The sequence below is a fragment of the Arthrobacter sp. UCD-GKA genome (genome assembly GCF_001863355.1).
Classification (GTDB): Bacteria; Actinomycetota; Actinomycetes; order Actinomycetales; family Micrococcaceae; genus Paeniglutamicibacter.
On record NZ_MOLR01000001.1, the window covers coordinates 170,545 to 226,106 of the forward strand.

Consider the following 55,562-nt stretch of genomic DNA (forward strand, 5'->3'; position numbering starts at 1 on the left):
AGTACTACAAGAATGGCAAGCCCAAGCCGCCGAAGAAGCCGGTCAAGGCCAAGCCGCGCACCGGTTCGCTGTTCAAGTCGATGACCGTGGAAACGGTCACGCTCGAGGAGGCGTTGCGGCTGATCTCGCTGCCGCGCGTGCTGGGCGTCGACTCCGATGGGGTGGAGATCACCGTGCAGAACGGCCGCTTCGGGCCCTACCTGAAGAAGGGCACCGATTCGCGCTCCATCGGCTCCGAGGAGGAGATCTTCACGATCACCCTCGAAGAGGCGCTGGAGATCTACTCGCAGCCCAAGGTCCGCGGCGCCCGTGCCGCGGTGCCGCCGCTGGCCGAGTTCGGTGTGGACCCGGTCTCGGAGAAGAATATCGTGGTCAAGGAGGGACGCTTCGGGGCCTACATCACCGACGGGGTCACCAACATCACGATCCCGCGCGACACCACCCKGGAGGAGCTGACCCGGGAGAAGGCCATCGAGCTGCTCGCGGACAAGCGCGCCCGCGGACCGGTCAAGCGGACCTCCGCGGCCAAGGCCCCGGCGAAGAAGGCACCGGCCAAGAAGGCCCCGGCGAAAAAGGCCGCGGCCAAAAAGCCGGCGGCCAAGAAGACCGGCAACTAGCCGCACGCGGCGAGGGGCCACACACATGAGGATGACACCATGAGGCTGGGCGTACTGGATATCGGGTCGAACACCGTTCACCTGTTGCTGGTCGACGCATATCCGGGCGCCCGGCCGGTGCCCTTCGCCTCGCACAAGCGCCCGCTCTCGCTGGTGGCCTACCTGGACGAGCACGGGGCCATCACCCCCGAGGGCCAGGACGAGCTGCTGGATTTCGTGCACGAGGCCGCGCAATTCGCGATCAACCACCACGCGGAGGACCTGTTGGCCTTCTGCACCTCGGCGATCCGCGAATCGGCCAACGGCGAGGCCGTCCTGGCCCGGGTCGTGGCCGAGACGGGCGTGAGGCTGACCGAGCTGACCGGCGAGCAGGAGGCCGGGATGACGTACTACGCGGTGCGCCGATGGTTCGGCTGGAGCTCGGATTCGCTGCTGAACCTTGACATGGGCGGCGGCTCCTTCGAGCTGGCCATGGGCCAGGACGAGTTCCCCACCGTGGCCCACTCGGTGCCGCTGGGGGCCGGACGGCTGACCCGCGACTGGCTGGAGGCCGACCCGCCCTCGATCAAGGACGTCAAGGCGCTGCGCCACCACGTGCGCGAGGTGCTCGCCGAGCCGGTGGCCGAGCTGCGCCAGTTCGGCAAGCCGACGATGGTCACCGGGACCTCGAAGACCTTCAGGTCGCTGGCCCGGATCACCGGGGCCGCCCCGTCCGCGGAGGGGCCCTACGTCAAGCGGGTGCTGCGCGCCGAGTCGCTGAAGGTCTGGACCAACCGGCTCACCGCGATGAACTGGGAGGAACGCGCCGAGCTTCCGGGGGTCTCGGCGATCCGCGCCCCGCAGCTGCTGGCCGGTGCCATCGTCGCCCTGGAGGCGATGAACGCGCTGAAGGTCAAGAGTCTGCGGATCTGCCCGTGGGCGCTGCGCGAGGGGTTGATGCTGCGCAGGTTCGACCACGTCCTGTTTGACTCCACCGCTCCGCTCAGTAGTAGCGTGGGTGTCGGAGAGGTAGCACTGGGGCAATCCTCGGTATTGTCGATGTCCCAGGGCAGCAACGTTCTGTAGCGAAAGACTCTGTAGCGAAAGAAAAGGGGCACAGGATCCATGGTCGAGTCAGGCACGGGCGCCAAGGCCCCGATCCCGGTGGCGCTTTCCAGCGCCTCGGTATACCCGCTGAACGTCCACGACGCCTTCGCGGTGTCCCACGACCTGGGCTACGACGGGGTCGAGGTGCTGGTTACCGGCAACCAGGTGTCGCAGGACGCGGTGGCGCTGAACCGGCTGGCCGAACGCTACGAGCAGCCGGTGATGGCCATCCACGCCCCCACGCTGCTGCTGACCCAGCAGGTCTGGGGCACCGCGTGGAACAAGATCGAATCCGCCGCCGCGATGGCCGTGCAGGTCGGCTGCGACGTCGTGGTCGCCCACCCGCCGTTCCGCTGGCAGGGCACCTATGCCACCGAGTTCGCCACCGGCATCCGCCGCATCATGGAGGAGTATGGGGTGAAGATCGCGGTGGAGAACATGTACCCGTGGCGGGCCCGGGGCCGCGAGGCGAAGATGTACCTGCCGCACTGGAACCCGGTCCCCGAACCCTACGAGTTCGTCACCTGGGACTTCTCGCACTCGGCGATCGCCGACATGGACTCGGCGGTGGCCATGCGTGATTTGGGGCAGCGGCTGACCCACGTGCACCTTTGCGACGGACTGAACAACGGCAAGGACGAGCACCTGGTGCCCGGCCGCGGCACCCAGCCGGTCATCGAGGCCATCGAGTACCTGCGCGACTCGGCCTGGGACGGGGTGGTGGCCGTGGAGGTCTCCACGCGCAAGGCCAAGGGCGCCGGGGAACGCGAGGCCTGGCTGGGCGAGACCCTCGAGTTCGCCCGGCGGCACCTGGCCCCGGCCAACGAGGGCGCCGCCTCGGGGACCCACTCGATCTAGCCGCCGCACGCCGGCAAACCGGCCGGTCCGGCCGCCGGGCGTGGAACAATGGGCACATGACTTCCGTGCTTTCGACTTCCGCCCTGGCCGCCAACAGACTTGCCTTCCTGGGCACCGGATCCATGAACGGGGCGGTGCTGCGCGGCATCATCGCCACCGGCTACAGCCCCGGGGCGATCGTGGCGACACTGCGCAGCAATGCCAAGGCCCACGACCTGCGCGCCGAAACCGGCGTCACGGTCCTGGTCGGGGAGCAGGACCCGGAAGCCAACCGCACCGCCGCCCGGGACGCCGACATCGTCTTTTTGGGTGTCAAGCCCGTGGGCATCGCCGCCCTCTGCGACGAGATCAGGGACGTGCTCAAGCCCACCGCCGTGGTGGTCTCGGTGGCCGCTGCCATCACCATCGAGATGATCGCCGCGCACGTTGCCCCGGGCCAGCCGGTGGTGCGCTCCATGCCCAACACCCCGCTGAAGGTGGGCGTCGGCGCCGTCGGGCTCAGCGCCGGGGAGACCGTCTCCGAGGCGGCGCTGGCCGCGGTCGTGGACCTGTTCGCCGGTTCCGGGGTGGTCCACGTGGTCCCCGAATCCCAGCAGGACGCGGTGTCGGCGATCAGCGGCTCCGGACCGGCCTATGCGTTCTACCTGGCCGAGGCCATGGCCGCTGCCGGGGTCAAGCTGGGCCTGGATCCGGCGCTGGCCACCGACCTGGCCCGCGCCACCGTCGCCGGGGCCGGGAAGATGCTTGCCGACCCGCAGGCCGACCCCTCCGCCCTGCGCCGGGGCGTGTCCAGCCCCAACGGCACCACCGTTCAGGCCCTGGCCGTCTTCGACGCGGAGGACCTTGCGGGGATCGTTGCCCGCGGGGCCGCGGCCGCCGCCGCACGCGCCGCGGCGATCACCCGGGAACTGGCCTAGCAAACACCAAAGTTCCCCCTTCCGTGGCGTCTTCACGCGGCGGAAGGGGGAACTTTGCGTTGTCCGGGGCCCCTAGGGCCGGGCGGCGAAGCGCTCGAGCAGATCCACGTGCCCGGAGACGATCAGCACGTCGCGCCGGGTGACCTTGGTGTCGGGCTGCGCGTAGGTGAAGTCCTCGCCGGGGGACTTCACGCCCACCACGGTGATCCCGTACTTGGAGCGCACCTGGGACTCGGCCAGCGTGAAGCCCTGGGTCTCCTTGGGCGGGAACATCTTCACGATCGCGAAGCCGTCGTCGAACTCGATGAAGTCCAGCATCCGCCCGCCGACCAGGTGCGCGGCGCGCACCCCGGCGTCGGCCTCCGGGTAGATCACGTGGTTGGCGCCGATGCGGGTGAGGATCTTGCCGTGCGAGGGCGTGATGGCCTTGACCCACAGGTGCTCGATGCCCAGGTCCACCAGGTTCACGGTGATCAGCACGGAGGACTCGATGGAGGTGCCCACGCCCACGACGGCGGAGGTGAACTCCTGGGCGCCGAGCTGGCGCAGCGCGTCGATGTTGGTCGCGTCGGCCTCCACCACGTGGGTGAGCACCGAGGCCCACTTCTGCACCAGTTCCTGGTTCCGTTCGATGGCCAGGACCTCGCGGCCCTGCTTGACCAGTTGCTCGGCCACCGAGGCGCCAAAACGGCCCAGCCCGATGACCAGCACCGGGGCGTTGTGGTCCGTGTTCTTCTCAGCCAATGATGGGCCTCTCTTCGGGGAAGTGGTAGAGCTGGTTGCGTTGGCGCAGGGTCAGCGCCGCCGCCAGGGTAATCGTACCGATTCGGCCGGCAAACATCAGTGCCGAGAGCACGTACTTGCCCGCCGGCGGCAATTCTCCCGACAGGTTGGTGCTCAGCCCCACGGTCGCGAAGGCCGAGATCGACTCGAACAGCGCCCGGGAGAGCGAGGTGCCGGAAATCGCCAGCAGCGAGGCGGTCGCCAGCATCACCAGCGTGGCGCCCAGCACGATGACCGAGATGGCCACGCGCATGGTGCCCTCGGGGATGCGCCGGCCGAAGGCGCGCACGTCGGTGTCGCCGCGGGCCTCGGCGAAGATCGCCAGGAACATCACCGCGATGGTGGTGACCTTGATGCCGCCGGCCGTGGAGGCCGAGCCGCCGCCGGCGAACATCAGCGCGTTGGACAGCAGCATCGTCACCTGGTGCATCTCGCCCTGCTCCACCAGCGAAAAGCCGCCCGAGCGGGTCATCACCGAGGCGAAGACAGAGTGGATGACCTTGTCGCCGTCGGACATGTAGCCGATGGTGTCGGGGTTGGTCCATTCGGCCGCCGCCCACAGCAGCGCCCCGGCCACCAGCAGCATCGAGGTGACCAGCAGGGTCAGCTTGGCGTGCAGCGACCACTTGCGGGTGTTGAAGCGGTGGGCCAGCAGCACCATCAGCACCGGGAATCCCAGCGAGCCCAGGAAGACCCCGAGCATCAGCGGGACCAGGATCCACAGGTCGGTTTCGTAGGGGACCAGGCCGTCGGAGTGCGGGGTGAACCCGGCGTTGTTGAAGGAGGAGATGGAGTAGAAGATCCCGTGCCACACGGCCTCGCCCACCGGCTCGCCCAGGATGAGGAAGCGCGGGATGAGCATCAGGGCCAGCGCGACCTCGATGGCGACCGAGGTGGTGATCACGATGCGCAGCAGCGAACCGACCTCGCCCAGGGTGGAGGCCGCGGAGGTGTTCATGGAGTTCTGTGCCATCAGCTTCCCGCGCACGCCCAGCCGCTTGGACACCGCCAGGGAGAGCACCGAGGCCAGGGTCAGGATGCCCAGGCCGCCGACGAACACCGCGATGATCATCACCAGCTGGCCGAAGAAGGACCAGTGGGTGGCGGTGGAGACGACGGTGAGCCCGGTGACGCAGACCGCGGAGACCGCGGTGAACAAGGCGTCGTAAAAGGCCGTGGGTTCGCCGTTTGCCGAGGACACCGGCAGTGCCAGCACGGAGGTGAACAGCGAGATGACGATGACGAAGGTGAACAGGGCCAGGCGCGCGGGGGAGCGGACGGTGAAATCCGAGACCAGCGCCCGCCACTGGCCCACGCGCGTGCGCCATCTGGCCGGCGCGCCGGATTCGGCGCCGGCCCGTCGTGCTGGTTCGGAAAAGGGAGGCGTTCCCATGTGTATAGCTCGGCTCCAAGACGTGGACATCTTCGGTGCGGAAGCCCTGCCCCGCAAGCTCCCACAATAAACCATGCCGCCACGGGTTCCGCCGGGGAACGGCGCGACGCGCGGCCACGGGGCCCCGGCGCGGGGAAACGCATCCCCTCATCCGGGTTCGCCGGTGGCGTCCTCGCGGCGGTCCGGCCGGAAGGAACAGGTGTCCTTGCGCACACCCGCCCGGCGGATCGCGTAGCCTAAGTGTGTGTTTGCCGTAAATGCGCCCGTGCCCCCGACCCAGGTGATCTGGAGCGAGCAGATGATGGCCTACCGCTTCAGCGAGACCCATCCGATGCACCCGCTCCGGCTCGAGCTCACCGCCCGGCTCTGCGCGGACCTGGGACTCTTCGACCGTGCCAACCTCACTCTGGTTGAGCCCGAAGTCGCCACCGACGAGCAGCTGGCCGCGGTGCACGATCCGGCCTACATCGCCGCGGTCCACGAGGTCAGCGCCCATCCCGAGGTGCCCGACGAGGCCCGCGGGCTGGGCACCGAGGACAACCCCGCCTATGCCGGGATCCACGAGGCCAGCGCCCGGCTGGCCGGGGGGTCGCTGGGCGCCGCCGAGGCCATCCTGGGCGAGCGGGCCCTGCACGTGGTGAACTTCGGCGGCGGCATGCACCATGCCTCCGCATCCAAGGCCAGCGGCTTTTGCATCTACAACGACGCCGCCCTGGCGATCCAGCGACTGCTGGACGGCGGCGTGAAAAAGGTCATGTACGTCGACGTGGACGCGCACCACGGGGACGGGACCCAGGCCATTTTCTGGAACGACCCGCGGGTCATGACCATTTCCATCCACGAATCCGGGATGACGCTGTTCCCGGGCACCGGGTATGCCAACGAGATCGGCGGGCCCGATGCGCAGGGCACCGCGGTGAACGTGGCGGTGCCAGCGCGCACCACCGATGCCGCCTGGCTGCGCGCCTTCCACGCGGTCGTCCCGCAGCTGGCAGCGGCCTTCGCCCCGGAGGTCATCGTCTCGCAGCACGGCTGCGACGGGCACCGTGACGACGATTTGTCCAACCTGCGCCTGACCATCGACGCCCAGCGGCAAAACGCGCTGGACATCGCCGAGCTGGCGGCCCGGCACTGCGACGGCCGCTGGATCGCCACCGGCGGCGGGGGCTACAACACCGCCTCTGTGGTGCCGCGGGCCTGGAGCCACCTGGTGGCCGTCGCCTCGGGCAAGCCGGTGCCGCTGGCCACCCCCGTGCCGCGACAGTGGCGCGACTACGTGCTGGGGCGCTACGGGGTCCGCACCCCCGAGTCCATGGGCGACAACGCCGAGCTGTGGTGGCGGTCCTGGGAGGTCGGCTACGACCCGGCGGATCCGGTGGACCGCACCATCATGGCCACGCGCAAGGAGATCTTCCCGCTTTTCGGGCTGGACCCCTGGTTCGATTAGGGCAGCCCAAGATGCCAACGCGCGTATATGCGGATAGGGTTATGCGGTGGCTCATGATGATATTTTCTCCGCACTGGCAGACCCCACCCGGCGCCGGTTGCTCGAGGCCCTGCGCGAGGATTCGTGCTCGGTCGGTTCCCTGGTCGAGGCGCTGGGTGTTTCCCAGCCGACCGTATCCAAGCACCTGAAGGTGTTGCGCGAAGCCGGGTTGGTCTCCATGCGCGCCGACGGGCAGCGCCGCTACTACGCCCTGGAACCCGCGACGTTCCTGGAACTGGAGACCTGGCTGCACCGCTACCTGCCCCCGGCGCCGGCCTTGGCCCTGGTTCCGGAGCACTACCCGGAGCAGGCTGCCGGATCCCACGAGGTCGCCATCCAGGCGACGGTGGCGGCCGCGCAACTGGGCCGCACCGTCGGCCGCGGCCTGGAACAGGTCACCGGCCGCGCCCAGGATTTCCTCGAACGTTTCCCCAAGCCGAAGTTCGGCAGAAAGCGGTAGCCAGCCCCCGTATGGTGCTGCGGCATCGTACCGCGTCAGGCAAAAACGTTACGCGGGCGTGGTTCCATGATTACGCCCGGGTTGTGCCCGCGGGCGCTGCGCGTGTCATTCTCTAAGGCGGGGCAGCGTCGCCAGTCATGGCGGTAGCGTGCCCTCGTGCCTGCCCCAAGTGATGAGGAGATAAGACTTGGACCAGCAACTTGCGACCATTCGCGACGAAGTGTTCCGTCGCAACCCCGGTGAAGCGGAATTCCACCAGGCGGTGACCGAGGTTTTCGAAAGCCTTGAAGCGGTTTCGCGCAAGCGTCCCGAATATGCCGAAGCGGCCATCCTGCAGCGCTTGTGCGAGCCGGAGCGCCAGATCATCTTCCGTGTCCCGTGGACCGACGATGAAGGCCGCGTGCAGATCAACCGCGGTTTCCGTGTGGAATTCAACTCCGCGCTGGGCCCGTACAAGGGCGGGCTGCGCTTCCACCCCTCGGTGTACCTGGGCATCGTGAAGTTCCTGGGCTTCGAGCAGATCTTCAAGAACTCGCTCACCGGCATGCCGATCGGCGGCGGCAAGGGCGGTTCCGACTTCGATCCGCGCGGCAAGTCCGACTCCGAGGTCATGCGCTTCTGCCAGTCGTTCATGACGGAGCTGTACCGGCACATCGGCGAGTACACCGACGTGCCGGCCGGTGACATCGGCGTCGGCGGCCGTGAAATCGGCTACCTGTTCGGCCAGTACAAGCGCATCACCAACCGCTACGAATCCGGTGTGCTCACCGGCAAGGGCATCAGCTGGGGCGGCTCCCTGGTGCGTCCCGAGGCCACCGGCTTTGGTGCGGTGATCTTTACCCAGGAAATGCTCAAGTCCCGCGGCACGAGCTTTGACGGCCAGCGCGTCGTCGTTTCCGGTTCGGGCAACGTGGCCATCAACGCCATCGACAAGGCCCAGAGCCTCGGAGCCCGCGTCTTGACGGCCTCGGATTCCTCCGGCTACATCCTCGACGAGCGCGGCATCGACATCGAACTGCTTCGCCAGATCAAGGAAGTCGAACGCGGACGCATCAGCGAGTACGCCGAGCGCGCCAAGTCCAAGAGGGTGCACTATGTCGAGGGCGGCAACGTCTGGGACGTGGATGCCACCGTGGCGCTGCCCTGCGCCACGCAGAACGAGCTGGACGCCAAGCACGCCAAGCGCCTGATCTCCGCAGGTGTCCTGGCCGTGGCCGAGGGCGCCAACATGCCCTGCACCGCCGCGGCAACCTCGCTCTTCCAGGACGCCGGGGTGCTCTTTGCCCCGGGCAAGGCGGCCAACGCCGGCGGCGTGGCCACCTCGGCACTGGAAATGCAGCAGAACGCGAGCCGCGACTCGTGGAGCTTTGCGCACACCGAGGCCCGCCTGACCGAGATCATGGTCGGCATCCACGACCGTTGCGCCTCGACCGCCGACGAGTACGGGGTCCCGGGCAACTACGTGGCCGGCGCCAACATCGCAGGCTTCGTCAAGGTCGCCGACGCCATGCTGGCCCAGGGCTTGATCTAGCAAGCACCGCAGCAGCCGTCGCACGCGACACCAAGGCGGGGGCCGGCAAGCATGAACCCAAGGGGTTCTGCTTGCCGACCCCCGCCTTTGCGTGTTTGAGACGTTTTGTTTCAGCGGGTCTCGGTGCCGGGTTTGCCGATTTCGACGGGCCGGGGGTACATTTCCATCATGACTAATCGTTGGTATGCGTATTTTGTGTCGGCTCTGGAGGGGCCTAAGACGCGATAATTTCGCATACCCACCTTCAGAGCCGACAAGGGCCGCAAGCTATTGCTTGCCGGCCCTTCGCTATTTCCAAGATAGCGGCCCTGGAGGATTACGGAGACGTGTCAGCGGGGGCCGCATTGAAACCAATGGGCCCCGCGAAGACGCGCGGGGCAGAAACCGAAAGGCCCCCAGCCATGAGCATCGCAGCCGCCACCGAGACGCAGCAACGCGCCAACACCAATGAACGCGTGTTGGGCATCACCGAACTTCCCACCCCCGCCGAGATGCTCGCCGAACTTCCCGTGGGCGACGCCCAGGGATACCGGATCATGCGGGCCCGGCAGGAAGTCCGCGCCGTGCTCTCCGGGCTCGATGAGCGCCTGCTGGTCATCATCGGCCCCTGCTCCATCCACGACCCGGTTGCGGGGCTTGAATACGCCACCAGGCTCGCCGCAGCGGCCAAGGAGCACGAGGGGGAGCTGCTGGTGGTGATGCGCAGCTACTTCGAAAAGCCGCGGACCACCGTGGGCTGGAAGGGCCTGGTCAACGACCCCCACCTGGATGGCAGCCACGACATGGCCGCCGGACTGCGTGCCGCGCGCGAGTTCATGCTGGCAGCCAGCAACCTGGGGCTGCCGCTGGCCACCGAATTCCTGGAACCGCTCAGTGCCCAGTACCTCGCCGACGTGATCAGCTGGGGAGCCATCGGTGCCCGCACCACCGAAAGCCAGACCCACCGCCAACTGGTTTCGGGTCTGTCGATGCCCGTGGGCTTCAAGAACGGCACCGACGGATCGGTGCAGGTCGCGATCGACGCCTGCCAGGCCGCCGGTGCGCCGCAGTCGTTCATGGGAATCAGTGACGAGGGACGCACCGCCATCGTGCGGACCGCGGGAAACCAGGACGCCCACCTGATCCTGCGTGGCGGCGCGGACGGTCCCAACTTCGCTCCTGAACCGGTGTCCAAGGCCTCGGCGGCCATGTCAAGCGCCGGCATGAATCCGCGGATGATCGTCGATGCATCCCACGCGAACTCGGGAAAGTCCCACGTGCGCCAGGGCGAGGTCATTGCGGAACTGGCCGCCCGGATCGCCGCGGGTGACCAGAAGATTGCCGGCATCATGGCCGAAAGCTTCCTGGTCCCCGGCTCCCAGAAGCACGATCCGGACACCGTTGCGGAGGGAGCCAACGTGCTCTCGGGGCTGACCTACGGCCAGTCCGTCACCGATGCTTGCATGGGTTGGGACACCAGCGCGGAACTGCTCGAGACCTTGGCCGCTGCGGTGCGTGCGGCACGCTAGGGGTTGCGCACGCTCGTTCGACCCACGACGGGACTATGGCCTACGCATTGTTAGACGTTGCCCAGTTCACATTGGCCCCGCGAGCCACTAAAGTGTGACATAAGAACATAGGGTATCTTGGGGTGTTGGCGTGTGCAAGGAACACTCCCTAGTTGGCGCCAATGCATGACTGCTATGTGAATATTGTCAGGAGAATCAGGGAATGGTCGAATCGCAAAACTTTGCCAACGCGCGTTTCATGACGGTGGCCGAGGTTGCCGAGGTGATGCGCGTGTCAAAGATGACCGTTTACCGCCTCGTTCACGCCGGTGAATTGCCGGCCGTTCGATTCGGTCGTTCCTACCGGGTACCCGAGAATGCGGTGCAGGAATACCTGCGGGCGGCCGGGTTCGGGCGGAACTCCAGCACCGGCTAGCGCCGACGGTTTTCACGAGTGGTCAGAATCCGCTCTGGAAGCAGGTAATCTGTTAAGGAACGTTTAACGTCCCGTTGGCTATTCTGGTGCTTTGGTGCCGAAGAAGTAGTAGTCGGCAATCGAATCAGTTTGTGAGGAACCATTATGGGCTCTGTTATTAAGAAGCGCCGCAAGCGTATGGCCAAGAAGAAGCACCGTAAATTGCTTCGTAAGACCCGCCACCAGCGTCGTAATAAGAAGTAAATGCCGGCTCCGGGCTTGCCCGGAATCGAGCATGTGAAAAGGTGCGTTTCCCCTTGAACGGGAAGCGCACCTTTTTGCATGCCACGGAAGTCGCCACGGACGCGGCGGATGATCGCTCAGGGGCGGCGGCGAAGTGCTCCAACGCTGCGCCACAAGCCCCAGAGCGCGCCCGAGACCCCGGCAGCCTTCAGCCCAAAGGTCGCGGCCTTGCGCCCGGTCCGGAAATCGTAGACGGGCCAGTTTCGCTCCTTGGCGTGGCGGCGAAGCCTGCCGTCCGGATTGATCGCCACAGGGTGGCCGACCACCTCGAGCAGGGGGATGTCGTTGTGGGAGTCGCTGTACCCCCAGCATTCTGCAAGATCCAGGCCCTCTTCCCGGGCTAGGTTCTGGACCGCGTTGGCCTTCGCTGCCCCGTGCAGGATCTCGCCGACCAGGCGGCCGGTGTAGACGCCCTCGACATGTTCCACGCTGGTTCCAAGCGCGCCGCTGAGACCCAGCCGCCGGGCCATGATTGTGGCAACCTCCAGCGGCGTGGCGGTGACAAGCCAGACCTGGCGCCCGGCGTGCATATGCTGGTCGGCGATGGCCCGGGTGCCGGGCCAGATTTTCGACTCAATGAACTCGTCATAAATTTCATCCCCGAGCGCAACCATGTCTGCCACGGAGAACCCGGAAGCCAGCAAAAGCGCGCGGTCGCGGATGGCGTGGATATCACCGAGGTTTTCTCCCCGGGTCACGAACCGCAGCTGGTGAAGGGCAAACCACGCTACCTCGCGCAAGGTAAAAGCCCGGTGTTGATACATTTTCCGGGCAACCGCATACAGCGATGCGCCACGCATCATGGTGTTGTCGACATCAAAAAAGGCGGCCGAGGTGCTGGAGAGCACCGGCTCCTGCCCAAGGTGGGACACGGGAAAAGGGTTGGAGGGCATCCGCCCAGTGTATTGCAATCTTTTTTCACCGGAGCTGTAGCGTTGGATCATGAGCAGTGTGCAGACCCCGCGAGAGATCAAGTTGTTGGTTCGTTCAGGATGCCATTTGTGCCTTGCCGCGACAAAGACCCTCGATGAGGTCACCAGCAGGCTGGGATACACGTGGCAGAGCGTTGACATCGACGAGGACCCGGAACTCCTGGCCCAGCATTCGGAGGAAGTTCCGGTGCTGTTGGTGGACGGACGGGTGCGGGACTTCTGGGTGATCGATGCCCAGCGACTTGAGTCCTTGCTGGCAGGATAGCGTCGCGGCCAGCGGCAGGCCGCCCGGGTGAAACCCGGTGGCAGTGCGGCGGCCCGGAAGAACCGGTTGGTACGTTATGAAGTCATCCAAGGAATCGAGTCAGAACCCATGCCCATTGAGCACCACCCCGCAGGCAGCGACGTGGACGCTTCCGCTGCAGGCTACCGGATCGCTGAGGACCTCGAGCCCGGCATGGAACAGGGGCGGCCGCATACCGGATCGCTGGGCCGGATCCTTCCGGAAGCGACCCTGGCTCGATTGACGCAGTACCTGCGGGCGCTGAACGCGATGCAGGCCCGCGGTGCGGAACGCACTTCCTCGGGCGTGCTGGCCGCAGAGGCGGGGGTCAACCCCGCCATCCTCCGCAAGGATTTGTCCCTGCTGGGGTCATACGGGACCCGCGGAGTGGGCTACGTGGTGACCGAATTGACCGAACACATTTCCAAGGCCATGGGCCTGATGCAGCATTGGCGTGTTGCCATTATCGGCGCCGGCAACCTGGGCCGGGCGCTATCGGGATATGGCGGGTTCAGAAGCCGAGGATTTGAAATCGTCGCGCTGCTGGATTCCTCACCCGAGGTCATAGGCACCGAGGTGGGGGACCTGCAGGTCCAAGACATTGCCGACCTGGACCAAATCCTTGAAGCCACCGATGCCAACATCGCGGTGCTCTCCGTTCCGGGAGCGGCCGCCCAAGACCTGTGCGACAAGCTGGTGGGCCGTGGCGTGCGCAGCATCCTGAGTTTTGCCCCGGTGGTCCTGCAGGTGCCGTCCGGCGTCAACCTCCGCAAGGTCGATCTGGCCACCGAACTCCAGATCCTGGCCTACCACGCACAGAACCTGGGTTCCTAGACTCCACCGGCCGGACGCCGAAAGGCACCGGTGCCAACAAAAATGGTCCGCGGGGACCAGCCGCAACCGGCTGGTTCCCGCGGACCATTCACAATGAAGGGCGGTTTTTAGCGGTAACCCGCTGCCCGTGCCGCACGGCGGGCGGCAATGTACTGGCTGGCCGGACGCAACCAGGCGAAGACAACGCCAACGACGCCGAGCACGACCGAGAGCAGGATCAGTATTCCGCTTCCGAGGCTCAAGAGCGAGAGCGCTGCAAGGATCGTGGCGAAGATGCGTGCCACGTTGCTTCCCCTGCGGACCATGAACGCAATCAACACGTAGACGCCCAGGAAGATCAAGGCAAAGACAACCGCGGTCGACTGGATCGCCGGAAGCATCCCCACGACGTCGTCCAGGGTCAGACCGGAAGCCTCAAGCTGCTCCGTCATGCCCGGCATGGCGCCGAGTTCGCTGCTCAGCGTTGCCGAGTTCAGGCTAAAGACCGAGGTGACCACGGCGATGGCAAAGACCACACCGGCTGCCAGGATGGCCCAGAACGACGTGTCCAGTTCCTTGGGGCGGTGCGTTGGCATCTGGGGTGCCGCAAAGTTGCCCTGCGGAGGCACCGGGAAGCCGCCAGGGTATGGCTGTTGGCCGTAGGGCGACGGCGCCTGGGGCGGCTGCTGGCCGTAAGGATTGTTGGCGGGCGGCTGCTGGCCGTACGGGTTGGGGTTCTGCCCATAGGGGTTGGGCTGCTGGACGCCATGCTGAGGCGACTGGCCGTAGGGCGGCTGCCCGGCGGCGGTTGGATCCTGCGGCGTGCGCTGCCCGTACTGCGGCGGGTTCGGTTCGCCGGACGGCGGCTTCGGGTTCTGGGGATCATTTTCAGGGGTAGACATAACCTGCTCCTTTTGGTGGAAAACTACGGCTTACCCCTCACGATATAGGGTGCGGTTTCCATTTTGACCCTCCCTAAGGATGGTTTTTCGTAGCGTTTGGACGATTTGTCCAACGGGGTGGCAAAGCCCGGGGCACTTGCAGCGCAGAATACGGCCACACTTGTACAAGTTGTAGAAATTGGAGCCGATTCCTCGTGCTTTCCGGTCGGCGCAAGGGCAAAGTCACGTTTCCGGTTTAGGTATCGGAACAAAGTTTTGAGACACTTAACCCATGTCGACTGCTACCGTTCACCTTCTGCGTCATGGCGAAGTGTATAACCCGGACAGGGTTCTCTACGGTCGGCTGCCGGAGTTCCACCTTTCCGATCTTGGCCACGAAATGGCCGATCGTGCTGCGGAGTACTTCACCGCGCAGCGAAATGCGGGAGCCAACATCACGCATTTGGTCTCCTCCCCGCTCGTTCGGGCGCAGGAAACGGCCGAACCGACTTCCAAGGCGCTGGGCCTGGAAATTGTGACCGATGATCGGATCGTCGAAGCCGCGAACCGCTTCGAGGGACTCTCGCAGATCAAAAACCGGCTGAAGGAACCAAAATACTGGTCCTACGTCGTTAACCCTTTTCGTCCATCCTGGGGGGAGCCCTACCGGGACCAGGTGGCACGAATGATGACCGCCATTGTCGAACACCGCGATCGAGCGGTTGAACTTGGCGGCCGTGGAGCCGAAGCCATATTGGTCAGCCACCAGCTGCCGATCTGGGTCACGCGCCGCTCTGCCGAGGGCCGAGCCCTGTGGCATGACCCGCGGAAACGCGAGTGCACTCTCACCTCCGTGACTAGCCTGGACTTTGAAGGTGAAAGTCTGGTCGCAGTCCGTTATGCAGAACCTAGCGTGGACCTCTTGGCCAACGCTGCGAACATCCCTGGAGCTTGAGATCATGACCGATCCCATCTCGGCCCAAGCACAGCGCTTGGGCCGACGTACATTCTTGCGCGCAGCCCTGATTGGTGCTGCCGTCCTGCCGCTGGCTGCATGCGTCGGCGACGAAGACCCCCTGGCCAAGCAGGCCCGCGAGGGCAACAACAAGAATTACATCGCCGGTGACGGCTCCGTGCAGGAATACGGTCCCGACTCGCGTACGGCCCCGGTGGAGATCCAGGCCGTTTCCTACGACGGAACCAAGATCGACTCTGCCGACTGGGCCGACCAGGCCACCGTCCTGAACTTCTGGTACGCGGCTTGTGCCCCGTGCCGCATCGAAGCCCCGCACATGGTTGAACTCAGCAAGGAGTTCAAGGGCAAGGTCGAATTCATTGGGATCAACGTGCGCGATGAGAAGGAAGCCGCCGAGGCATTCGAGCGCACCTTCGGGATCAAGTACCCCTCGATCCAAGACACCCAGGGTGCAATCCAGCTGGCAATGACCAAATATGTTCCGCTCAAGGCCGTGCCCACCACGCTGGTGCTGGACAAACGTGGCCGGGTCTCGGCACGCATCCTCGGCGTCGCCGAAAAGCCGACGCTCAAGGCCCTGATCAATACGGCTCTGACCGAGTCGTTGTGATCAACCCCGTGCTGGCCGGCGCCTTGATGCTGCCGGCCCAAGGTAACCAGTTTGCCGAGATCGTGCAGGACGGGTCGCTGATTCTCGCTGTCCCCGTGGCCATCCTGGCGGGCCTCGTTTCTTTCCTGTCGCCTTGCGTGCTGCCACTTGTACCGGGCTACCTGGGTTACGTCACCGGTCTTTCCGGCGCCGATCTCGCCGAGCAGAAACGTGGACGGATGGTCGCCGGAATCGGCCTGTTCATCCTCGGATTCACGGTTATCTTCATGCTCGCCGGCGTGCTCTTTTCACAGATCGCCGGATGGATGATCTACAAGGGTGCGTGGGTTACGCAGCTTTTGGGCCTCGTGGTGATCTTCATGGGCATTGTCTTCATGGGGAAGTTCTCCTTCATGCAGCGAGAAGCCAAGATACACCGCAAGCCGCCGGCGGGCCTCTGGGGAGCGCCGGTCCTGGGTCTGACCTTCGGCTTGGGATGGGCACCGTGCATCGGCCCGACGCTGGCCGCCGTGTTGGCGATGAGCTCCGGCGTGGATCCGAATCCGGGCAAGGGCGCGCTGCTGACTTTCTTCTACTGCATGGGATTGGGACTGCCGTTCCTCTTCATCGCCATGGCAATACGCCGCGGCATGGGAGCCATGCAATTTTTCCGTCGACACCAGTTGGCGATCATGCGCTTCGGCGGCGGCATGTTGATTCTTCTGGGAATCCTGATGGCCACTGGCCTGTGGGGTACCTGGGTTACGCAATTGCAGGATTGGTTCACCAATGAGATCAGGTTGCCCATCTAATGGCGAAAAATGACATGAAAAAAGACGTAGCGGTCCCGGCCCTTGGACTCGTTGGCATGCTGCGCTGGGCCTGGACCCAGCTCACCAGCATGAAAACAGCGCTTTTCCTGCTGCTGCTGCTGGCAGTGGCCGCCGTGCCCGGGTCGCTCTTTCCCCAGCGCTCGGTGAATCCGGAGCAGGTGACCATCTACCTGACCAACAAGCCAACCGCCGGGGAGTGGCTGGACCGCTTCCAGCTTTTCGACGTTTACTCCTCGGTGTGGTTCTCGGCGATCTACATGCTGTTGTTCATCTCGCTGATCGGCTGCATCCTGCCGCGCGTGAAAAAGCACGCCAAGGCCTTGCGCACCCCTCCGCCGCGCACCCCCTCAAGGCTGAACCGGTTGCCGCAAAACGGCACCATCGAAATCCAGTCCGCGTTGGAGTCTGGCCTCAGCGACGCAGAAATCGCCAGGCAGGCCGCCGCCCTCTTGAAGAAGCGCGGTTATCGTTCAGAAGCTCGTACCGAAGGCCCGACCCCGTCGGCGGGCGCCGAGCGCGGATACATCCGTGAAATCGGCAACCTGCTGTTCCACATTTCCCTGGTGGGGCTCCTGGCCTCGGTGGGCATCGGCGGAGCCTTCGGGTACAACGGGCAACGCGTCCTGGTCGAGGGCGAGACGTTCGTGAACTCTCTGGTTTCCTACGATTCGTTCAAGCCCGGCACCTGGTTCAAGGAAGACTCCCTGGACCCGTATTCGGTGAAGCTCGACAAGTTCAACATCACCTTCGACCGCGAATCGACGACCCACTTCGGCCAGCCGATCGACTTCACCGCCGAGGTCGAAACCCGCCGCAGCCCGGATGCCGAACCCCAGAAGGAAACGATCCGCGTCAACCATCCGCTGCGCATCGATGGCGCGGACATGTACCTGGTCGGCAACGGCTACGCACCGGTGGTCACCGTCCGTGACGGTGCTGGAAACGTCGCGTTCAGTGGACCGGTGGTGTCGGTGCCCCAGGACGGCATGTACACCTCGCTGATGGTGATCAAGGCTCCCGACGCCAAGCCGGATCAGCTGGGCTTCCAGGGGTTCCTGCTCCCCACCGCGATGACTGACGAGACGGGGTTCGCGATTTCCGGCGACCCCAATGCCATCAACCCGCAATTGCAGCTGAACTCGTACTACGGAAACCTGGGACTGGACGACGGCAATCCGCAAAACGTCTATGTTCTTGAAACCGACAACCTGAAAGAACTGAACAACCGAAACCTCGACGCCGGGGGCATCGTGCTGTCGGCAGGACAGACCTACAGGCTGCCGGACGGCAAGGGAAGCATTTCCTTTGACGGACTCAAGCGCTTTATCGGCGTGGATATCGCCTACGACCCGAGCAAGCGCCCGGTGGCGATCTTCGCAGCGCTTTCGCTGTTGGGCCTGGGCATCTCACTGTTCACTGCCCGACGCCGTGCCTGGGTGAAGGTCAAGACCTCGGTTGACGGATCGGGCCGTGAAGAGCGGATAATCGAATACGGATTGCTGGCCCGCGGTGAAGACCACGGACTTGAATCCGAAGCCAAGGAGCTGCGCAAGCTTCTTGAGCAGCAGTGGCCCGCCGTTGAGCGAGCCGGAGTCTAGGAGACCGAATGGAAAACAACATGCCCACGATCAACGTGGCCTTGGGTCAGTACAGCGACCTGTTCATGTTGCTTGCCGCAATTGTCTATGCATCGGCTTTCGTGGCCTTCGCGTGGGATCTTGCGAAGTCAAGCAAGCTCATCCAGGAAATCGACGCCGCGACGCTTGCATCGGAAAAGAAGGTCCTCGTCGCGGCCGGCGCCGTGGGAACACCACCCTCAAGTGGCGCGGAAGACGAGCTGGTCAACGACTCCATGACGTACACGGCCAGCTCCGCCAAGCGCATGGCGGCCAAGATTGCTGTCTCCCTGACATGGCTTGGCGTGCTGTTGCAGGGCTTTGCCGTGGTCGCCCGCGGCATTGCTGCCGGCCGCGTGCCGTGGGGCAACATGTACGAGTTCCTGTCCACCGGTTCCTTCTTGGTGGCCCTCGTGTTCTCGCTCGTGTTGTTGAAGAAGGACCTGCGCTTCATGGGCACCTTCGTCATCGGCCTAGTCACCGTGATGCTGTGTGGAGCCACCATGGGCTTCCCGACACCGGTCGCACACCTGGTGCCCGCACTGCAGAGCTACTGGCTGATCATTCATGTGTCCATTGCCGTGCTGGCCTCGTCGTTGTTCACCATCACCTTCGCGATGAACGTGCTCCAGCTGGTCCAGCACTGGCGAATGGATGCCCTGGCCGCGGGCAAGCCGGACAAGATGCCGTTCATGCGGCTGGTCCCCGGTGCCGCTCCCTTGGAAAACTTCGCCTACCGCATCAATGCGGTGGCCTTCGTGATGTGGACCTTCACCGTGATGGCCGGAGCGATCTGGGCCGAAGCCGCCTGGGGCCGTTACTGGGGCTGGGACACCAAGGAAGTGTGGAGCTTCGTGATCTGGGTTGTCTACGCCGGTTACCTGCATGCCCGCGCCACCGGCGGCTGGACGGGCGCCCGCTCGGCCTGGCTGAGCATCATCGGCTACCTGTGCATCGTCTTCAACTTCACAGTCGTGAACATCTACTTCAACGGACTGCACTCCTACGCGGGCCTGTAAAGACCCCACGCTGCACCTGGTGGCCCCATTCCCGCATTTGCGGGCGCGGGGCCACTGCCGCGTTAACAGGCCCCTCGAGGGGCCGCTGGCGGCCTTCCCGGCTTGGTCCATTCACAGGTTGTGGTCCGCTTTTGGTCTATTTGAGTGCCGGTCAGAACCAGGAAGGCACCGACGATGCAGCGCCTGAGTGGACTACTCGAATGTGCCAAGCCGGGACCACGGCAGTATCTGCGAAGGGCCCAAGGCTTAACGGCCGCGGATGCCGTCCTTTCCGCCGAGGCGCACAACGGCCAGGACTTCGAAGGGCAAGGCAACGAGCCTGACGGCAGTTCGGTGCGCTGCGACGGCATTACCGTCACGTCCCTCAGCTTCACCGGCGTGCCAAGGGCACACGGACCGATCTGGGACGCAGCATTGGGTGGAAGACGGCTGTCCGATATCAGTGCCCCTTGGCCCCCGATGGCAGTGGCCACCGCAGAAGGAAGCCAGTTTGCCTCCGGCGTCCGTGCGAATCGCTAAATGGAAGTGGAATTCAATGGTGATCGACATCACTGGCGAAAGTGCATGAATATCGTGCGTTTCGGCTCAAATAACACGAATAATCCATCGATTTCTGCCGAAAACTGCCGTGATTCCGATGGAATTCGCTGAATCCACCACCCGATTAGGTCGACGGGCAAAGCGCTGTTATTGTTGTATCTACCGACGCGGGGTGGAGCAGTTCGGTAGCTCGCCGGGCTCATAACCCGGAGGTCACAGGTTCAAATCCTGTCCCCGCCACAAAGAAGAAGCTCTTGTCCCAGACCCGGGACAAGAGCTTCTTGCATTTCCGGGGCAAGCGGGGCCACCCGCCTGATGCTTTGGGCCCCAGCGCCTGCCGTGCGAGCGCGGCCATATGCTTCCTGATCCGTCTTGCTGCCCGTCGGCACCGCGGAGGCCCGGATGGCGACCGCAGGAAATGGAGCGGCACTACGGGACAAATCAAGAATCTCTTGCTCAAAATCAATTCTCGATGTTAGGATCGGCATTTGTCGATCATTTACTGTGATCGACTCAATCTAGATCCCGATCCATGGGAAACGTCCTGAACTGAAGGGAAAGATCCGTGCTGAATCCGCAAATGACTCACACAGGCGCTCTTTCCCTGCGCGTATCCAATCGCCAGTACAAGCAAGAACCAGGCCGTCGGTTGCCCCGCGAATAGACTTCTGCACGCCAGCAGCAAGCCAAGCCCCGCAACCACACAATGGTTCGGGGTTACTTTTTTGGATCCGATCGTTTCCCCGAACCTTTCTAGCTTTGCCGTGGATTTCCATGGCAAGGAAAACAACACCAGAAAGTGAAATCGTGGAGACCATCAACAGCCGGCTCAAGAACTGGGCTTCCATCCTGGATGAGAAAACCCGTGAGCAGGCCATCACCGCTTCGAAGATGGCATTCATCTTCCCCCACCTCGCCTTGATGCCCGATGCCCACCTTGGCAAGGGAGCAACAGTAGGATCCGTCATCCCCACCTTGGGAGCCATCATTCCCGCGGCGGTCGGGGTGGACATCGGGTGCGGAATGATTGCCGTGAAGACCCAGTACACCGCACGCCAGCTGCCCAAGGACCGCAAGCCGCTGCGTGAGGACATCGAACGCGCCATTCCACTCTCGGCCGGCAAGTACAACCGCAAGGTCGTCGCCACCGCGGTGCCACGCATCGCCGAACTCAAGGACCTCGCGCAGCGTGCAGGCTTCGATCCGGCAAGCTACGCGGGAAACTGGGAACTGCAGCTGGGGTCGCTCGGCTCGGGAAACCACTTCATTGAGGTCTCCCTGGACGAAGACGACAACGTGTGGCTGTTCCTGCACTCGGGCTCGCGGGGTTGGGAACCGGATCGCCACCAAACACATCAAGGTGGCCCAGCAGGTTGCCAAGAAGTATTGGATCGAACTTCCCGACCCCGACCTTGCCTACCTAGTGGAGGGCACCGAGGAATTCGATGCCTACATCCGGGAGTTGCGGTGGGCGCAGCATTTCGCCCTGCTCAACCGCGAGGAAATGATGGACCGGGTCATTCGCCAGTTCAGCGAATGGGTTGGGGGAGAAGTGCGGGAAATCGAGCGGATCAACTGCCACCACAACTTCACCGAGAAGGAAACGCACTTCGGCAAGTCGGTGTGGCTCTCGCGCAAGGGGGCCATCCGGGCCCTCGAGGGGGATCCGGGACTGATCCCCGGGTCCATGGGCACCGCATCCTACGTGGTCGTCGGCAAGGGCAACAAGGTGGCGCTGGATTCCTCGCCGCACGGCGCCGGCCGGGAATACTCGCGATCGGCAGCCCGCAAGACCTTCAGCGTCGAGCAGCTGCGGGAAGCGATGAAGGGGATCGAATACCGCGACACCGACGCCTTCATCGATGAGATCCCCGGTGCCTACAAGCCGATTGACCAGGTCATGGAGGATGCCGCCGACCTGGTGGACGTGAGGCACAAGCTGCGCCAGATCATCAACGTCAAGGGGGATTGAGCAGATGGGTGGTGGCCCAAGGAAGACTTGGTCCACCACCCATCCGGTGTATCGGGGTCGAGAAAGCGACTACGGCGTGTGCCGAGGGGTTTCCTCGGTGGGGTTTCCGCCTTCATCCCGCGGTTTGCCGTCTTCGCGCAGCTTGCGTTCGCGGGCTTCGAGTTCGGCCTCCTTGCGGCGCAGTTCGTCCTCGCGGGCCTTGTTGCGGCGCTGCGTTTCCAGGTTGCGGAGGAATTCCGGGTCGTCGTCCGGTGCACCGGTGGCAGGCCTGTTGGCCTGGGTGGGCTGCGCGTAGTTGCTGGAGGACGGGCGGCCCAACCAGAACCACAATCCTGCTCCGATCAGTGGAAGCAGGACAATTGCCGCCACCCAACCTGACTTGGGCAGCGAACGCACATCACTCGGACGCGTACGCACGCATTCGATCAAGGCATAGATGGTTACTGCGAGTGCAACCAACGCCATAAAAATAAAGTTCCTGACCATGCCTACAGTCTAGTGAATTTATCTGTGTTCTGGCTGCGTCTAGACTGGAGGGGTGCAGTTCTTCAAGTACACCGTGATCCGGTTAGCCCTTTTCTTCGTAGTTTTCCTTCCACTGGTCTTCCTTTTGCAGTGGCCGTTGTACACGGCCGGCCTCATCGCACTGGTGATCGCCTTTGCGCTGAGCTACCTGTTCCTGAACAAGATGCGACTGGCGGCTAACGCCGATGTGCAGAAAATGTTCAACGCACGGGGACCCAAGAAGACCAGGCACGACCTGGAAGACGAGGAAGCCGAAGACCGCTTCCTCGACAACGGACAGTAAACTTCGCATCCATGCGGCCGAGGGGCTGCGCATTGCACGCCAAGGTGTGCAATGCGCAGCCCCTCTAGATTTAAGCGAAGAATGGGCCGTTGGTCAGGAACGCTGTCCTGCGTTTCTTTCGAGTTCGGCCGCCAGCAGTTCCCTGGCGTGGGCCAGGTGCCCATCGAGTGCCCCGGCCGCGCCTTCCGGGTCCCCGGCCGCAATCCGTTCCAGGATGGTGGCGTGCTCGCTGGCGATCTGGGCGGAATCGAGCAATTCCAGCGACTGCACGCGAGTCATGCAGAGCCGGACCTCGCCCAGCAGCGAGCGATACATTGCGCTGGTCCGCTGGTTGCCCATCGCGTCAACCAAGGCCGTGTGGAAGTCCATGTCGGGGTCGATGATTGCCGTCGCCGGCTGCGAAAGTCGGGCCTCGATTTCGGTGTTCGCGCTGCGCGCGGCGTCCGGGACGGTGGCGGTCCTGGCCAGGCGCCGGACCACCTCGGACTCCAGGAACGCCCGCGCGAAATAGATGTCCCGGACCGAGTCGGCCCCCAGCGTCTTCACCCTTGCCGTCTTGTGGGCTCCGCGCTCCAGCAGGGAATCCGCCACCAGTCGCTCGATGGCGGCCTTGGCCGTTGGGCGGGCGACGTCATAGGATGCCGCCAGCTCCGCCTCGGTCAACGGCGTTCCCTGCACGAGGTCGCCCGCGTAGATTCGTCGGCGCAGATCCCCGGCGATGGCATCAATGATGGAAAGCGCGGAGACGCGTTGGCTCATGAAGACGGGATCCTTTGATTGGCGGGCAACAGGGACAACAATCGTGACAGATTTTTCCGACGGGAGCTTGATGCACAAGTGTACTTGTTAGACAATTGTAGGGTTGGTGGCTTGGACACTCAAGACCCCCTCCACGCCCGACGGAGTATTCTCACCTGATGGAACGGAAAAGCCACACCTTGATTCCCACACTGCGCAATGCGCTGGGCAACAACGACCAGCTCACCGAACGCGCCATCGACCTGCATGCCTACGCGAACGATGCCTCCCACTTCCTGCTGACACCGCAAGCCGTGGCGATCCCGAACAATGCCGCCGAGGTCGGCGCCCTGCTCAAGGCCAGTGCCGAGCTCAAGCTGCCGCTGACGTTCCGCTCGGGCGGGACCTCGCTCTCGGGGCAGGGGGTCACCGACTCGCTGCTGGTCGACGTGCGGAAGAACTTCAAGGACATCGAGGTCCTGGACAACGGCATGCGCGTGCGCGTCCAGCCCGGAGTCACGGTGCGTGCACTGAACGCACGGCTGGCGCTGTACGGACGCAAGTTCGGGCCGGACCCGGCCTCCGAGGTGGCCTGCACCATCGGCGGCGTGGTGGCCAACAACTCCTCCGGGATGCACTGCGGAACCGTGGACAACGTATACCGCACCCTCGAATCCCTGGTCATCGTACTCACCAGCGGAACCGTCATCGACACAGGTGCCCCCGATGCCAACGAGAAACTTCGGGCCCTTGAACCGGTTCTTTTTGATGGCCTCGAACGCCTCACGAAGCGCGTGCGGTCCAACCCCGACTCCGTGGCGAGAATCAACCACCAGTTCTCCATGAAGAACACCATGGGATATGGACTGAACTCATTCCTTGACTACGAGGATCCCGCCCAGACACTGGCCCACCTGATCGTCGGTTCCGAGGGAACGCTCGGGTTCGTGGCCGAGGCGACGTTCAGGACCGTGCCCACCTACAAGCACGTGACCACGTCCCTGCTGGTCTTCGACGACCTCTTTACCGCCAACGAATCCCTCGAGGCGCTGGTGGGCTCCGGGGCCGCAACCGTGGAACTCATGGATTCGCTCTCGCTGAAGGTCGGGAAGGCGCTGCCCGGGTCACCGGCGATTGTCAGCGACCTGAACGTGCAGTCGCATGCCGCGTTCCTGGTCGAATACACCGCCACGAGTGCCGAGGAACTGTCCGAACGCCAAGCCGCGGGCATGGCGCTGGCGAACTCGCTCGAGCTCAGCGCCCCGGCCAGGTTCAGCCCGGACCCCAAGGCCCGCGCCGAATTGTGGCAGCTGCGCAAGGGCCTCTACGCCTCCGTGGCGGGGGCCCGCACCCAGGGAACCACCGCGCTGCTGGAAGACGTGGTCGTGCCGGTTCCGGCCCTGGCCAGGACCTGCGCCGAGCTCTCGGTGCTCTTCGAGCGGTACGGCTACGAAAATTCGGTCATCTTCGGCCACGCCAAGGACGGCAACGTCCACTTCATGCTCACCGACGGTTTCCACACGAAGGACCAGATCCAGCGCTACTCGGCATTCACCGAGGACATGGTTGACCTGGTGCTCGGCGAGGGCGGCTCGCTCAAGGCCGAACACGGCACCGGCCGGATGATGGCACCCTATGTGCGCCGCCAATACGGCGACGAACTTTACTCGGTCATGCGCGAGCTCAAGACCTTGCTCGACCCGGCGGGCCTGCTGAACCCGGGGGTCATCCTGGACGAGGACCCGCAGGCACACCTGCGCCACATCAAGGTCACCCCCGCCGTGGATGAGGAGGTCGATCGCTGCGTGGCCTGCGGCTACTGCGAGCCGGTCTGCCCCTCGCGGAACCTCACGCTGACCCCGCGCCAGCGCATTGTCACGCTGCGCGCCATCGAAACGGCCCGGCAGGCCGGCGACGAAAAGCTGGTCGCCGAGCTCGAGAAGGACTATTCCTACGAGTCGGTGGACACCTGTGCGGTCGACGGAATGTGCCAGACCGCCTGCCCGGTGGATATCAACACCGGCACCCTGGTGAAGAAATTGCGCGCCAAGGAGGCCGGCAGGATCGAGGGCGCGGTTTGGGACGCCGCGGCGAAGCATTGGTCGGCCGTGACCCGGGGCGCCGGCACGGCGCTGACCATGGCCGACAAGGTCCCGGTTCCGCTGGTTCTTGGCGCCAACAAAGTGGGCCGCGCGGTGCTGGGGGACGACACGCTGCCGCTGTATTCCGCCGAGCTGCCCGCCGGCGGCACCAAGCGGGCACGTCCGGCACCGGCCGGGGAACCGGTCGCGGTGTACTTCCCGGCCTGCGTGAATACCATGTTCGGCCCCGCGGACCCGTGGCAGGCCGGGATCCAGGAAAGCTTCGGCGCCCTGGCCGAACGCACGGGCATTGAACTGCTCGTGCCCGAGGGCATCGACTCGCTGTGCTGCGGCACCCCGTGGTCATCCAAGGGGATGGAAACGGGACATGCGTCCATGGGGGAGCGCACCGTCGCGGCCCTGCGCGCCGCCAGCCGCAACGGCGAGCTGCCGATCCTGTGCGATGCCTCCTCGTGCACCGAGGGCCTGCGCCACGTCATCGAAGCCGAAGAGATCCCGGCAGGCGGCAAGGCCCTGCGGATCATCGACGTGGTGGACTACACCGCCGAACACATCCTGCCGCTGCTGCCCGCAGGGCGGAAGGTGGCCTCCCTGGCGTTGCACCCGACGTGTTCCTCCACGCGCATGGGGCTGAACCCGGCGCTGCACACCGTCGCCGAGGCCGTGGCCGAGACCGTGCAGGTCCCGGAGAACTGGGGGTGCTGCGCCTTCGCCGGGGACCGCGGGATGCTGCACCCCGAGCTCACCGCCTCCGCCACCGAGGCGCAGGCAGCCGAGGTCCATGCCTTCGGTGCCACCGCGCACGCCTCGTGCAACAGGACCTGCGAGCTGGGCATGACCCGGGCGACGGAGCAGCCCTACGAGCACGTGCTGGAATTGCTGGAGCGCACCACCCGGCCCTAGCGCGGGGCGATGCCCGCAGACATGTTGCAGGCATCGCCCCGGGGCCGTGGCGGATGTGGCGGGCACGGACCTGGCCGGTCCACCGGAACGATGTCACGGCTACGATGGAACAATGCCCGGCACCACCGCAGCCCGGCCCCCTGGTTGCGGTTCCTCCGCCGAACCCGCTCCCGAGAGGCGATTTTCCGATGGACGTCAAACACCAACCCAAGGGCTCCAAACGGGCCCGCTCTTCCTTTGACTGGTACGCCGTCGGGAAGGGTTGGCTTGTCACGGTTGGACTTTGGCTTGGTTTGGCCTTGGCGCTGGCCGTGGACTGGGATGCGAGGTCGGACGAGCATTACAGCGGGCAGCTGGACAATGTCGATTTCTGGCCGATGTTTGCCGTGGCGAGCCTGGTCGTGGCGCTGTTGGCCGGGCTCCCGCTGGCACTGCTGCTGGACCGGCTGCTGCGCAGGGTGCAGGTTCCCTGGCTGCACGTGGCGGCGTTCTTCGTCTTCTTCACCTTGCTGCCGGCGGGCCTGTTGATCCGGTACGCCGAGATCGTGGAACCATACCCGCTCCTCTTCTGGGCAGTGCTGGGTGCCTGCGCGGCCATCGGCAGGGCCGCGGCTTTCCTGAGGGGCCGTGCCTTCCGCCGGCCAACCACCTGGGGATGACCCCGTGCCGGCACCGGCCGGTGGCACGCAACGGGCCCGGCCGCTTTCGCGGCCGGGCCCGTCACCTCGGTTGGTGGATCGTTCGGGGTCCCTAGGCCAGGGCCTTGTCCATCACGATCGCCACGGTGAACAACGCGGCGTAGGCAAGGTTGATGATGCCGGTCTGCTTGAGCACCGGGATCAGGGCGCCGGGCTCGTGCCTGCGCAGCACGGTCCAGCTCGGCATGCCGCCCAGCAACGCGGTGAGCAGGATCAGCCACATCCACGGATGGGTGGACACCAGCACCAGCGGCAGCAGGATGGCCACGGCCAGCATCATCACGTAGCTGATGCGTGCCGCCTCATCGCCCAGCCGCACGGCCAGGGTCATCTTGCCGACGTCCTTGTCGGTGGGGATGTCGCGGATGTTGTTGGCCATCAGCAGGGCGGTGGCGATGAGTCCGGTGCCCACGGCGCCGATGTAGGCCGGCAGGGTGAGCTGGTGGGCCTGGGTGTAGGCGGTGCCCAGGGTGGCCACGAGGCCGAAGAAGATGAAGACGAACACCTCGCCCAGTCCCCGGTAGCCATAGGGGTTCTTGCCGCCGGTGTAGCCCCATGCCGCGACGATGGCCGCGACGCCAACGAGCAGCAGCGGCCAGGAACCGGTGTACACCACGAGGAATGCGCCGACGATGCCGGCCAGCCCGAAGCAGGCGAAGGCCGCGTTGCGGACCGTGGTCGGGTTGGCCAGACCGGAGCCGGTCAGCCGCAGCGGGCCCACTCGAACGTCATCGGTGCCGCGGATCCCGTCGGAGTAGTCGTTGGAGTAGTTCACCCCGACCTGCAGCAACAGGCCCACCACCAGGGCCAGGACGGCTTCGAGCCAGGCGAGCTTTCCCGTGGTGTCCACGGCGGCCGCGGTTCCAATGACCACCGGGGCAATCACAATGGGCAGGGTGCGCAGGCGTGCCCCCGCCACCCACTGGGCAATCGTAGCCACCATCAATCCTCTCGCTGCTTGGATAAAACATGCAGCCCTCATTCTCCCTTGCCCGCGGGCAGGGGAGAAATTCCGGGGAGCCCGGCGGGGGTTGGATCCACAGTGAATCGAGCGGATCCGGGCCCCGGAACCGCATCAACTGGCTGGCTGGTCCAAGACGGCAGCCAGGCGCGAGGCAAGCAGCATCCGGTCGACCTTGCCGTTGGGCAGCAGCGGCAACGACGGCAGGTTGAGCATCCGCCGGGGCACCGCCGCGGCTCCGAGCGCCTGGCGCACCGCGGCGGCCAAGGACTCCGCGGCGGCGTTGCCCGCATAGGCGGCACCGATCTGCTGGCCCCATTGGGCATCGGGCACCGGCACCACGGCCACCGCCGAAACACCGGGCACGGATTCCAGGACGTGCTGGACCTCGGCGGCGGAGACCTTCACCCCGCCGGTGATGATCACGTCGTCCGCCCGTCCGGTCACCGACAGCACGCCGTCGGTGTAGCTGCCCAGGTCTTCGGTCGTGTACCAGCGCACGCCGGAATCATCGACGCTGAAGTGCCTCGCCGTCAGTTCCGGGTTGCCGAGGTAGCCTGAGGCGATGGTGGTCCCACCCAGCCAGATCCGTCCGTCGACGGTTTTCACCTGGACCCCGGGCAGGGCGCGGGCGTCGTAGACGCAGCCGCCGGCGGTCTCGCTGGAGCCGTAGGTGAGGTGGAGCTTCAGCGAGTGCTTGGCCGCCGCGTCCAGAACGGCCCGCGGCGCGCGCGCCCCGCCGAGCAGGATCGCATCGAAGCGCTTGAGCGTCGCCAGCGTCTCATCGGTCGGGTCGGTGAGCAGGCGCTGCAGCTGCGTGGGTACCAGGGAAACAAGCCGCCTGGCGTCGGTCAGGGCGGAGGCCGCCTCGTTGAATCCGGCGGCATCGAAGCTGGTGTCCAGGTCCATGGCCCAGGGGCGGGTCCCGGCGTAGAGGCTGCGGGTGAGCACCGCGAGCCCGGCAACGTAGTGCAGCGGCAGGGCCAGGAGCCACTGGCCCTCGAACCCCAGGTATTCGGCCGTGGCCATGGAGGAGGTGGCCAGGGCCTGGACCGAGAGCGCGGTGCGCTTCGGCGTTCCGGTGGAACCCGAGGTGCGCACCACCGCCGCGATGTCTTCCAGGCCCTTCAGCTGCGCCGCGTCCACGGGGTTCACCCGATAGTCGTTGTTCGTGGTGCCGGGCAGGATTTCCACCGCGGGACCGTCCTCGTTGAGCGAGGCGGACAAGGCAGCGAGCGCGGAATCTGGATTCATGGGTGGTGGGGGTCCTCGGCCTTAGAAGTAGTACGGGTGGCCGGACCAGTCGGGGTCGCGCTTTTGCAGGAAGGCGTCCCGTCCCTCGACGGCCTCGTCGGTCATGTAGGCCATGCGGGTGGCCTCGCCGGCGAAGACCTGCTGGCCGGCCAGCCCGTCGTCGGCCAGGTTGAAGGCGAACTTGAGCATGCGGACCGCCTGCGGGGACTGGCGTGCGATGTCGGCCGCGTATTCCAGGGCGACTTCCTCGAGTCGCTCGTGGTCCACCGCCTCGTTGACCGCACCCATGGCCACCATGTCCTCGGCGGAGTGCTCGCGGGCGAGGAAGAAGATCGATCGGGCGTTTTTTTGCCCGACCTGGCGGGCCAGCAACGCCGAGCCGTAGCCGGCGTCGAAGGAGCCGACGGTGGCGTCGGTCTGCTTGAACTTGCCGTGCTGCCGGGAAGCAATGGTCAGGTCCGAGACGACGTGAAGCGAGTGCCCGCCGCCGGCGGCCCAGCCGTTGACCACGGCGATGACCACCTTGGGCATGGTGCGCATCAGGCGCTGGACCTCGAGGATGTGCAGGCGCCCGGCGCGTGCCGGGTCGATCGAGTCGGCGGTCTCGCCCTCGGCGTAGCGGTAGCCGTCGCGGCCGCGGATGCGCTGGTCGCCGCCGGAGCAGAACGAGTGCCCGCCGTCCTTGGGGGAGGGGCCGTTTCCGGTGAGCAGCACCGTGGCCACATCCGAGCTCATGCGGGCGTGGTCCATGATGCGGTAGAGCTCGTCGACCGTGCCGGGGCGGAACGCGTTGCGGACCTCCGGGCGGTTGAAGGCGATGCGCACGGTCGGCAGGTCGCGGACGATGGCGCCCTCGGCGTCGCGTTCGACCTGCCGGTGGTAGGTCATGTCTTCAAGGTCGAAGCCCTCGACAACGCGCCAGCGCACGGGGTCGAAGATGTCGGAAACCTTGGCTGGAAACTGGGGGGTGGATTCAACGGTGCTCACAACCATGAATGCTATCCGCTGGGCGGCCCCGGGGCGAAAGGGCGGTGATGGGCGGCGCTTTGGGTGTCGGGTGCACCCCGGCAATGCCGTCGCGTGAAGGTACTGGTCGCGGATTGGCAGTGAAACTGTTCAACAATTAATATTGATGTTTTCCTTGACAGTGTGACCTTCGTCAAAGTGCGCCCCCACTTGGATGCTTGTGTTAACCGGGATGGTGTGCACCGCGTTGCGCCGCTGTGCTCCACTCCACATTCGACTTCATGTTGTGATGAAAAATACGGTAAGTTTGCCATCTGCACCCCCGCTTAAGTGTGTGATCGGGCGCCCTGAAACGGGTCTGACCGGGTGTACTCCCCGTGTTACCCATGCGGGTTGATTGAGTCACCAAAGGAGTTACACGTTGGAACCACACAACGTACGAGAGCACCAGCACCCCGTGTCCACCAAGGTCGCGGAACTGTCTGCCGAAGGCTACAAGAAGACGCTGACCCGTCGCCACGTCCAGATGATCGCCATGGGCGGCRCCATTGGCGTGGGCCTGTTCATGGGCGCCGGTGGTCGCCTGGCCTCGACCGGCCCGGCCCTGATCTTCTCCTACGCGCTGGCCGGCCTGATCGCCTACTTCCTGATGCGTGCCCTGGGCGAGCTGATCATGTACCGCCAGTCCTCGGGTTCCTTCGTTTCCTACGCCGGTGAGCTGTTCGGCGCCAAGGGTGCCTTCCTCACCGGTTGGATGTACGTGCTGAACTGGGTCATGACCGGCATTGCCGAGCTGATCGCCATCGGCCTGTACTTCACCTACTTCTTCCCCGGCGTCCCGGTGGAAGCCGCGGCGCTGTGCGCCCTGGGCCTGCTGGTGGCCGTGAACCTCTTTAGCGCCAAGGCCTTTGCCGAGTTCGAATTCTGGGCGTCCTTCCTGAAGGTTGCCGCGATCGTGCTCTTCCTGCTGATCGGCATCTACCTGGTGGTCACCAATGCGCAGATCGGCGACGGACACGCAGCGGTGAGCAACCTCTTCGCCTCCGAAGGTGGCATGTTCCCGCGTGGCGTGCTGATCTCCATCCTGGTCCTGAACGCAGTGATCTTCGCCTACAACGGCATTGAGCTGGTGGGCATCACCGCCGGCGAAATGGAGGATCCCGAAAAGGAGGTCCCCGCGGCCATCCGCGCAGTGGTGGTGCGCATCGTGGTCTTCTACGTCGGCTCGGTCACCCTGCTGGCGATGATCCTTCCGTGGAACCACTACAAGGCCGGCGAGAGCCCGTTCGTGACGGTCTTCGACCAGCTGGGCTGGGGCTGGATCGGCAGCGCCATGAACTTCATCGTCATCACCGCCGCGCTGAGCTCCTGCAACTCCGGGATCTACTCGATCGGCCGCGTCTTCCGCGCGATGGCCAACAACGGCCACGCGCCGCAGTGGCTCACCAAGATGAACAAGCGCTACGTGCCCTACGCCGCCATTTGGGCGATTGCCGCGGTCTACTTCGTTGGCGTCATGCTGAACATCTGGCTTGGCGGATCGTACGCGTTCGACCTCGCCTTGAACACCGCCTCGATCGGCGTGCTGTTCACCTGGGCCTCGATCTTTGCCTGCCAGATCATGCTGCGCAGGAAGAAGGGCAAGGTCTCCAAGCTCCCGATGTCCGGTTCCCCGTACACCAGCTGGGCGGGATTGGTGGCGCTTGCCATCATCACGGTGCTGATCGGCTTTGACACCATGGTCGGCACGGACGGGGAGGTCTTCCACCTGGGCCTTTACACCATTGGCTGCATCCCGCTGATCGCGGTCGGCCTCTGGATCGGCTGGCAGAAGGCCAAGCACAACACGGCCAAGAGCGAACTCTACTCGTAGGGCCTCGTCCACGCCGGAGCGCAAACGGCAAAACGGTGGGTGGGTGGTTCCCAAGGAAATCTTGGGAACCACCCACCCACCGTTGTTTCCGACGCCGTTGCCCGGGGGAAGGGCCGGGCCAAGCTAGGACCGGCGAGCGAGGGCCTCTGCGTCGGTGTCGGCCAGGATGCCGGTCTGGTGGGCGTCCGGAAGCTCGGTTCCGCGCAGCGAGGCACCAGCGGTCTCGGGCAGGTACCGCGTGGCGACCAGACCGATGGCACAGGCCGCCATCATGTAGACGGCCGGGAACAGCAGGAAGTCGGTCTCGTTGATGACTGCCTCGTTGACTATGGCCGCGGTGCCGCCGAAGATCGCGGTTGCCACGTTGTAGGTCACGGCAAAGCCGGCGAACCTGACATGGGACGGGAACATGGCGGGGAAGGTGGCCGTGATGGTGGCCAGTTGCGGGATGTAGAGCAGGCCCAGGATGGCGAAGCCGAGGATTGCGAGCGGAAAACTCCTGCCCATCAGCCAGAACAGCGGCAGGGCCAGCACAAACAGGCCGATCAGCGACGCGAACCACAGGGGCTTTCGACCCACCTTGTCCGAGAGCGATCCGGCAAAGGGGATGACGGCCATCATCGCGACCTCACCGACCAAGATCACCATCAGGGACGCCTTCGGGTCGAGGCCCAGCTGGCCCTCGAGATAGGTCGGCATGTAGCTCAACAACGTGTAGTTCACGACGTTCAGGGCGATGACCAGGCCACTCATGATGAGCATCGGGCGCCAGTAGCCGCGGATGAGCGTGCGCAGCGAGCTTGATTCCTGGACCTCGCCGCGCTCTTCGAGTTCCTGGAAGACCGGGGTGTCCTCCAGCTTGTTTCGCAGGTAGAGGCCGATCAGGCCCATGGGCAGGGCCATCATGAACGGTACGCGCCAGCCCCAGTCCATCATTGCCTCGTCGCTCAGCGCGACCTGGAAGCCCAGCATCACGGCCGTGCCCAGGGCGAAGCCGCCGAGGGTCCCGAATTCCAGGAACGACCCGAAGAAGCCGCGCTTCTTGTCCGGGGAGTATTCGGCCATGAATGTTGCGGCACCGCCGTATTCCCCGCCGGTGGAGAAGCCCTGGACCATGCGCAGGAGGACCAGCATTACCGGTGCCAGGATGCCGACCTGTTCAAAGGTCGGCAGGATGCCGATGAAGAAGGTTGCCAGGGACATCATCAGGATGGTGAGGGCCAGGATGTGCTTGCGGCCCAGCTTGTCGCCCAGCGGTCCCCACACCAGGCCGCCGAGCGGCCTGACCAGGAATGAGAGCGCGAAGGTCCCCAGCGCCATGAGGGTTCCGCCCTCGGTGGGGAAAAAGTGGAAGGTGATGTAAGTCACTGCCACGGCATAGACGCCGTAATCAAACCATTCGGTGAGGTTTCCCATGGCCGAGGCGGCAGTTGCCTTGCGGATTTCGCTGCGGCCGGCGGTGGTGGACAGATCCGGGCCGATGTCTTCGCCGAAATCCACCGGGTTGGTGGCCTGGGATGCCACCGGTGTGGTGTTATTTAGTTGGTTGGGTTGGCTGTTTTCCGGCTGCATTACTGCTCCGTTTGCTATTCAGCTTTCCGTCGACCGGATGCCCGTCCAAATCCATGTGCAAGGCCTGGACGGTGACGGTCCACGATCCGGGCAGGGCCCGGAGTCGGTCAAGTGGAAGACGATACGGCAGGGATTTGGCGTGGTCAACCCGAAAAGTTTGCTTGCCGGGTGGTTGACCCCGCTTGTGGCAAGATGGGATTGTATTAGTGAACGAATGGTCGGTTATTCGGCCGTTCCCGCTCAGGGAGCGGCAATCGGGGCCAAAAAACGGTGTACGAACGGTTCCTTCCGCTGGGCAAACCATCGGGCGGACCTGGGCGTGCACCGAATGACAAAGGAGTTGTTATGACCGAGGCATTCTTGGTGGGCGGAGCCCGCACACCGGTGGGACGTTACGGCGGGGCGCTGTCCAGCGTGCGCCCGGACGACCTGGCGGCCATCGCCATCAAGGCCGCCGTCGAGCGCGCCGGCATAGACCCGGCCGACGTCGACGAGGTCATCTTCGGCAACGCCAACGGCGCCGGCGAGGAAAACCGCAACGTCGCCCGCATGGCCTGGCTGCTGGCCGGCTTCGAGGATTCAGTCCCGGGCATCACCGTGAACCGCCTGTGTGCCTCCGGCATGAGCGCCATCACCATGGCCAGCCACATGATCAAGGCCGGTGCCGCGGACATCGTCGTCGCAGGCGGCGTCGAGTCCATGTCCCGCGCCCCCTGGGTCATGGAGAAGCCCGACAAGGCCTTCGCCAAGCCGGGCGCCAGCTACGACACCTCCATCGGCTGGCGCTTCCCGAACCCCGAATTCCTCTCCGGCGAGCTGTCCCGCGAGGGCAAGGCCACCTTCTCGATGCCCGAAACGGCCGAGGAAGTCGCCCGCGTCTATGGCACCTCCCGCGAGGATTGCGATGCCTTTGCCGTGCGCTCCCACGAACGCGCGCTTGCCGCCATCGAGGCGGGCCGCTTCAAGGACGAGATCGTCCCGGTCACCGTGAAGACCCGCAAGGGCGAGGTCGTCGTGGACACCGACGAGGGGCCGCGCCCCGGGACCACCATGGAGGTGCTGGGCAAGCTGCGCCCGGTCGTCAAGGGCGGCACCGTGGTCACCGCCGGCAACGCCTCCACCCTCAACGACGGCGCCTCGGCCATCATCGTCGCCTCCGAGGCCGCCATCAAGAAGTACGGCCTTGTCCCGCGCGCCCGCATCATCGACGGCGCCTCCGCCGGCCTGGCCCCGGAGATCATGGGCGTCGGCCCGGTCCCTGCCACCCGCAAGGTCATGGAGCGCTCCGGCCGCACCGTCGGGGAGCTCGCCGCCGTGGAGCTCAACGAGGCCTTCTCCTCGCAGTCGCTGGCCTCCATGCGCGAACTGGGGCTGGATCCGGAAATCGTGAACCGGGACGGCGGGGCCATCGCGCTGGGCCACCCACTGGGGTCCTCGGGCTCCCGCATCGTGATCACCCTGCTGGGACGCCTGCAGCGCGAAGTCCAGGAAGGCGGGTCCAAGCTGGGCCTGGCCACCATGTGCGTGGGCGTCGGCCAGGGCGCCGCGCTGCTCATCGAGGGGGTCTAGGCATGGCGGAGCGCTTGGAGCCTTCCGGTTTCACGACCCTGAAGCTCACCGAATTCGACGACCGGCTCTATGTCCGGCTTGACCGCCCGGAGGTCAAAAACGCCATCGACCAGCTGATGGTCGACGAGCTGCACGCGGTGTGCGCCTACCTGGAGGCCACCCCGAAGGTCCTGGTGCTCTCCGGCACCCCGGCGGACCCGGGCACCGGCACCAAGGGCATCTTCGCCTCCGGCGCCGACATCGCCCAGCTGCGGATGCGCCGGCGCGACGATGCGCTGGCGGGGATCAACTCGGGCATCTTCGACAGGCTCGCCAAGCTGCCGATGCCGGTCATCGCGGCCCTGGACGGGTTCGCGCTGGGCGGCGGGGCGGAACTGGCGTACGCGGCGGACTTCCGCATCGGCACCCCCGAGCTGCGCATGGGCAACCCCGAAACCGGGCTCGGCATCATGGCCGCAGCCGGAGCCACCTGGCGGCTGAAGGAGCTCGTGGGCGAACCCGTCGCCAAGGAGATCCTGCTGGCCGGGAAGGTGCTCACGGGCGACGAGGCCCTGCGCGTCGGGCTGATCACCGAACTCGTCGAGGGCAAGGACCTGCTGGAGGCCGCCTCCGCACTGGCCGACCGCATCGGCAAGCAGGACGCGCTGGCCGTGCGCATCACCAAGTCGGTGTTCCACGCCCCGCGCGAGGCGCACCCCGTCATCGACACCCTGGCCCAGGGGATGCTCTTCGAGTCCCAGGCCAAGTTCGACCGCATGCAGGAATTCCTGGACAGGAAGAAGAAGCAATGACAACCCTCCCCAATTCACTCCCCGCCAAGGTCGGTGTGCTCGGCGGCGGACGCATGGGCGCAGGCATCGCCCACGCGTTCCTGGTCAACGGGTGCGATGTGCTGGTCGTCGAGCGCGACGAGGCTTCGGCCATCGCGGCGCGCGAGCGCGTCGAATCGGCCGCGGCGAAGTCGATCGAGCGCGGCGCCACCGATGCGAACCTCGGCGAGATGGCTTCGCGCCTGCACGTCTCGGTGGACTACGCCGACTTCGCCGACCGGTCCCTCGTGGTCGAGGCGGTCCCGGAAATCTGGGACCTGAAGGTCTCCTCGCTGCAGAGGGTCGAGGAAAACCTCGCGCCCGATGCGATCCTGGCTTCGAACACCTCCTCGCTGTCGATGAGCGGACTGGCCGCCGAGCTGCAGCGCCCGGAAAACTTCCTGGGCCTGCACTTCTTCAACCCGGTGCCGGCCTCGACCCTGATCGAGGTGGTCATCGCCAAGCAGAGCTCCGAAGAAGTGATCGAGGCGGCCCGCGGCTGGGTCAAGGCCCTGGGCAAGACCGCGGTGGTCGTCAACGACGCCCCCGGCTTCGCCTCCTCTCGCCTGGGCGTGGCGATCGCGCTGGAGGCCATGCGCATGGTCGAAGAGGGCGTCGCAAGCGCCGAGGACATCGACAACGCCATGGTGCTGGGCTACAAGCACCCGACCGGGCCGCTGAAGACCACCGACATCGTGGGCCTGGACGTGCGCCTGGGCATTGCCGAATACCTGCACGAGACCCTGGGCGACCGCTTCGCCCCGCCGCAGATCCTGCGCGACCTGGTCGAGGCGGGCCACCTGGGCCGCAAGACCGGCAAGGGCTTCTACGACTGGAACGACGCCAGGTAGTTCGCCGAACCGCGCAGCCGGTGCCCGGAGGCGTTCCATCGCCCCTCCGGGCACCGGCCCTTGCCTGCCCGTGGGCCGGGCCATGCGGGAAACCGCGGGAGATCTTCGGTAGCGTGGAACAAGGCCCGCACGGCGGGCCATCAGGTTGTCGTCCGGGGGAGGGGAAGATCCGCAGATGCAGGCGCTGACCATGCGTATCGGGGTCCCGGCCGGGGACGCGCCGGAGTTCGAAAGCCGCTTCATCGACCACCTGTGCACCGCCTTCGCGGACGTTTTCGGGCTGGTCTCGGCGGAGCTGGAATTTCCCCGGGACGGGCAGGCCCGCCACGCGGTGGTGCCGGAGTTCGGCTTCCGGGAGCAGGATGGAGCATGGAATCAGTGAGCAATTCGATGGACCAGCCGAGATGGGAAGGCGCCGTGAACGCGCGCCAGGTGCTGGGGAAGATCTACCGCATGGGACGCAGCGAGTGGCTGACCACCACCGGGTGGCAGCAGGCCTACGCCGACGGGGTGCGCACCGTCATCGACCTGCGCAATCCCGGCGAACGGACCCGCCGGCACACCGATCCCGACGTCGACGAGGCCGCCAAGGCGGGGATCAGCATCATCAATTCCCCCACCGAGGAGCCCGGCCACCCGGAGTTCGAGGCGCTCGCGGTGCCCTACATGAACCACCCGCGCATGTATCCGGAGAACCTCGCGTTCTTCCCCGAACGGATTGCCGAGGTGTTCCACCAGATCGCCGCGGCCGAGGGCAAGATCGTGCTGCATTGCTCGGCGGGACGGGACCGCACCGGGCTGATCGTCTCGATGCTGCTCGAATTGGTGGGCCGCGAAGACCTGCTCGAACCCCAATACGAGGCAGCGTTGCGCGGGATCAACGACTGGCACAGGATCAGCGCCTACAAGCACCCTCACGAGTCCTACCTCGAGGAACAAGACCTCCTCGGCCCGCTGCACGAACGGCTCCGGGCGCTGGGGGAGTTCGTCGCCTCGCTGCGCGTCGAAGACTTCCTGCGGGAGCACGGGCTCAGCGAGACGGAGCTCGAAGCGATCAAGAACCGGCTCACCTGAATTTCCCGGCATCCGGAGCCCGCGCGCCGTAGGCTGAATAGATGACTCAGATTGTTCCCGTGACGCTGGCCGGTTCGCTGGTCACGCTCGAACCGCTGGCCCCATCCCACCACGACGAACTGGTGGCGGCCGTGCGCGACGGCGAGGTCTGGAAACTTTGGTATACGGCGGTACCGTCGCCGGAGCAGATGGGCGCGGAGATCGACCGCCGGCTGGCGTTGCAGGAGGCCGGCTCGATGCTGCCCTTCGTCACCCGGCGCAATGCCGATTCCGTGGTGCTGGGCATGACCACCTTCATGGACATCGACCCCGTGCTGCCCAGGGTGGAGATCGGCTCGACGTGGAACCGGGCCTCGGTGCGGGGAACCGGCACGAACGTCGACTCCAAGCTCCTGCTGCTCACCCATGCCTTCGAGGTCCTGGGCTGCCCGGCCGTGGAGTTCCGCACGCATTGGATGAACATGGCCTCCCGCGCCGCAATCGAGCGCCTGGGTGCCAAGCTTGACGGGGTGCTGCGCGCGCACCGGCGCACGGCCGACGGATCGCTGCGCGACACCTGCGTGTACTCGATCATCGCCCCCGAATGGCCCCAGGTCCGTGCCGGACTCGAACACCGGCTGGCCAGGCACCTGGGCAACCAGGTGCAGCGGAGGACGGAACCACCGGGTCCCGCCGCGGGAACGGGAAGCGCGACCCCGGCAGCCGGCGGTCAGCCGTCGAACGGCGCCCGCGTGTAGCTGAACACGATGACCTCCGCCGATACCTCGGCGGAGGGGGCGAAATCGACGAAGACCGACCCGACGCCGTCGGGCAGGCCGCCGGAGCCTCCCGAGGAACCGCTGGTGTTGCAGGTACTGGAAGCGCCTCCGTAGTCGCTGCCCGTGGTGCCGTCCGCGATATCGAGGCTGTACCGTGCGTCCTCGGCGCACCAGACGTAGTGCCCGATGGCGTTGGCCTCGTCGTCCAGTTGGATGATGGCACGCTGGCCGCCGTCGGACTTTTCGGCATAGAGCAGTTGCACGGACCCGGGAACGGCGGAGTCGTAGGTGAAAGTGCCCTCGAGCATCGCTCGGGCGGGGGAGCTTTTCGAGAGGCCCGACACCCGCTCGGCGAGTCCCTCGGCGGAGTAGGTCTTCAGGTCCGGGACCGGGGTGCCGGGTACCGGCTCGAGCGGCAGCGGCTCGGCGACCGGGGAGGAGGCCGGTGGCGGCAGCTCCAGCGGGACGCAGCCGGTTGTCGCCGAAGCCAGAAGCGCTGCCGCCAACGCAGTGGTCAGATACCGTTTCATCGTTTGAGCCTAGCCGTTGGAGCGGGCCAAGCGGCAAGCGCACAATAACGTTTGGGCATCATCTGGGCGGAGGGGAACGGACGGCGGCGGCTGGCCGGGACCGCCCGAAGGCGGCCCCGGCCGGGTCTCAGCGCCCGCGCCGGCCAGCGGGTTGGCCAGGGTGCCGGCGTAGATCAGCCCGCCGGACTGGTCGGTGAGATCCAGCATCTGCGCGTTGTTGCGCAGCTGCAGCCGGTTCAGGCAGGAGAGCTCGAAGTCCGCGGCAAAGAGGTCCAGCGCATCGAACGCCGCGGCCGTCTCCGGGTGCCGGTCGCGGTAGTCGCGCAGGCTGCGTGCGGCGGTGTCCCAGAACCGATCCTCGCTGCAGATCCCCTCGCGGGCCAGCAGCGGCGCGAGGAAGCGCAGGAAGCAGTCGACGATGTCGGTGAAGACCACCAGCCGGCGCTCGGCGTCCGGGACCGCGGCACGGATCCGCTCGACCTGGGGCGGCAGCGGCTGCCGGTCCCCGAGCACCGCGACCTCCTCGGCCAGGTCCTTGTGCAGCACCTTTACCGGGACCGAATCCTCCAGCACCAGGATGACGTTTTCCCCGTGCGGCATGAACGCCAGGTCGTAGCGGCACAGGCAGTGCACCAGCGGCACCAGGTAGGCGTCGAAGTAGCGGGCCAGCCAGTCGGTGGCCGCGAGCCCCGAGCGGCGGATGTGCGCGGCGGCCAGCGAGGCGCCGGCCGAATCCACGTGCAGCAGCGAGGCCATGGTGGCCAGCTGCTGCCCGGGCGCGATCGACCCGGCGGGGGACTCGCGCCAGAGCGCGGCCAGCATCTTGCGCTGCGGGGCATCGGGGCCGGCAGCCTCGTAGAGCGGGTTGGCGTAGCCGACCGCGGCGATCTCGCGCAGCAGCCCCACGTTGCCGCGGGCCAGTTCCGCGTCGTTCGCGAAGATGCCGGTCAGCCACGCGTTGATGGCCGGGGTGCCCTCCATGTAGGCGGCCGAGAGCCCGCGCATGAAGCCCATGTTCAGCACCGACAGGGCGGTCTTCACGTAGTGGCGCGTCGGCGCGCTGCGGTTGAAGAAGGTGCGGATCGACTGCTGCGGCTGGTAGAGGTCCGCCCCGGCACCCAGATGCACCAGGTGCCCGCTGGCGACATCCCCGGCGAAACCGACGGAGAGCTTGTGCTCCCACTGCCAGGGGTGGACCGGGATGAGCACGAAGTCCTCCGGGTCCAGGCCGCTGGCCGCGCAGGCCTCGGCGATCCGTGCCCGGAAGCGCGCCAGCTGCCGGGCACCGAGCTCGTCCTGCAGCAGCGTCTCGACATCCAGCCCGGGCAGCGTGCTGTAGCTGGCGCGGGAGCCGTGCGCGGCAATCCACTGCAGGGCCAGGGCCGCCCCGGTCTCCGGGGCGTGGTCCAGGTAGCCGGTGGCGCCCAGGCCCAGCCGGCCGTTGTTGGCCACGAAGCACGGGTGCCCCTCGGTCATCGCGGCCTCGGTGCGCTGGAAGTCGGCGACCGCGTCCCCGGTCCCGGCGGCCAGCTCTGCCGCGCTCGCCGTGGAGTGCAGCTGCTTGTAGCAGTGCGAAGCCAGGGTGCTGGTGATTTCCTCGAGGTACACCGGCAGCTGGGCGTCGGGCATGCCCAGGGTGTCGCGGAAGGCCAGCACGAAGGCGGCGGCGTCCGGGGCCGCAGGCTCCCCGTTGACGGTGGCTTCCAGCGAATCCGGGTCGATGACCCAGTGCTCCAGGGCGTGGACGGTCGCGGAAAAGCGGTATGTGTGGGTTCCGGTGCCCACGGACCAGCCGCCGTCCGCGGGCACGGGGGCCAGCAGCCGCTCGTGGGTGAACTCGGCAATCGCCTTGGCCAGCAGGTGGCGGTTGGCGTTCTCCCAGCGGCCGGGGGACAAGTGCACGGCGGCACTTGCGGGGCGGGCCGTCGCGGCGGCGAAGTCCGCCCTGGTGCAGATCGAAAGCAGCGCGGTCTTGGCCGGGGTGTCGTCCCCGCCCGGCAGCTCGATCCGGCCGGCGGGGCGGAAACCCAGCCGGGAGTTCAGCGAGTGGACGGCGGTGTTCGCGGCGTCGGGCTCGACCACGATCCGCAGCACCGCCGGATCCGCGAAGAGGTGGGCGAGCGCCGCCTCCATGGCCGCGGCGCTGAAGCCCGGCAGGGCCTTGCCGTCCCCGGGGCCGGCGAGCAGCAGGTGCATGCCGGTGTCGCCGTGCCGGTGGGCGTAGCGGCCGGCCAGCGCCGAGTGTTCCGGGGCATAGTGCTCGAGCAGGAACATCGGTTCCGGTTCGGCCGCACCGCGCGGGGCGGGCAGCAGGCCCAGCAGCACGTGGTGGTGCGCCGAGCCGTCGAGCTGCTCGTAGGCGGCGCGGACCTCGGGGACGGTCGTGCCGATCATGCCCCAGTAGCGGGCCCGCTCGGTGTTCACCCATCCGTGCAGCAAGGCGGCGTCGGTTCCCGGATCGAAGCGGCGGAGGGTGAAGTCGGTGGCCGCCGGCGCGGTGCGGCGGGCCGGGGGAAGGACGATGGCGGGCGTGAAAATCATGCGTGGGCTCCTTCGAGCGTGGGGGAGGGCGATGCGGGGGCGGTGGCGGGGCTGCCGAAGGACTGGAACCCGATGCGTTTTTCCACCGCGTAGTGCTCGTATCCCAGGATCCGGTTGATGATCACGGAGTTGCGGTACGCGCCCATGCCGAGGTCGGGGGCGGTGAAGCCGTGGGTGTGCAGCTCGGCGTTCTGCACCAGCACGTCGCCGTCGTTGTTGACCGCGTAGTTCCGGTCAACATCCAGCCGGCCGTCGGCAAATCGGTTGATGCGCTCCCCGAGCCCGGCCAGGAAGGCCGGCTCGCGGTAGGCGTAGCCGGTGGCCAGCACCATGGTGTCGGCCACGGTGGAGAACTCCCCGCCGTCGTCCTGGTTGCGCAGCAGCATCTCCAGGGCGCCGTCGCGGTGTTCGATGCCCTGCAGGGACGTGGCAGCGCGGAGGGTGGCCGGGGCGTGCCCGGAGACCTGGCGGCGGTAGAGCAGCTCGTGGATCTCGTCGATCAACTCGGCGTTGATGCCCTTGTACAGGCCCTTCTGGCTGGCCGAAAGCGCGTCGCGGGTGCCCTGCGGCAACCCGTGGAAGTGGTCGATGTATTCCGGTGAGGTCATCTCCAGGGTCAGCTTGGTGTATTCGAGCGGGAAAAAGCGCGCGGAGCGGGTCACCCACTGCAGGTGCTGCTCCGGACCCAGGGTCCCGAGCAGGTCGGCGAAGACCTCCGCGGCGCTCTGTCCGCTGCCCACCACCGCGATGCGGGAGCCCGCGGCGATCGCTGCGCGGGCGGGACGGTAGCCGCTGCTGTGCACCGCGGCCCCGGTTCCCAGCACGGATGCGGGGACGGAAGCGGGCAGGTGCGGGGTGGTGCCGGTGCCCAGCACCAGGCGGCGGGTGCGCACGGTGGAGACGCCGTCGCCGGTGTGCACGTCGAGCTCGTACAGGCCGTCGGCGTAGCGGGCCGCGGCCACGTGCGCACCGAAGCGCACCGAGGGCAGGCGGGCGGCCGCCCAGCGCAGGTAGTTGTTGTATTCCTCGCGCAGCGGGTAGAAGTTCTCACGGATGTAGAACGGGTAGAGGCGTCCGGTGTCCTTCAGGTGGTTCAGGAAGGAGAGCGGGTGGGCGGGATCGGCCATGGTGACCAGGTCGGCCATGAAGGGAACCTGCAGGTGGGTCCCCTCGAGCATCATGCCCGGGTGCCAGGCGAATTCCTCGGCGCGCTCAAGCACCAGCACCTCGAGCCCCGGCGCGGTGTCCGCCAGCGCCGCGAAGCCGAGGTTGAAGGGGCCGGCGCCGATGCCCACGGCATCCCAGATTCGGTCGTGAATCGGCGCGCTCATGCGGCAGCCATCCCGGTGCGCATCTGGCAGATCGCCCGGCCGCGGGACACCACGGCATCGAGGATTCCCGCGACGTCACCGTGCGTGGTGTTCGGGTTCAACAGCGTCAGTTTCAGGTGGCGCACCCCGTCGATGGTCGTGGCAGCGACCATGGCTGCCCCGGAGTCGTAGAGTGCCGTGCGGATGGCGTTGGCCAGCGGCTCGGTCGCGGTGTCCGTGGCGGCTTCGGGGCCAGACGGCACGTAGCGGAAGACCACGGTGCTCAATTGCACCTCGGCGGCGAGCTCGAGCTCGGGGTGCGCTTGAACCATCGCTGCGGCGGCGGCCGCGAGGTCCATGACCGAGTCGAACATCTGCCCGATCGCCTCGGTGCCCAGCGCGCGCAGCGTCACCCAGAGCTTGAGGGCGTCGAAGCGGCGGGTTGTGGCCAGGGACTTGTCGACCTGGTTGGGGGTGCGCCCGGCCTCGGCGGCGGGGTTCAGGTACTCGGCGTGGTGCGAGACCAACGCAAGGGCCGCCCGGTTGCGGACCAGGATTGCGCTGGATCCGATGGGCTGGAAGAAGGACTTGTGGAAGTCGACTGTCACCGAATCGGCTGCCTCGATCCCGGCAAGCATCCCGCGGTGTCGCCGCGAGGCCAGCAGCCCGCAACCGTAGGCGGCATCGACGTGGAACCAGGCCCCGTGTTCGGCGGCCAGGGAGCCGATGGCCACCAGCGGGTCGATGGAGCCGAAGTCGGTGGTCCCGGCGGTGGCCACGATGGCCATGGCGCGCAGCCCGGCCGCTCTGTCCTTTTCCAGTGCGCGCCGCAGGGCGGAGGCGTCCATCCGGTGGAGCGCGTCGCACTCGATGGCAACGACCGCCTCGGCGCCCAGCCCCAGCAGGGACGCGGAGGTGGAGATGCTGAAGTGGCTGTCGGCGGAGGCATAGATGCGCAGTCCGGCGAGGCGCTCGGGCAGCGACCCCGGGGCCCCTGCCACCGCGGTGTTGCGGGCCAGCAGCATGGCCTGGAGGTTCGAGGCGGTGCCGCCGCTGGTGAACACGCCGTCGGCGTCCGGGCCCAGCCCGGCCAGGCCGGCTGCCCAGTCGACGAGCCGCTGTTCGATGAGGGTGGCGCCGGCGCTTTGGTCCCAGGTGTCCATCGAGGTGTTCACCGTGGTGACCAGGGCCTCGGCGGCAATTGCTGGCAGGGCGACAGGGCAGTTCAGGTGGGCGGCGTAGCGCGGATGGTGGAAGTAGACCGCATCTCGCAGGTACAGCTCGGTGGCCTCTTCCAGGGCTGCGGCCGTGCTGCCCAGCGGTGTGCGCAGGTCCACGGCGTCGAGCCGGGCGCGCAGGGCTTCCGGGCGGGGCCCGGTGGTGGGGCCCGTGGCTCCGGCAATCGTTCGGGCCGCAAGCCGGGCTGCGGAGGCGAACTCCTCGGCCATTCTTTCGGCGGTATCGCTGGTGAGCAATTGCCCGGCAGCAAGGTCAGCAGGGGAGGACAGGGATTGCGCCAGTTGACGTTGGGGCGTCATGGGGCTCCTTCAATATCGGTGACTGCCACGATGCGAGATGGAAAGGTTATGCTTACCTAACTCGTGACCAGATATTAAAGACACAGTGGCGGGAGCTAATGCAACTTAAGTTCAACAAGCAACCAAAAATTCCATGTCGGACGGCCCAAAGTGGCCGTCGTGTTTCTGCGTGCCCGGAAATGACCGCAGGACGCCAATTGCCGGGTGTAACAATTCGGAAGGAACCAAGGAAGAGGCCTGGCGTTGACAAGGCATGGCGGCGTCGGGAAGCGGCACCTTCAAAGGTTGCGCGCGTCCACCATGAATGGAATGCGCGCCCGGAGACCGGGTGCGGCCTTGGGGTTCTTCAGTCCTCTTGCGTACCGGTGTAGGCGACCACGCTGAGCACCATGTCGGATTCACCCTCGAAGCGGACCTGTATCTGCCCGGCTTCCTGGGTTTCCCGCAGGCCGGCACGCATGCCGCTGGGACCCTCGGAACCGCATGAGCCCACGCTGCTGCTGCCGCCTGTTTCCCGCCCATTGCCGTCGATGACCGAGAAAGCGTGCGGTACTGACCTTGAACAGGTCAATTCAACGCTGATGCGGTCGCTGGTGAGATTGCGGGGCAGTTCAAAGTCCATGCTGGATGAGAAGCGTTCGGCCAGCACCACGTGCTCGCTGCCCGGTTCGCCATCGTCGAGCGGGTGCAGGCCCTGCTGGATCTGGTGGGCGGCCATGGAAGGCGGCAGCTGCGAGATTCGCTTTCTCAGCCCGTCCGCGGAATACGGCTGCAGGGGCACCGGTGTTTCGGTCACCTGGATGGGCAGCGGGTGTGCATCGTGGTTTCCGCCGCTCGAGGAGGAAGGCTCCGGGGCATCGTTGCTCCCGTCAATCGGCATGCAGGCCGTCAACAACAGCCCCAGCCCGGCCAGGGTCGCAACCACCATCGAAAAACGGTTCATGACCTGACCCTATACGCATGCTTCGGCGTGTGGGCGGTTTAGTGGGTTCGATCCCGCATCATTCGGGATTCACTGCCCTTCAGCGCGCGTGAGGGTCACGACGCTGAGTTCCATCCCGGATTCCCGGTCAAAGGCGAGTTGCACCTGGCCCAGCTGGGGGTTGCCCCGGATGCCGATCCCAAAGCCGCTGGGCCCGCCGGGCGAACACTCCGATGACGAGCCGCCGCCCAGCGGGGCCCCGTTAATGTCGAAGAGCATGACCTCGAAGCCGATGCTCTTCGAGCAGGCCACCTCGATGAGGACCATGTCGCCCGGGTTTTCCCGGGGCAGTGCAAAACGGCTGCTTGCGGTCAATTGCTCTGCCAAAAGCACCTGTTCGCTGCCCGGGACTCCATAGTCGATGGGGTGCAATCCCTGTTGGATCTGGGGTGCGGCCATCGAGTGCGGCAGCTTGGCGATCCGCTGGTCGAGGTCGATGGTGCTGTATTCCTGCAGCGGCAGATCCTCACGCGGCGCTTCGACGGGCGGCACATAGGTGTCGCCGGTGGAGCTCGTGGATTCGTCGGGTGTCGGGACGGAGGTGTTCCCGTCAATCGGCACGCAGGCCGCCAGCAAGAGGCCAAGGCCGGCCAATGCTGCGATCAATCCCGAAAAACGCTTCATGGCCTCACCTTATCTGCGCCGCCCGGTACCCGCTCGCTTCGGCAACCCATCCTTGCAATGTGTCGGATTCCCTCGGGGCGTTCCTACGCCAAGAACGAAGAGGCCTTGCCGCTGGACCGGGCGCGCTGTTGGCTCGAAGCATGAAACAGATTCTGTTGTTGGGCGGGACCGGGTGGCTGGGGCAAACCATTTCCCTCCAGGCGCTGGACCGCGGACACTCGGTGACCGCGCTGGCCCGCGGCACCAAGCCTTTTACCCCTGGTGTCCGCGCCGTGATCGCCGACCGCGAAGCACCTGACGCCTACGAACAGGTGGCGGGCCGGGCCTGGGACCTGGTCATCGAGCTCACCGACAGGCCGCCTTTCGCACGGGAGGCGGTGCAACACCTTGGCGGATCGGCCGGGAACTGGGTCTTCATATCCTCGTGTTCGGTCTATGACCTCCAGTCCGAACCCGGCGCCGACGAGACCGCGAGGACCGCCGAACCGCTGCCCGGAGCGGAGGACGGGGAGGATGCGGATTTCGGGCGGGCCAAGTCCGCATGCGAGGAAGTGAGCGTCCGGTATCGCAACGGCGGGGCGTTGGTTGTCCGTCCCGGGTTGATCGGCGGTCCCGGGGACCCGAGTGGACGCAGCACCTACTGGCCGCTGCGCTTCGCCGAACGCCGGGATCCGGTCCTCGTCCCGAAGGCACCCGACGGGGAAGCCCATGTGCAAATCATCGATGTGCGCGACCTCGCCGCCTTCATCCTCGACGCGGGCCTGGCCGGGGAACACGGATACGTCAACGCCGTGGGCGAGGCGCACCGCCTGGGCCAGGCGCTGGAGATGGCCCGGGAAGCGGCCGCAACCGTGGCAGCCTCCAACGGGCGGCCGGCGCCCGAACACCAAGTGGTTGGCTACGACGTGTCCAGGATGGCGGCGGACGGTGTGAATCCGTGGGCGGGTCCCACATCGCTGCCGCTTCTGCTGCCGCCGGGCGACGGATATGCAGGGTTTGCCCGCCGCTCGGATGCCCGTGCCCTGCAGCTGGGGTTGCGCCGGCGGAGCCTGCGGCAGACGTTTGAAGACATCGTCCGTTCCGGAGGGGAAACCGATGTGGATTCGCTGAGCTCCGGGCTCACCGCGGCGGAAGAACAGCGGCTCCTGGCTCGCTGAGAATCCGGCTCCGTCCCGGTGCCCGGGGCGCGGACGTTTGACACCCGGCACCGGTGGGCAGCAGGATTGAATGGTCCCATTGTCTACGAACGGACATGACGTGCTTGTAGTTCTCGCCTTCGCCTAACCGCGCCAGGACCCCCATGCCCTCCACCCCGATGCCGGGGCAAGATCGAGGCCATGGTGATGTTTCGGCGCATCCACCGTCGAAACGAGAACAACCATGCAGCACCACAACCCCATCGTCATTGACCGCCTCGGCTATTCCTGGCCCAACGGCGGCACCGTCTTCGAAGGGCTCTCCACCACGTTTTCGCGCGGAACCACCGGGCTGATCGGGCCCAACGGCTCGGGCAAGTCAACGCTCCTGCGGCTGATCGCCGGCGAACTGGCACCCGTTCGGGGCGCCATCCACACTGACTCGCAACCCGCCTACCTGGCGCAAGACATCGTCCTTGACACCCGCCGCAGCGTGGCCGACCTCATGGGAATCGCCACCAAGCTCGCTGCGCTGCAGCGCGTCCTGGCGAACACCACCGAGAACCTGGAACTCGACCTGGAAGCCGTCGGTGACGACTGGGACCTGGAGGAGCGGTCGTCGGCGCTGCTGAACGGATATCTGGAGGTGCCGGTCGCCCCGGAATTCCTGACGCGCACCGTGGGTACGCTCTCCGGCGGCGAAACCATGGCCGTGGGCCTGGCGGGGGTCGAACTCCGCGGCGCCGGCATCATGCTGCTGGACGAGCCGACGAACAACCTTGACCGGACCGCCCGCCACCGCCTCTACGACATGGTGCAGCGCCATCCCGGAACCCTGGTGGTCTCCACCCACGACAAGACGCTGCTGCGGCTCCTCGACTCGCTGGCGGAATTGCGGCCGGTGAATGTCCGGGCACTGCGGGCCGAGAAGTTCGACCTGGTGCGCTTCGGGGACTGGGATTCCAGGGCCGAGGCCCTGGGCCACGAGGGGGACAGCGCCGAGCGCCGTCTCAGCGACGCCCGCCGAAAACTGGCCATCGAGAAGCGCCAGGGCCGCGAGGCCGAGACAAAGATCGCCAGGCGGGCCAAGCAAGGCAGGAAGGCCGCCGAATCGATGCCCAAGATCCTGGCCAACTCGCTGCGCAACCAGGCCGAGGTGTCCGCCGCCAAAAACCGGGGCATCATGAAATCGCATGAAGCGGATGCTGCAGCGGAACTGGCTGCCGCACGCGAGGCGGTGCCGGTTGACCTGCGTATCGCCATCGACCTTCCGGACACCCGCGTTCCGGCGGGACGCGGCATCGTCGAAATCCCGGTCTCCGCGATCTCCCGCGGGGCCGTGCTCGAACACGCCGAGCCCCTGGCGGAGGACTCGGTGCTCGCGATCCGGGGGCCCGAACGCATTGGGCTGGCCGGTGGCAACGGTGTCGGGAAGTCGACGTTGCTGGGCCAGATCGAGGCCGCGGCCAAGGTGCCGACCGGTTTCCTGCGCCAGCGGCTTGGCGCAGCGGAATCCGACGGCTGGGCAGGCCTCCATGACGGGCTGGGCATGTTGGAGAACCTGCGTCTGGCGGCGCCGGGCGTGGAGCCGGGGACCTTGCGGGAGAAGCTGGCGGCATTCCACTTCCGGGGGAGCCGGGTCGATGAACCGGTCTTGCAGTTGTCAGGTGGTGAAAGATTCAGGGTTGCCCTGGCGATGATCCTGCTGGCCGACCCCGCTCCCCAGCTCCTGCTGCTCGACGAGCCGACGAACAACCTGGACATGGCCACGATCGAGCAGTTGCTCTCGGCGCTCGAGTCGTTTGGCGGTGCCATGGTTGTGGCCAGCCACGACGAGGAATTCCTCGCCGCGCTGGCCACGGATCGTGAATGGGAGATGCAACGGGCGGTTACGTCGCCGGACGCATGACATGCTTGGTGCCCGGCACATGCTCTGGTGCATGGGCGACCGCCCGCGCACCGACCTCGGCCAGCGCGATGAGGGCGAAGGCGTTGGCGCCGTGCAGCAGCCCCACCCATGCCGATTCGAAGGCCACGAAGGCCAACGTGATCTGCACTGCCACGGCCAGAAGGAGCCACAGGGCCCACTTGAGTCCGGCGTGGCCCAGCAAAGCGACGACCACCAGCGCCAGCACGAGTACCGGAACGACGTACATCCCGATCATGCCGTGCAGCATCGCTGACAACGGGGGCTCGGTGGGGAGCGTCCCTGATTCCAGCGAGGGGATCAGCCCGAACATGGACCAAGCGATCAGTGCTGCCTGAACAACAACGGCAGCGGCAATGATGTGGGCAATAACCTTGTATGCGGTACGCAACGTGTATGTCCTTTCTGGGAATTGCTCAAGGTACCGAATGTGAGGGCCAGCGGTGGCCACGTGGCCGCATTTTCCTGCCGAATGGTGCGAGTGGTTTCGTGTCGTTTGCGCGGCCCAAGCGTTTTTGATGGCTAACGATAGCTCCGATGGGTGCCCGATACCAGCACGGCGAATGAACCAATTTAGCCCGTGCGGGTGTGGAGCGGTTGTCGGGGCTCCGGATGCCTACCAGGCCTCGGCGATGAGTTCGGCCAGCAGTTCCTCTCCGTCGACATCCAAGCCGCGCGACCGGAACCAGCCGCAGATGTTTTGGCAGTCGCGTTGCAGCAGCCCGACACCGCGTTCATTCCCCGCAAGGTCGACAAATTGCGGCAAGTCGATGACGACGATACGGTCCCCGGCGGCGAGCACGTTGTAGGGGGAGAGGTCCCCATGGGCAAATCCCAGCCGCGCAAAGACCTTCATGGCGTCCACGATTTGTTCCCAGTAGCGGACCAGCCGCTCGGGGTCGGGGCGCACATGTTGCAGGCGCGGTGCCGCGGCGCCCGGGGCCTCGGGATCCTCGATGAACTCCATCAKGATTTCCGTGCCCATGATCTGTACCGGATAGGGAACCGGGGCGCCTGCCTCGAAACAGAGCCGGAGGTATTGCCATTCGGAACTGGCCCAACGCGAGGCCTCCACGAGCCGCCCGTAGGTGCTGCCGTTTTTCAGGGCCCGGGCATCACGTGAGCGCCTGACGTTTCGCCCCTCGGTGTAGGTCGAGGACCGGGTGAAGGACCTCTGCTCCGGTGAACGGTAACGCTTGGCAGCCAACAACACGTGTTGGTCCGAGGTGGCCCGCTCGACCAAGAAGACGTCGGCCTCCTTGCCGGTCTTGAGCACGCCGAGCTCGGTGTCGATGGCACCGGCATCTTCGATGACGAACTCGGGGTAGGGCAAGGGCCCCCGCATGAGTTTCTCGGTGGCCGGCCAGGTTGACCAGCGCTGTGATTCCGAGAGCTGGTCGTCAAGATAGTTCCAGTCATCCGCGCGATCGGTGTGCTTGGTGTTGGCGCCCGCGGATCGCCGTTCAAAGGTGTCTGGAAAGCTGTTTTCTACGTAATTCTGCATTGCTGGAGTAACTCCTGTGGGAAGGAAAGCATGGATCCGGGGTCACGGCTGGGACACTCATTGGTTTCCTCCTCAGGTAGTTACTGTTGCAGTCGCTTCAAGGACACCACAACTCATTGGCGTGTGTCAATCACTTGGGATCATGGGCTTTGGGTCGGGATGGGTGCCATTGCCGAGCATAACGATAAGCATTATGGTTGCATGAAGGTCCGGGGAGCTTCCTCCCCGGTCTACATCAAGCGGGGCGGAGCCGGGACAATGTCCATATTGGGAACTATCGTCATGTTGCTTATGGCGCTTCTGGTGGCACTGCTTGTGGCGCCGTATGTGCACCGGAAGGGCGGGACCCCGGAAGTTGGACTTACTCGGTGGGTGGCCATCGCCTACGTGGTGATTGCCGGCGGAGCAACAATCTACCGGCTTGCCGAGATCGCGATGAGTCCCAATCTGAGAATCAGCATGCCGGTGCAGGAGTTCTGGCCGCAGATCCCCGCAAGTGCGGGTGTGGAGGGGCCAACCGCTCAGGTGGTTTCCGGTGGATTCACCGAGGCCCTCGTCGAAGTCCAGGGACTGGCATCCGGAACGCGGTGGCTGCTCGGGGCGGGAGAGCTTCTTCAGGGGATTGCGGCACTTTTCATTGGGGCAGCGGTCATCAGCATGTGCAACGGACACCTCAAGAATTCGAGCTTCAGGCCGGCGCTCGTCAAGTGGTTCTCCGCCGCGGCCGTGGTGATTGTGGTGTGCGGGCTGGTCTGGCAGGTGCTCGAAGGCATTGCGGGGTTGCAGGCATCCGAGCAGGTGCTGGGAGTTGTCGGGGCGCACTGGGATACGGCCAGCATGGGCCGCGAAAGCCTGAATGACATCATTGGCCAGCTGGAGCCAAGCGGGTTCGCGCTTCAAGTGAATTTCTGGCCGCTCTGGGCCGGGCTTGGACTGTTCACCACGGCGCAGATATTCAAGCGCGGACTCGAAATGCAAAAAGACACGGCAGGACTGATTTAGTGGCTCGCGAAGAGTCCGAGGACCACACCGAGATCAGATGCCACTTGGGGGAATTGCTTGAAGAAAGGTCGATGACGCTGGTCGAACTGGGCGAGCGGGTGGATATCAGCGTGGTGAACCTGTCGATTCTCAAGAACAACCGTGCCAGGGCAATGCGCTTCTCCACGCTGCAGGCGATCTGCAAAGCCCTGGACTGTGAAGTCGGGGAACTGCTCAGCTACGTGCCGGAGCGGTAGCAGGCCAACGCTCGCCTGCCGACCTTGTGTAGGTGGCGTTGCTGGACTACTTCTTGATGTCGATGATCAGGTTGGTGATCCGCAGGGTGCATAGGCGCTCGCCGGCCTCGTTGTCGATGACGACCTGGTGGCTTGCCATGCGCCTGCCCAGGCTGATGGGGGTTGCGGTGATCGTGATGATCCCCTCGCGTGTTCCCTTGTGGTGGGTGGCCGAGACGTCCACGCCCACCGCGGACTTGCCCATGGTCGAGGCGTGCTTCACCGCGGCCCAGGAGCCGACGGCCTCGCCCACGGCCAGCGAGGCGCCGCCGTGCAGCAACCCGAATGACTGGCGGTTTCCCTCCACCGGCATGGTGGCCACGACCTTCTGCACCGATTCCTCGATGATTTTGACGCCCATCTTGATATCAAGCTCGCCCAGGGCAATTTGCCAGACTCCGTCGATGGAGGCTTCCGGGGTGGGCGCGGTGGGGCGCTCTGCGCTCATGCTGCATTTCTCCTGAAATTCGAGGCTGTGTGACGCCCGAGGCTCGTGGCGTTCTTCCCCATACTGTACTGTGGTTGCTAATACTGACCGATCGTTCAGGAAGGATTTCGTCGATGACGACAACTCCCATGGCTCCACTCGTTCCCAGCTTCGTCCAAAACTCCTGGTGGACCCCCTCCGATCCCGACGGTGGGACCTCCGTGCTGGATGCCAACACCGGTGAGCCCCTGGCCACGGTCAACAGCGACGGCCTGGACCTTGCCGCGGTCGTCGAGTACGGCCGCACCGTCGGCCAGCGCGAACTGGGCAAGCTGTCCCTGCACGAACGCGCCCTCAAGCTCAAGGAACTTGCCACATTCCTCAACGAACGCCGCGAGGAACTCTACGAGATCTCCTACCGCACCGGCGCCACCAAGATCGACTCGATGGTGGACATCGACGGAGGCATCGGCGTGCTGTTCACCTTCTCCTCCAAGGGCCGGCGCGAACTGCCCAACTCCAACGTCATCCTCGACGGACCCATGGAAGTGCTCTCGCGCGACGGATCCTTCGCCGGCGAGCACATCTACACCCGCATCCCGGGCGTTGCGGCACAGATCAACGCCTTCAACTTCCCGGTCTGGGGCATGCTCGAGAAGTTCGCACCCGCCTTCATCGCCGGGGTGCCGACCATCGCCAAGCCAGCCACCCCCACCGGCTACGTCGCCGAGGCGATGGTGCGCCTGATGGTCGAATCCGGCATCCTGCCCGCCGGTTCCATCCAGCTGATTTCCGGTTCCGCCCGGACCCTGCTGGACGTGCTTGACTACCGCGACATGCTCTCCTTCACCGGTTCGGCCTCCACCGCCTCGGCGCTGAAGGCCCACAAGAACGTCATCGACGGCGGAGTGCGCTTCACCGCCGAGACCGACTCGCTCAACGCGGCGATCCTGGGCCCGGACGCCGTGGTGGGAACCCCGGAATTCGACGCCTTCGTCAAGGCCGTCACCACGGAAATGACGTCGAAGGCCGGCCAGAAGTGCACCGCCATCCGCCGCAACATCGTCCCGGCAGCGCTGGTCGACGACGTGGTCAAGGCCGTGGGCGGGCGCCTCGATGCTCGCGTGGTCATTGGCGACCCGCGTGCCGAGGGCGTCACCATGGGAGCCCTGGCCTCCCTGGAACAGCTGCGCGACGTCCGCGGCGCCGTCGAGGACATGATCGCCGCCGGCGGCGAGATCGCCTACGGCACACTTGACGCACCGGTGGTCCGCACCACCGGCGGAGAGGAAAAGACCGTGGATGCCGGGGCCTTCATGTCCCCGCTGATCCTCACCTGGGACGACGTGGAAAACCAGGCCGTGCACAGCCGCGAGGCCTTCGGCCCGGTCTCCTCGGTGATCGGCTACACCGACCTGGATGATGCCATCCGCCTGGCGGCCATGGGCTCGGGCTCCCTGGTGGCCACGGTCTGCACCAACGACGCGGACACGGCTCGGGTCCTGACCACCGGCATCGCCTCGCACCACGGGCGCGTGCACATGCTCAACCGCGAAACCGCCCGGTCGTCCACCGGCCACGGTTCCCCGGTGCCGCACCTGGTCCACGGCGGCCCGGGCCGCGCCGGCGGCGGCGAGGAACTCGGCGGCATCCGCTCGGTCAAGCACCACATGCAGCGCACCGCCATCCAAGGCTCGCCCAACATGCTCACCGCCGTCACCGGCGTCTGGCACACCGGTGCCGACCGCGTGATTGCCGGGGATCCGGAATTCGGTGCCGTCGCCGGTGCCATCCACCCGTTCCGCAAGTCGCTGGCCGAGCTGGAGATCGGGGACGCCTTCGCCTCGCCGCTGCGCAAGGTGTCCCTGGAGGAGATCACGGCGTTCGCCAACGAAACCGGCGACACCTTCTACGCGCACACCGACCGCGCCGCGGCCGAGGCCAACCCGTTCTTCCCCGGCATCGTCGCCCACGGGTACCTGCTGGTCTCCTGGGCCGCGGGACTCTTCGTCCAGCCCGCCCCGGGACCGGTCCTGGCGAACTACGGCCTGGAGAACCTGCGCTTCATCACCCCGGTGCCGGACGGGGACTCGATCCGGGTCACGCTGACCGCCAAGAAGATCACCCCGCGCGTCACCGACGAGTACGGCGAGGTCGCATGGGATGCGGTCATCAACAACCAGGATGGCGAGATCGTGGCCACCTACGATGTGCTGACCCTGGTGGAGAAGGAAGACACCACCTACGCCAACTGGGGCAAGTAGCCCCGGGCCGCGCGTCGGCGCGGACACTTCCATTGGCCGGACGCCTGGCTCCCTTCGCGGGTGCAGGCGGCCGGCCATTGCCGTTGGCCGGGAATGCGGGCGGGCCGCGTGGTCGGCCGCGCCCTGGATGTGAGAAGGTAGCGGGCAGGGCAAGGTACCCAACTTCCGCATGGCCCTGCGCCGGATAGCCCCCGAGCACACACGAGGAACGAGGATTCGATGAATGCACCGGTCATCAAGGATGCGAACGCCTGGACCGAACGCGAACAACTTGAATTCCTTGGGTCGCCGCAGTTCGCCGGGATCCTGGCCGATGTCGTTCGGCCCATGGGGCTGGCGGATGCCAAGATCACCGTGGCCGAGTTGCACCACCGGCCCGGCGCCGGGGTCTCCGGGGTCTTCGAGGCCACCGATGGATCCTCCACGCTGTACCTGGGGGCCACGGCCGAAAAGCTCGAGACGGTTCCCGAGGGGACGGTGCAGCTGGACAGCGGACAGGGAAGTATTGTCGTCTGGCTTCACCCGGCCGACCCGCTGCTGCCCGGACTTCCCCTGGCAACCACCCCGGCGCTGGTCGAGGAACACTGGGGCGGGGGCCGGGTGATCGAGGAACTGCGCACCCTGGCCTATCGACCGTTGCGCCGGGCAGTGATGCTGGCGCGATTCGGCGACGGGCAGCAATTGTTTCTCAAGGTGCTGCGCAAGGACGCCGAACTGCTGCACGAGAAACACCTGGCGTTGTTGTCCGCCGGAATCCCGGCACCGATACCGGCGGG

The 55,562-nt window shown here is 65.9% G+C and carries 52 protein-coding genes, 1 tRNA gene and 2 pseudogenes (2 of these 55 only partly in view); 35 read left to right on the plus strand and 20 right to left on the minus strand.

What is annotated here, in order from left to right; translation table 11 throughout:
* The 4 genes in view from topA to proC are tightly spaced (at most 56 nt apart) and all read left to right on the plus strand, a layout consistent with a single transcriptional unit that may run on beyond the window.
* Positions 1–617 carry the 3' end of a type I DNA topoisomerase gene (gene topA, locus BLJ79_RS00775; RefSeq protein WP_071212763.1) on the plus strand. The gene continues 2,182 nt to the left of window position 1, outside the view, so the window shows 617 of its 2,799 coding nt (coding positions 2,183–2,799); the start codon falls outside the window, past its left edge; the stop codon is at positions 615–617.
* Positions 618–656: 39 nt separating this feature from the next.
* Entirely contained in the window at positions 657–1,682 is a 1,026-nt protein-coding gene (locus BLJ79_RS00780; protein ID WP_071212764.1) for a Ppx/GppA family phosphatase, read from the plus strand.
* Between the two features lie 39 nt (positions 1,683–1,721).
* On the plus strand, positions 1,722–2,561 hold the full coding sequence (locus BLJ79_RS00785) for a sugar phosphate isomerase/epimerase family protein (protein WP_071212765.1): 840 nt from the start codon (positions 1,722–1,724) through the stop codon (positions 2,559–2,561).
* A gap of 56 nt (positions 2,562–2,617) precedes the next feature.
* Entirely contained in the window at positions 2,618–3,478 is an 861-nt protein-coding gene (gene proC / locus BLJ79_RS00790) for a pyrroline-5-carboxylate reductase (protein ID WP_071212766.1), read from the plus strand.
* A gap of 72 nt (positions 3,479–3,550) precedes the next feature.
* On the opposite strand, the gene BLJ79_RS00795 is transcribed toward proC, so the two are convergent.
* Both BLJ79_RS00795 and BLJ79_RS00800 read right to left on the minus strand, forming a co-directional pair.
* Positions 3,551–4,189: a potassium channel family protein gene (locus BLJ79_RS00795; RefSeq protein WP_071213217.1), complete on the minus strand. Its 639-nt coding sequence runs from the start codon at positions 4,187–4,189 to the stop codon at positions 3,551–3,553.
* A gap of 25 nt (positions 4,190–4,214) precedes the next feature.
* The gene (locus tag BLJ79_RS00800; protein ID WP_071212767.1) at positions 4,215–5,654 is read right to left on the minus strand and encodes a TrkH family potassium uptake protein; all 1,440 of its coding nucleotides are present in this window, start codon (positions 5,652–5,654) and stop codon (positions 4,215–4,217) included.
* Between the two features lie 298 nt (positions 5,655–5,952).
* Here BLJ79_RS00800 and BLJ79_RS00805 point away from each other — a divergent pair, with 298 nt between their 5' ends.
* The 6 genes from BLJ79_RS00805 to BLJ79_RS22220 all read left to right on the plus strand — a co-directional run bounded on the left by BLJ79_RS00805 (position 5,953) and on the right by BLJ79_RS22220 (position 11,297).
* Positions 5,953–7,101 carry an acetoin utilization protein AcuC gene (locus BLJ79_RS00805; RefSeq protein WP_083410909.1) on the plus strand — a complete coding sequence of 383 codons (1,149 nt, stop codon included), beginning with the start codon at positions 5,953–5,955 and terminating at the stop codon, positions 7,099–7,101.
* A 46-nt stretch (positions 7,102–7,147) separates the two neighbouring features.
* A complete protein-coding gene (locus tag BLJ79_RS00810) occupies positions 7,148–7,600 on the plus strand; it encodes an ArsR/SmtB family transcription factor (protein ID WP_071212769.1) in 453 nt (150 codons plus the stop codon).
* A gap of 187 nt (positions 7,601–7,787) precedes the next feature.
* A complete protein-coding gene (gene gdhA, locus BLJ79_RS00815) occupies positions 7,788–9,131 on the plus strand; it encodes an NADP-specific glutamate dehydrogenase (protein WP_071212770.1) in 1,344 nt (447 codons plus the stop codon).
* 401 nt (positions 9,132–9,532) lie between these two features.
* Positions 9,533–10,639, plus strand: a complete 1,107-nt coding sequence (locus BLJ79_RS00820) for a 3-deoxy-7-phosphoheptulonate synthase (RefSeq protein WP_071213218.1) — start codon at positions 9,533–9,535, stop codon at positions 10,637–10,639.
* Between the two features lie 202 nt (positions 10,640–10,841).
* Entirely contained in the window at positions 10,842–11,054 is a 213-nt protein-coding gene (locus tag BLJ79_RS00825; protein ID WP_071212771.1) for a helix-turn-helix domain-containing protein, read from the plus strand.
* Between the two features lie 144 nt (positions 11,055–11,198).
* Positions 11,199–11,297, plus strand: a complete 99-nt coding sequence (locus BLJ79_RS22220; RefSeq protein WP_003792170.1) for a 30S ribosomal protein bS22 — start codon at positions 11,199–11,201, stop codon at positions 11,295–11,297.
* A 116-nt stretch (positions 11,298–11,413) separates the two neighbouring features.
* Here the strand turns inward: BLJ79_RS22220 and BLJ79_RS00830 are convergent, their stop codons facing one another.
* Positions 11,414–12,229, minus strand: a complete 816-nt coding sequence (locus BLJ79_RS00830) for an HAD family hydrolase (protein WP_071212772.1) — start codon at positions 12,227–12,229, stop codon at positions 11,414–11,416.
* 49 nt (positions 12,230–12,278) lie between these two features.
* Here BLJ79_RS00830 and BLJ79_RS00835 point away from each other — a divergent pair, with 49 nt between their 5' ends.
* Both BLJ79_RS00835 and BLJ79_RS00840 read left to right on the plus strand, forming a co-directional pair.
* Positions 12,279–12,533, plus strand: a complete 255-nt coding sequence (locus BLJ79_RS00835; RefSeq protein ID WP_071212773.1) for a glutaredoxin family protein — start codon at positions 12,279–12,281, stop codon at positions 12,531–12,533.
* A 192-nt stretch (positions 12,534–12,725) separates the two neighbouring features.
* Positions 12,726–13,385: a redox-sensing transcriptional repressor Rex gene (locus BLJ79_RS00840; protein ID WP_071213219.1), complete on the plus strand. Its 660-nt coding sequence runs from the start codon at positions 12,726–12,728 to the stop codon at positions 13,383–13,385.
* Between the two features lie 107 nt (positions 13,386–13,492).
* On the opposite strand, the gene BLJ79_RS00845 is transcribed toward BLJ79_RS00840, so the two are convergent.
* On the minus strand, positions 13,493–14,266 hold the full coding sequence (locus BLJ79_RS00845) for a polyadenylate binding domain-containing protein (RefSeq protein WP_071212774.1): 774 nt from the start codon (positions 14,264–14,266) through the stop codon (positions 13,493–13,495).
* A 271-nt stretch (positions 14,267–14,537) separates the two neighbouring features.
* Between BLJ79_RS00845 and BLJ79_RS00850 the strand changes: the two genes are divergently transcribed.
* The 6 genes from BLJ79_RS00850 (at position 14,538) to BLJ79_RS00875 (ending at position 20,058) form a co-directional block, all read left to right on the plus strand.
* Positions 14,538–15,200: a histidine phosphatase family protein gene (locus BLJ79_RS00850; RefSeq protein WP_071212775.1), complete on the plus strand. Its 663-nt coding sequence runs from the start codon at positions 14,538–14,540 to the stop codon at positions 15,198–15,200.
* Positions 15,201–15,204: 4 nt separating this feature from the next.
* Positions 15,205–15,831, plus strand: coding sequence for a TlpA family protein disulfide reductase (locus BLJ79_RS00855; RefSeq protein ID WP_071212776.1), 627 nt, complete (start codon positions 15,205–15,207; stop codon positions 15,829–15,831).
* A gap of 26 nt (positions 15,832–15,857) precedes the next feature.
* Entirely contained in the window at positions 15,858–16,622 is a 765-nt protein-coding gene (locus tag BLJ79_RS00860; protein ID WP_071213220.1) for a cytochrome c biogenesis CcdA family protein, read from the plus strand.
* Between the two features lie 14 nt (positions 16,623–16,636).
* Positions 16,637–18,241 carry a cytochrome c biogenesis protein ResB gene (gene resB, locus BLJ79_RS00865; protein WP_083410963.1) on the plus strand — a complete coding sequence of 535 codons (1,605 nt, stop codon included), beginning with the start codon at positions 16,637–16,639 and terminating at the stop codon, positions 18,239–18,241.
* Positions 18,242–18,249: 8 nt separating this feature from the next.
* Positions 18,250–19,278, plus strand: coding sequence for a c-type cytochrome biogenesis protein CcsB (gene ccsB, locus BLJ79_RS00870; protein WP_502686086.1), 1,029 nt, complete (start codon positions 18,250–18,252; stop codon positions 19,276–19,278).
* A 706-nt stretch (positions 19,279–19,984) separates the two neighbouring features.
* A tRNA-Met gene (locus BLJ79_RS00875) sits at positions 19,985–20,058 on the plus strand.
* Between the two features lie 278 nt (positions 20,059–20,336).
* Here BLJ79_RS00875 and BLJ79_RS23205 read toward each other — a convergent pair.
* Entirely contained in the window at positions 20,337–20,720 is a 384-nt protein-coding gene (locus BLJ79_RS23205; RefSeq protein WP_175475346.1) for a hypothetical protein, read from the minus strand.
* Here BLJ79_RS23205 and BLJ79_RS00880 point away from each other — a divergent pair.
* Positions 20,626–21,790 (plus strand): annotated as a pseudogene (locus BLJ79_RS00880) (RtcB family protein). The gene BLJ79_RS23205 and the pseudogene BLJ79_RS00880 overlap by 95 nt on opposite strands.
* 69 nt (positions 21,791–21,859) lie before the next feature.
* Here the strand turns inward: BLJ79_RS00880 and BLJ79_RS00885 are convergent.
* A complete protein-coding gene (locus tag BLJ79_RS00885; RefSeq protein WP_286135218.1) occupies positions 21,860–22,255 on the minus strand; it encodes a PLD nuclease N-terminal domain-containing protein in 396 nt (131 codons plus the stop codon).
* Between the two features lie 73 nt (positions 22,256–22,328).
* Between BLJ79_RS00885 and BLJ79_RS00890 the strand changes: the two genes are divergently transcribed.
* Positions 22,329–22,598 (plus strand): DUF4229 domain-containing protein, encoded by a 270-nt coding sequence (locus tag BLJ79_RS00890; RefSeq protein ID WP_071212779.1) that lies wholly within the window; start codon positions 22,329–22,331, stop codon positions 22,596–22,598.
* A 93-nt stretch (positions 22,599–22,691) separates the two neighbouring features.
* Here the strand turns inward: BLJ79_RS00890 and BLJ79_RS00895 are convergent, their stop codons facing one another.
* Entirely contained in the window at positions 22,692–23,357 is a 666-nt protein-coding gene (locus BLJ79_RS00895; RefSeq protein ID WP_071212780.1) for a GntR family transcriptional regulator, read from the minus strand.
* 158 nt (positions 23,358–23,515) lie between these two features.
* Between BLJ79_RS00895 and BLJ79_RS00900 the strand changes: the two genes are divergently transcribed.
* Both BLJ79_RS00900 and BLJ79_RS00905 read left to right on the plus strand, forming a co-directional pair.
* Positions 23,516–26,341, plus strand: coding sequence for an FAD-binding and (Fe-S)-binding domain-containing protein (locus tag BLJ79_RS00900; RefSeq protein ID WP_071212781.1), 2,826 nt, complete (start codon positions 23,516–23,518; stop codon positions 26,339–26,341).
* A gap of 188 nt (positions 26,342–26,529) precedes the next feature.
* Entirely contained in the window at positions 26,530–27,000 is a 471-nt protein-coding gene (locus BLJ79_RS00905) for a hypothetical protein (protein WP_071212782.1), read from the plus strand.
* 91 nt (positions 27,001–27,091) lie between these two features.
* Here BLJ79_RS00905 and BLJ79_RS00910 read toward each other — a convergent pair whose 3' ends face one another.
* From BLJ79_RS00910 to BLJ79_RS00920, 3 genes are all read right to left on the minus strand, one after another.
* Positions 27,092–27,979, minus strand: coding sequence for a 1,4-dihydroxy-2-naphthoate polyprenyltransferase (locus BLJ79_RS00910; protein WP_071213222.1), 888 nt, complete (start codon positions 27,977–27,979; stop codon positions 27,092–27,094).
* Between the two features lie 135 nt (positions 27,980–28,114).
* Positions 28,115–29,254, minus strand: a complete 1,140-nt coding sequence (locus BLJ79_RS00915; protein ID WP_071212783.1) for an AMP-binding protein — start codon at positions 29,252–29,254, stop codon at positions 28,115–28,117.
* Between the two features lie 21 nt (positions 29,255–29,275).
* The gene (locus tag BLJ79_RS00920; RefSeq protein ID WP_286135221.1) at positions 29,276–30,241 is read right to left on the minus strand and encodes a 1,4-dihydroxy-2-naphthoyl-CoA synthase; all 966 of its coding nucleotides are present in this window, start codon (positions 30,239–30,241) and stop codon (positions 29,276–29,278) included.
* 400 nt (positions 30,242–30,641) lie between these two features.
* On the opposite strand from BLJ79_RS00920, the gene BLJ79_RS00925 reads away from it, so the two are divergent.
* A complete protein-coding gene (locus tag BLJ79_RS00925; RefSeq protein ID WP_071212785.1) occupies positions 30,642–32,093 on the plus strand; it encodes an amino acid permease in 1,452 nt (483 codons plus the stop codon).
* A 123-nt stretch (positions 32,094–32,216) separates the two neighbouring features.
* On the opposite strand, the gene BLJ79_RS00930 is transcribed toward BLJ79_RS00925, so the two are convergent.
* The gene (locus tag BLJ79_RS00930) at positions 32,217–33,665 is read right to left on the minus strand and encodes an MFS transporter (protein WP_083410912.1); all 1,449 of its coding nucleotides are present in this window, start codon (positions 33,663–33,665) and stop codon (positions 32,217–32,219) included.
* Between the two features lie 345 nt (positions 33,666–34,010).
* Here BLJ79_RS00930 and BLJ79_RS00935 point away from each other — a divergent pair, with 345 nt between their 5' ends.
* The 6 genes and pseudogenes from BLJ79_RS00935 to BLJ79_RS00960 form a co-directional block, all read left to right on the plus strand.
* Positions 34,011–35,234, plus strand: coding sequence for a thiolase family protein (locus BLJ79_RS00935; RefSeq protein WP_071212786.1), 1,224 nt, complete (start codon positions 34,011–34,013; stop codon positions 35,232–35,234).
* A 2-nt stretch (positions 35,235–35,236) separates the two neighbouring features.
* Complete coding sequence (locus BLJ79_RS00940; protein WP_071212787.1) at positions 35,237–36,025, plus strand: enoyl-CoA hydratase/isomerase family protein; 789 nt, start codon at positions 35,237–35,239, stop codon at positions 36,023–36,025.
* Positions 36,022–36,894, plus strand: coding sequence for a 3-hydroxyacyl-CoA dehydrogenase family protein (locus tag BLJ79_RS00945; RefSeq protein WP_071212788.1), 873 nt, complete (start codon positions 36,022–36,024; stop codon positions 36,892–36,894). The genes BLJ79_RS00940 and BLJ79_RS00945 overlap by 4 nt, the downstream gene beginning before the upstream one ends.
* A 175-nt stretch (positions 36,895–37,069) precedes the next feature.
* Positions 37,070–37,276, plus strand: a complete 207-nt coding sequence (locus tag BLJ79_RS00950; protein ID WP_071212789.1) for a hypothetical protein — start codon at positions 37,070–37,072, stop codon at positions 37,274–37,276.
* Positions 37,264–37,968 (plus strand): tyrosine-protein phosphatase, encoded by a 705-nt coding sequence (locus BLJ79_RS00955; protein WP_071212790.1) that lies wholly within the window; start codon positions 37,264–37,266, stop codon positions 37,966–37,968. The genes BLJ79_RS00950 and BLJ79_RS00955 overlap by 13 nt, the downstream gene beginning before the upstream one ends.
* 41 nt (positions 37,969–38,009) lie before the next feature.
* Positions 38,010–38,594: pseudogene (locus BLJ79_RS00960) on the plus strand (GNAT family N-acetyltransferase); the annotation flags it as partial.
* 83 nt (positions 38,595–38,677) lie between these two features.
* Here the strand turns inward: BLJ79_RS00960 and BLJ79_RS23210 are convergent.
* From BLJ79_RS23210 to BLJ79_RS00990, 6 genes are all read right to left on the minus strand, one after another.
* The gene (locus BLJ79_RS23210; RefSeq protein WP_175475356.1) at positions 38,678–39,256 is read right to left on the minus strand and encodes a hypothetical protein; all 579 of its coding nucleotides are present in this window, start codon (positions 39,254–39,256) and stop codon (positions 38,678–38,680) included.
* A gap of 9 nt (positions 39,257–39,265) precedes the next feature.
* Entirely contained in the window at positions 39,266–41,797 is a 2,532-nt protein-coding gene (locus tag BLJ79_RS00970; protein WP_071212792.1) for a GNAT family N-acetyltransferase, read from the minus strand.
* Complete coding sequence (locus tag BLJ79_RS00975) at positions 41,794–43,128, minus strand: lysine N(6)-hydroxylase/L-ornithine N(5)-oxygenase family protein (RefSeq protein ID WP_071212793.1); 1,335 nt, start codon at positions 43,126–43,128, stop codon at positions 41,794–41,796. Before BLJ79_RS00975 ends, BLJ79_RS00970 begins: the two co-directional genes overlap by 4 nt.
* The gene (locus tag BLJ79_RS00980) at positions 43,125–44,645 is read right to left on the minus strand and encodes a pyridoxal phosphate-dependent decarboxylase family protein (RefSeq protein WP_071212794.1); all 1,521 of its coding nucleotides are present in this window, start codon (positions 44,643–44,645) and stop codon (positions 43,125–43,127) included. The genes BLJ79_RS00975 and BLJ79_RS00980 overlap by 4 nt, the downstream gene beginning before the upstream one ends.
* 346 nt (positions 44,646–44,991) lie before the next feature.
* Positions 44,992–45,588 carry a hypothetical protein gene (locus BLJ79_RS00985; RefSeq protein WP_139194658.1) on the minus strand — a complete coding sequence of 199 codons (597 nt, stop codon included), beginning with the start codon at positions 45,586–45,588 and terminating at the stop codon, positions 44,992–44,994.
* Between the two features lie 69 nt (positions 45,589–45,657).
* Positions 45,658–46,251, minus strand: a complete 594-nt coding sequence (locus BLJ79_RS00990; RefSeq protein ID WP_071212796.1) for a hypothetical protein — start codon at positions 46,249–46,251, stop codon at positions 45,658–45,660.
* A 140-nt stretch (positions 46,252–46,391) separates the two neighbouring features.
* Between BLJ79_RS00990 and BLJ79_RS00995 the strand changes: the two genes are divergently transcribed.
* A complete protein-coding gene (locus BLJ79_RS00995) occupies positions 46,392–47,408 on the plus strand; it encodes an NAD-dependent epimerase/dehydratase family protein (RefSeq protein ID WP_071212797.1) in 1,017 nt (338 codons plus the stop codon).
* Positions 47,409–47,631: 223 nt separating this feature from the next.
* On the plus strand, positions 47,632–49,296 hold the full coding sequence (locus BLJ79_RS01000) for an ATP-binding cassette domain-containing protein (protein ID WP_071212798.1): 1,665 nt from the start codon (positions 47,632–47,634) through the stop codon (positions 49,294–49,296).
* Here BLJ79_RS01000 and BLJ79_RS01005 read toward each other — a convergent pair.
* On the minus strand, positions 49,277–49,705 hold the full coding sequence (locus BLJ79_RS01005) for a hypothetical protein (RefSeq protein ID WP_071212799.1): 429 nt from the start codon (positions 49,703–49,705) through the stop codon (positions 49,277–49,279). The two genes, BLJ79_RS01000 and BLJ79_RS01005, sit on opposite strands and share 20 nt — an antisense overlap.
* A gap of 225 nt (positions 49,706–49,930) precedes the next feature.
* A complete protein-coding gene (locus BLJ79_RS01010) occupies positions 49,931–50,818 on the minus strand; it encodes a serine protein kinase RIO (protein ID WP_071212800.1) in 888 nt (295 codons plus the stop codon).
* Between the two features lie 372 nt (positions 50,819–51,190).
* Here BLJ79_RS01010 and BLJ79_RS01015 point away from each other — a divergent pair, with 372 nt between their 5' ends.
* Positions 51,191–51,820 (plus strand): hypothetical protein, encoded by a 630-nt coding sequence (locus BLJ79_RS01015; RefSeq protein ID WP_139194659.1) that lies wholly within the window; start codon positions 51,191–51,193, stop codon positions 51,818–51,820.
* A complete protein-coding gene (locus tag BLJ79_RS01020) occupies positions 51,820–52,056 on the plus strand; it encodes a helix-turn-helix domain-containing protein (protein ID WP_071212802.1) in 237 nt (78 codons plus the stop codon). The genes BLJ79_RS01015 and BLJ79_RS01020 overlap by 1 nt, the downstream gene beginning before the upstream one ends.
* A gap of 46 nt (positions 52,057–52,102) precedes the next feature.
* Here the strand turns inward: BLJ79_RS01020 and BLJ79_RS01025 are convergent, their stop codons facing one another.
* Positions 52,103–52,543 (minus strand): hotdog fold thioesterase, encoded by a 441-nt coding sequence (locus BLJ79_RS01025; RefSeq protein ID WP_071212803.1) that lies wholly within the window; start codon positions 52,541–52,543, stop codon positions 52,103–52,105.
* Between the two features lie 113 nt (positions 52,544–52,656).
* Between BLJ79_RS01025 and paaZ the strand changes: the two genes are divergently transcribed.
* Entirely contained in the window at positions 52,657–54,786 is a 2,130-nt protein-coding gene (gene paaZ / locus BLJ79_RS01030; RefSeq protein ID WP_071212804.1) for a phenylacetic acid degradation bifunctional protein PaaZ, read from the plus strand.
* Positions 54,787–55,005: 219 nt separating this feature from the next.
* Positions 55,006–55,562: the start of a phosphotransferase gene (locus BLJ79_RS01035; RefSeq protein ID WP_071212805.1), read on the plus strand. The gene runs 661 nt beyond the window's last position; 557 of the gene's 1,218 nt are visible here — the first part of the coding sequence; the start codon lies at positions 55,006–55,008; its stop codon lies beyond the right edge, outside the window.

Excerpts from the sequence above, each read along its gene's own strand:
- BLJ79_RS00780 (WP_071212764.1), top strand. The coding sequence starts at position 657 with ATGAGGCTGGGCGTACTGGATATCGGGTCGAACACCGTTCACCTGTTG.
- BLJ79_RS00785 (WP_071212765.1), top strand. The coding sequence starts at position 1,722 with ATGGTCGAGTCAGGCACGGGCGCCAAGGCCCCGATCCCGGTGGCGCTT.
- proC (WP_071212766.1), top strand. The coding sequence starts at position 2,618 with ATGACTTCCGTGCTTTCGACTTCCGCCCTGGCCGCCAACAGACTTGCC.
- BLJ79_RS00800 (WP_071212767.1), bottom strand. The coding sequence starts at position 5,654 with ATGGGAACGCCTCCCTTTTCCGAACCAGCACGACGGGCCGGCGCCGAA.
- BLJ79_RS00805 (WP_083410909.1), top strand. The coding sequence starts at position 5,953 with ATGATGGCCTACCGCTTCAGCGAGACCCATCCGATGCACCCGCTCCGG.
- BLJ79_RS00820 (WP_071213218.1), top strand. The coding sequence starts at position 9,533 with ATGAGCATCGCAGCCGCCACCGAGACGCAGCAACGCGCCAACACCAAT.
- BLJ79_RS00825 (WP_071212771.1), top strand. The coding sequence starts at position 10,842 with ATGGTCGAATCGCAAAACTTTGCCAACGCGCGTTTCATGACGGTGGCC.
- BLJ79_RS22220 (WP_003792170.1), top strand. The coding sequence starts at position 11,199 with ATGGGCTCTGTTATTAAGAAGCGCCGCAAGCGTATGGCCAAGAAGAAG.
- BLJ79_RS00830 (WP_071212772.1), bottom strand. The coding sequence starts at position 12,229 with ATGCCCTCCAACCCTTTTCCCGTGTCCCACCTTGGGCAGGAGCCGGTG.
- BLJ79_RS00835 (WP_071212773.1), top strand. The coding sequence starts at position 12,279 with ATGAGCAGTGTGCAGACCCCGCGAGAGATCAAGTTGTTGGTTCGTTCA.
- BLJ79_RS00840 (WP_071213219.1), top strand. The coding sequence starts at position 12,726 with ATGGAACAGGGGCGGCCGCATACCGGATCGCTGGGCCGGATCCTTCCG.
- BLJ79_RS00845 (WP_071212774.1), bottom strand. The coding sequence starts at position 14,266 with ATGTCTACCCCTGAAAATGATCCCCAGAACCCGAAGCCGCCGTCCGGC.
- BLJ79_RS00850 (WP_071212775.1), top strand. The coding sequence starts at position 14,538 with ATGTCGACTGCTACCGTTCACCTTCTGCGTCATGGCGAAGTGTATAAC.
- BLJ79_RS00855 (WP_071212776.1), top strand. The coding sequence starts at position 15,205 with ATGACCGATCCCATCTCGGCCCAAGCACAGCGCTTGGGCCGACGTACA.
- BLJ79_RS00860 (WP_071213220.1), top strand. The coding sequence starts at position 15,858 with ATGCTGCCGGCCCAAGGTAACCAGTTTGCCGAGATCGTGCAGGACGGG.
- resB (WP_083410963.1), top strand. The coding sequence starts at position 16,637 with ATGAAAAAAGACGTAGCGGTCCCGGCCCTTGGACTCGTTGGCATGCTG.
- ccsB (WP_502686086.1), top strand. The coding sequence starts at position 18,250 with ATGGAAAACAACATGCCCACGATCAACGTGGCCTTGGGTCAGTACAGC.
- BLJ79_RS23205 (WP_175475346.1), bottom strand. The coding sequence starts at position 20,720 with ATGAATGCCATCTTCGAAGCGGTGATGGCCTGCTCACGGGTTTTCTCA.
- BLJ79_RS00885 (WP_286135218.1), bottom strand. The coding sequence starts at position 22,255 with ATGGCGTTGGTTGCACTCGCAGTAACCATCTATGCCTTGATCGAATGC.
- BLJ79_RS00895 (WP_071212780.1), bottom strand. The coding sequence starts at position 23,357 with ATGAGCCAACGCGTCTCCGCGCTTTCCATCATTGATGCCATCGCCGGG.
- BLJ79_RS00900 (WP_071212781.1), top strand. The coding sequence starts at position 23,516 with ATGGAACGGAAAAGCCACACCTTGATTCCCACACTGCGCAATGCGCTG.
- BLJ79_RS00905 (WP_071212782.1), top strand. The coding sequence starts at position 26,530 with ATGGACGTCAAACACCAACCCAAGGGCTCCAAACGGGCCCGCTCTTCC.
- BLJ79_RS00915 (WP_071212783.1), bottom strand. The coding sequence starts at position 29,254 with ATGAATCCAGATTCCGCGCTCGCTGCCTTGTCCGCCTCGCTCAACGAG.
- BLJ79_RS00930 (WP_083410912.1), bottom strand. The coding sequence starts at position 33,665 with ATGCAGCCGGAAAACAGCCAACCCAACCAACTAAATAACACCACACCG.
- BLJ79_RS00935 (WP_071212786.1), top strand. The coding sequence starts at position 34,011 with ATGACCGAGGCATTCTTGGTGGGCGGAGCCCGCACACCGGTGGGACGT.
- BLJ79_RS00940 (WP_071212787.1), top strand. The coding sequence starts at position 35,237 with ATGGCGGAGCGCTTGGAGCCTTCCGGTTTCACGACCCTGAAGCTCACC.
- BLJ79_RS00945 (WP_071212788.1), top strand. The coding sequence starts at position 36,022 with ATGACAACCCTCCCCAATTCACTCCCCGCCAAGGTCGGTGTGCTCGGC.
- BLJ79_RS00950 (WP_071212789.1), top strand. The coding sequence starts at position 37,070 with ATGCAGGCGCTGACCATGCGTATCGGGGTCCCGGCCGGGGACGCGCCG.
- BLJ79_RS00955 (WP_071212790.1), top strand. The coding sequence starts at position 37,264 with ATGGAATCAGTGAGCAATTCGATGGACCAGCCGAGATGGGAAGGCGCC.
- BLJ79_RS23210 (WP_175475356.1), bottom strand. The coding sequence starts at position 39,256 with ATGAAACGGTATCTGACCACTGCGTTGGCGGCAGCGCTTCTGGCTTCG.
- BLJ79_RS00970 (WP_071212792.1), bottom strand. The coding sequence starts at position 41,797 with ATGATTTTCACGCCCGCCATCGTCCTTCCCCCGGCCCGCCGCACCGCG.
- BLJ79_RS00975 (WP_071212793.1), bottom strand. The coding sequence starts at position 43,128 with ATGAGCGCGCCGATTCACGACCGAATCTGGGATGCCGTGGGCATCGGC.
- BLJ79_RS00980 (WP_071212794.1), bottom strand. The coding sequence starts at position 44,645 with ATGACGCCCCAACGTCAACTGGCGCAATCCCTGTCCTCCCCTGCTGAC.
- BLJ79_RS00985 (WP_139194658.1), bottom strand. The coding sequence starts at position 45,588 with ATGAACCGTTTTTCGATGGTGGTTGCGACCCTGGCCGGGCTGGGGCTG.
- BLJ79_RS00990 (WP_071212796.1), bottom strand. The coding sequence starts at position 46,251 with ATGAAGCGTTTTTCGGGATTGATCGCAGCATTGGCCGGCCTTGGCCTC.
- BLJ79_RS00995 (WP_071212797.1), top strand. The coding sequence starts at position 46,392 with ATGAAACAGATTCTGTTGTTGGGCGGGACCGGGTGGCTGGGGCAAACC.
- BLJ79_RS01000 (WP_071212798.1), top strand. The coding sequence starts at position 47,632 with ATGCAGCACCACAACCCCATCGTCATTGACCGCCTCGGCTATTCCTGG.
- BLJ79_RS01025 (WP_071212803.1), bottom strand. The coding sequence starts at position 52,543 with ATGAGCGCAGAGCGCCCCACCGCGCCCACCCCGGAAGCCTCCATCGAC.
- paaZ (WP_071212804.1), top strand. The coding sequence starts at position 52,657 with ATGACGACAACTCCCATGGCTCCACTCGTTCCCAGCTTCGTCCAAAAC.